At 47.4% G+C, this 57,671-nt stretch carries 50 protein-coding genes (2 of these 50 running past the window's edge); 12 read left to right on the plus strand and 38 right to left on the minus strand.

Features of this window, described 5'->3' with window-relative positions; translation table 11 throughout:
- Positions 1 to 599, minus strand: partial view of a prolipoprotein diacylglyceryl transferase gene (locus LDO05_RS10805; protein ID WP_251375413.1) — the 5' portion only. It extends 169 nt beyond the left edge of the window; only the first 599 of its 768 coding nucleotides appear in the window; its start codon is at positions 597 to 599; its stop codon lies beyond the left edge, outside the window.
- A gap of 199 nt (positions 600 to 798) precedes the next feature.
- Between LDO05_RS10805 and LDO05_RS10810 the strand changes: the two genes are divergently transcribed.
- Together LDO05_RS10810 and LDO05_RS10815 are read left to right on the plus strand one after the other, a co-directional pair.
- The gene (locus LDO05_RS10810) at positions 799 to 1,734 is read left to right on the plus strand and encodes an S-layer homology domain-containing protein (RefSeq protein ID WP_251375414.1); all 936 of its coding nucleotides are present in this window, start codon (positions 799 to 801) and stop codon (positions 1,732 to 1,734) included.
- Positions 1,735 to 1,941: 207 nt separating this feature from the next.
- Positions 1,942 to 3,246, plus strand: coding sequence for an NCS2 family permease (locus tag LDO05_RS10815; RefSeq protein ID WP_251375415.1), 1,305 nt, complete (start codon positions 1,942 to 1,944; stop codon positions 3,244 to 3,246).
- Between the two features lie 127 nt (positions 3,247 to 3,373).
- Here the strand turns inward: LDO05_RS10815 and LDO05_RS10820 are convergent, their stop codons facing one another.
- Positions 3,374 to 3,553: a hypothetical protein gene (locus tag LDO05_RS10820; protein WP_251375416.1), complete on the minus strand. Its 180-nt coding sequence runs from the start codon at positions 3,551 to 3,553 to the stop codon at positions 3,374 to 3,376.
- 219 nt (positions 3,554 to 3,772) lie between these two features.
- Here LDO05_RS10820 and LDO05_RS10825 point away from each other — a divergent pair, with 219 nt between their 5' ends.
- The gene (locus LDO05_RS10825; RefSeq protein ID WP_251375417.1) at positions 3,773 to 3,931 is read left to right on the plus strand and encodes a hypothetical protein; all 159 of its coding nucleotides are present in this window, start codon (positions 3,773 to 3,775) and stop codon (positions 3,929 to 3,931) included.
- 121 nt (positions 3,932 to 4,052) lie between these two features.
- Here LDO05_RS10825 and LDO05_RS10830 read toward each other — a convergent pair whose 3' ends face one another.
- From LDO05_RS10830 to LDO05_RS10845, 4 genes are all read right to left on the minus strand, one after another.
- Complete coding sequence (locus LDO05_RS10830) at positions 4,053 to 4,631, minus strand: hypothetical protein (protein ID WP_251375418.1); 579 nt, start codon at positions 4,629 to 4,631, stop codon at positions 4,053 to 4,055.
- 244 nt (positions 4,632 to 4,875) lie between these two features.
- Positions 4,876 to 5,415, minus strand: coding sequence for a hypothetical protein (locus tag LDO05_RS10835; RefSeq protein WP_251375419.1), 540 nt, complete (start codon positions 5,413 to 5,415; stop codon positions 4,876 to 4,878).
- Positions 5,416 to 5,438: 23 nt separating this feature from the next.
- Entirely contained in the window at positions 5,439 to 5,735 is a 297-nt protein-coding gene (locus tag LDO05_RS10840; RefSeq protein WP_251378700.1) for a DUF6509 family protein, read from the minus strand.
- Positions 5,736 to 5,989: 254 nt separating this feature from the next.
- Positions 5,990 to 6,952, minus strand: a complete 963-nt coding sequence (locus tag LDO05_RS10845) for a hypothetical protein (RefSeq protein WP_251375420.1) — start codon at positions 6,950 to 6,952, stop codon at positions 5,990 to 5,992.
- A 196-nt stretch (positions 6,953 to 7,148) separates the two neighbouring features.
- On the opposite strand from LDO05_RS10845, the gene LDO05_RS10850 reads away from it, so the two are divergent.
- The gene (locus tag LDO05_RS10850; RefSeq protein ID WP_251375421.1) at positions 7,149 to 8,081 is read left to right on the plus strand and encodes a catalase family peroxidase; all 933 of its coding nucleotides are present in this window, start codon (positions 7,149 to 7,151) and stop codon (positions 8,079 to 8,081) included.
- A 119-nt stretch (positions 8,082 to 8,200) separates the two neighbouring features.
- Here the strand turns inward: LDO05_RS10850 and LDO05_RS10855 are convergent, their stop codons facing one another.
- From LDO05_RS10855 to LDO05_RS10895, 9 genes are all read right to left on the minus strand, one after another.
- The gene (locus LDO05_RS10855) at positions 8,201 to 8,746 is read right to left on the minus strand and encodes an acyl-CoA-like ligand-binding transcription factor (protein WP_251375422.1); all 546 of its coding nucleotides are present in this window, start codon (positions 8,744 to 8,746) and stop codon (positions 8,201 to 8,203) included.
- 62 nt (positions 8,747 to 8,808) lie between these two features.
- Positions 8,809 to 10,332: an MFS transporter gene (locus LDO05_RS10860; RefSeq protein WP_251375423.1), complete on the minus strand. Its 1,524-nt coding sequence runs from the start codon at positions 10,330 to 10,332 to the stop codon at positions 8,809 to 8,811.
- Positions 10,333 to 10,484: 152 nt separating this feature from the next.
- Positions 10,485 to 11,270 (minus strand): ABC transporter permease, encoded by a 786-nt coding sequence (locus LDO05_RS10865; RefSeq protein WP_251375424.1) that lies wholly within the window; start codon positions 11,268 to 11,270, stop codon positions 10,485 to 10,487.
- 4 nt (positions 11,271 to 11,274) lie between these two features.
- A complete protein-coding gene (locus LDO05_RS10870; protein WP_251375425.1) occupies positions 11,275 to 12,081 on the minus strand; it encodes an ABC transporter permease in 807 nt (268 codons plus the stop codon).
- Entirely contained in the window at positions 12,074 to 13,123 is a 1,050-nt protein-coding gene (locus LDO05_RS10875) for an ABC transporter ATP-binding protein (RefSeq protein ID WP_251378701.1), read from the minus strand. Before LDO05_RS10875 ends, LDO05_RS10870 begins: the two co-directional genes overlap by 8 nt.
- 233 nt (positions 13,124 to 13,356) lie before the next feature.
- Positions 13,357 to 14,592: a polysaccharide deacetylase family protein gene (locus LDO05_RS10880; RefSeq protein WP_251375426.1), complete on the minus strand. Its 1,236-nt coding sequence runs from the start codon at positions 14,590 to 14,592 to the stop codon at positions 13,357 to 13,359.
- 179 nt (positions 14,593 to 14,771) lie between these two features.
- Positions 14,772 to 15,692: an NAD-dependent epimerase/dehydratase family protein gene (locus LDO05_RS10885; RefSeq protein WP_251375427.1), complete on the minus strand. Its 921-nt coding sequence runs from the start codon at positions 15,690 to 15,692 to the stop codon at positions 14,772 to 14,774.
- A gap of 52 nt (positions 15,693 to 15,744) precedes the next feature.
- Positions 15,745 to 16,632, minus strand: a complete 888-nt coding sequence (locus LDO05_RS10890; protein WP_251375428.1) for a MerR family transcriptional regulator — start codon at positions 16,630 to 16,632, stop codon at positions 15,745 to 15,747.
- 48 nt (positions 16,633 to 16,680) lie between these two features.
- Positions 16,681 to 17,301: a TVP38/TMEM64 family protein gene (locus tag LDO05_RS10895; protein ID WP_251375429.1), complete on the minus strand. Its 621-nt coding sequence runs from the start codon at positions 17,299 to 17,301 to the stop codon at positions 16,681 to 16,683.
- Between the two features lie 221 nt (positions 17,302 to 17,522).
- Here LDO05_RS10895 and LDO05_RS10900 point away from each other — a divergent pair, with 221 nt between their 5' ends.
- Positions 17,523 to 18,836: an MFS transporter gene (locus LDO05_RS10900; protein ID WP_251375430.1), complete on the plus strand. Its 1,314-nt coding sequence runs from the start codon at positions 17,523 to 17,525 to the stop codon at positions 18,834 to 18,836.
- Between the two features lie 315 nt (positions 18,837 to 19,151).
- On the opposite strand, the gene LDO05_RS10905 is transcribed toward LDO05_RS10900, so the two are convergent.
- Positions 19,152 to 20,036 carry a LysR family transcriptional regulator gene (locus LDO05_RS10905; RefSeq protein WP_251375431.1) on the minus strand — a complete coding sequence of 295 codons (885 nt, stop codon included), beginning with the start codon at positions 20,034 to 20,036 and terminating at the stop codon, positions 19,152 to 19,154.
- 113 nt (positions 20,037 to 20,149) lie between these two features.
- On the opposite strand from LDO05_RS10905, the gene LDO05_RS10910 reads away from it, so the two are divergent.
- Entirely contained in the window at positions 20,150 to 20,851 is a 702-nt protein-coding gene (locus LDO05_RS10910) for a type 1 glutamine amidotransferase domain-containing protein (protein ID WP_346657563.1), read from the plus strand.
- Positions 20,852 to 21,021: 170 nt separating this feature from the next.
- Here the strand turns inward: LDO05_RS10910 and LDO05_RS10915 are convergent, their stop codons facing one another.
- Complete coding sequence (locus LDO05_RS10915; RefSeq protein WP_251375432.1) at positions 21,022 to 21,705, minus strand: AlkZ-related protein; 684 nt, start codon at positions 21,703 to 21,705, stop codon at positions 21,022 to 21,024.
- Positions 21,706 to 22,134: 429 nt separating this feature from the next.
- On the opposite strand from LDO05_RS10915, the gene LDO05_RS10920 reads away from it, so the two are divergent.
- On the plus strand, positions 22,135 to 22,827 hold the full coding sequence (locus LDO05_RS10920) for a futalosine hydrolase (protein ID WP_251375433.1): 693 nt from the start codon (positions 22,135 to 22,137) through the stop codon (positions 22,825 to 22,827).
- Positions 22,824 to 23,672: a 1,4-dihydroxy-6-naphtoate synthase gene (locus tag LDO05_RS10925; protein WP_251375434.1), complete on the plus strand. Its 849-nt coding sequence runs from the start codon at positions 22,824 to 22,826 to the stop codon at positions 23,670 to 23,672. Before LDO05_RS10920 ends, LDO05_RS10925 begins: the two co-directional genes overlap by 4 nt.
- A gap of 256 nt (positions 23,673 to 23,928) precedes the next feature.
- Here the strand turns inward: LDO05_RS10925 and LDO05_RS10930 are convergent, their stop codons facing one another.
- The 10 genes from LDO05_RS10930 to rpoD form a co-directional block, all read right to left on the minus strand.
- Positions 23,929 to 25,887: an ATP-dependent DNA helicase gene (locus LDO05_RS10930; protein ID WP_251375435.1), complete on the minus strand. Its 1,959-nt coding sequence runs from the start codon at positions 25,885 to 25,887 to the stop codon at positions 23,929 to 23,931.
- Positions 25,888 to 26,117: 230 nt separating this feature from the next.
- Positions 26,118 to 27,383: a DUF445 domain-containing protein gene (locus LDO05_RS10935; protein ID WP_251375436.1), complete on the minus strand. Its 1,266-nt coding sequence runs from the start codon at positions 27,381 to 27,383 to the stop codon at positions 26,118 to 26,120.
- Between the two features lie 180 nt (positions 27,384 to 27,563).
- A complete protein-coding gene (locus LDO05_RS10940; RefSeq protein ID WP_251375437.1) occupies positions 27,564 to 28,472 on the minus strand; it encodes a radical SAM/SPASM domain-containing protein in 909 nt (302 codons plus the stop codon).
- 56 nt (positions 28,473 to 28,528) lie between these two features.
- A complete protein-coding gene (locus tag LDO05_RS10945; protein ID WP_251375438.1) occupies positions 28,529 to 29,017 on the minus strand; it encodes a phosphatase PAP2 family protein in 489 nt (162 codons plus the stop codon).
- Between the two features lie 203 nt (positions 29,018 to 29,220).
- Entirely contained in the window at positions 29,221 to 30,012 is a 792-nt protein-coding gene (locus LDO05_RS10950; protein ID WP_251375439.1) for a polysaccharide deacetylase family protein, read from the minus strand.
- Between the two features lie 301 nt (positions 30,013 to 30,313).
- Positions 30,314 to 31,207, minus strand: a complete 894-nt coding sequence (gene gnd, locus LDO05_RS10955) for a phosphogluconate dehydrogenase (NAD(+)-dependent, decarboxylating) (RefSeq protein WP_251375440.1) — start codon at positions 31,205 to 31,207, stop codon at positions 30,314 to 30,316.
- Between the two features lie 34 nt (positions 31,208 to 31,241).
- Positions 31,242 to 32,693 carry a glucose-6-phosphate dehydrogenase gene (gene zwf, locus LDO05_RS10960; RefSeq protein ID WP_251375441.1) on the minus strand — a complete coding sequence of 484 codons (1,452 nt, stop codon included), beginning with the start codon at positions 32,691 to 32,693 and terminating at the stop codon, positions 31,242 to 31,244.
- Positions 32,694 to 32,942: 249 nt separating this feature from the next.
- Positions 32,943 to 34,415: an MDR family MFS transporter gene (locus tag LDO05_RS10965; RefSeq protein WP_251375442.1), complete on the minus strand. Its 1,473-nt coding sequence runs from the start codon at positions 34,413 to 34,415 to the stop codon at positions 32,943 to 32,945.
- 282 nt (positions 34,416 to 34,697) lie between these two features.
- Positions 34,698 to 34,919, minus strand: coding sequence for a hypothetical protein (locus tag LDO05_RS10970; protein WP_251375443.1), 222 nt, complete (start codon positions 34,917 to 34,919; stop codon positions 34,698 to 34,700).
- A 28-nt stretch (positions 34,920 to 34,947) separates the two neighbouring features.
- Positions 34,948 to 36,066 carry an RNA polymerase sigma factor RpoD gene (gene rpoD / locus LDO05_RS10975; protein ID WP_251378703.1) on the minus strand — a complete coding sequence of 373 codons (1,119 nt, stop codon included), beginning with the start codon at positions 36,064 to 36,066 and terminating at the stop codon, positions 34,948 to 34,950.
- A 451-nt stretch (positions 36,067 to 36,517) separates the two neighbouring features.
- Between rpoD and LDO05_RS10980 the strand changes: the two genes are divergently transcribed.
- Complete coding sequence (locus LDO05_RS10980) at positions 36,518 to 37,561, plus strand: permease (protein ID WP_251375444.1); 1,044 nt, start codon at positions 36,518 to 36,520, stop codon at positions 37,559 to 37,561.
- Positions 37,562 to 37,577: 16 nt separating this feature from the next.
- Positions 37,578 to 38,447 carry a TIGR03943 family putative permease subunit gene (locus LDO05_RS10985; protein ID WP_251375445.1) on the plus strand — a complete coding sequence of 290 codons (870 nt, stop codon included), beginning with the start codon at positions 37,578 to 37,580 and terminating at the stop codon, positions 38,445 to 38,447.
- 108 nt (positions 38,448 to 38,555) lie between these two features.
- On the opposite strand, the gene LDO05_RS10990 is transcribed toward LDO05_RS10985, so the two are convergent.
- The 7 genes from LDO05_RS10990 to LDO05_RS11020 form a co-directional block, all read right to left on the minus strand.
- The gene (locus LDO05_RS10990) at positions 38,556 to 38,960 is read right to left on the minus strand and encodes a DUF350 domain-containing protein (protein ID WP_251375446.1); all 405 of its coding nucleotides are present in this window, start codon (positions 38,958 to 38,960) and stop codon (positions 38,556 to 38,558) included.
- 26 nt (positions 38,961 to 38,986) lie between these two features.
- Positions 38,987 to 40,318, minus strand: coding sequence for a glutathionylspermidine synthase family protein (locus LDO05_RS10995; protein WP_251375447.1), 1,332 nt, complete (start codon positions 40,316 to 40,318; stop codon positions 38,987 to 38,989).
- Between the two features lie 5 nt (positions 40,319 to 40,323).
- Positions 40,324 to 40,632: a hypothetical protein gene (locus tag LDO05_RS11000; protein WP_251375448.1), complete on the minus strand. Its 309-nt coding sequence runs from the start codon at positions 40,630 to 40,632 to the stop codon at positions 40,324 to 40,326.
- Positions 40,632 to 41,123, minus strand: a complete 492-nt coding sequence (locus tag LDO05_RS11005) for a hypothetical protein (RefSeq protein ID WP_251375449.1) — start codon at positions 41,121 to 41,123, stop codon at positions 40,632 to 40,634. The genes LDO05_RS11000 and LDO05_RS11005 overlap by 1 nt, the downstream gene beginning before the upstream one ends.
- Before the next feature lie 10 nt (positions 41,124 to 41,133).
- Positions 41,134 to 41,757 carry a DUF1796 family putative cysteine peptidase gene (locus tag LDO05_RS11010; RefSeq protein WP_251375450.1) on the minus strand — a complete coding sequence of 208 codons (624 nt, stop codon included), beginning with the start codon at positions 41,755 to 41,757 and terminating at the stop codon, positions 41,134 to 41,136.
- Between the two features lie 394 nt (positions 41,758 to 42,151).
- Positions 42,152 to 42,952, minus strand: coding sequence for a C40 family peptidase (locus LDO05_RS11015; protein ID WP_251375451.1), 801 nt, complete (start codon positions 42,950 to 42,952; stop codon positions 42,152 to 42,154).
- A 265-nt stretch (positions 42,953 to 43,217) separates the two neighbouring features.
- Positions 43,218 to 44,066, minus strand: a complete 849-nt coding sequence (locus LDO05_RS11020; protein WP_251375452.1) for a DegV family protein — start codon at positions 44,064 to 44,066, stop codon at positions 43,218 to 43,220.
- A 286-nt stretch (positions 44,067 to 44,352) separates the two neighbouring features.
- On the opposite strand from LDO05_RS11020, the gene LDO05_RS11025 reads away from it, so the two are divergent.
- Positions 44,353 to 45,252: a hypothetical protein gene (locus tag LDO05_RS11025; protein ID WP_251375453.1), complete on the plus strand. Its 900-nt coding sequence runs from the start codon at positions 44,353 to 44,355 to the stop codon at positions 45,250 to 45,252.
- Between the two features lie 442 nt (positions 45,253 to 45,694).
- The gene (locus LDO05_RS11030; protein WP_251375454.1) at positions 45,695 to 47,884 is read left to right on the plus strand and encodes a glycoside hydrolase family 18 protein; all 2,190 of its coding nucleotides are present in this window, start codon (positions 45,695 to 45,697) and stop codon (positions 47,882 to 47,884) included.
- A 94-nt stretch (positions 47,885 to 47,978) separates the two neighbouring features.
- On the opposite strand, the gene LDO05_RS11035 is transcribed toward LDO05_RS11030, so the two are convergent.
- The 4 genes from LDO05_RS11035 to LDO05_RS11050 all read right to left on the minus strand — a co-directional run.
- Positions 47,979 to 49,298 (minus strand): hemolysin family protein, encoded by a 1,320-nt coding sequence (locus LDO05_RS11035; protein ID WP_251375455.1) that lies wholly within the window; start codon positions 49,296 to 49,298, stop codon positions 47,979 to 47,981.
- 73 nt (positions 49,299 to 49,371) lie between these two features.
- Complete coding sequence (locus LDO05_RS11040; RefSeq protein WP_251375456.1) at positions 49,372 to 50,532, minus strand: hypothetical protein; 1,161 nt, start codon at positions 50,530 to 50,532, stop codon at positions 49,372 to 49,374.
- Positions 50,533 to 50,718: 186 nt separating this feature from the next.
- A complete protein-coding gene (locus LDO05_RS11045) occupies positions 50,719 to 56,448 on the minus strand; it encodes a HAMP domain-containing protein (protein ID WP_251375457.1) in 5,730 nt (1,909 codons plus the stop codon).
- Positions 56,449 to 56,814: 366 nt separating this feature from the next.
- Positions 56,815 to 57,671, minus strand: the 3' portion of a protein-coding gene (locus LDO05_RS11050; RefSeq protein ID WP_251375458.1) for an MFS transporter. Its footprint extends 361 nt past the window's final position; 857 of the gene's 1,218 nt are visible here — the last part of the coding sequence; its start codon lies beyond the right edge, outside the window; the stop codon is at positions 56,815 to 56,817.

A 57,671-nucleotide genomic window follows, 5' to 3' on the forward strand; every position in this document is an offset into this window, starting at 1 on the left:
CATTGGTATAACGCCCCATCCGATAAGGGCTTGGAACGTGATTGTCTCGCTCTTTTGACCAAATATAAGGTTAAGGCGAACAGAGACAGGAAGGCAATCTCATACAGCTGGGTTGGATGTCTCATGATGCCATCCCCGTAGTCAAAGCCTGTGATCCATTTCGTCGGAATTCCATGCGTATGATCATCAAGCCCTGTCAAGAAACAGCCGATGCGCCCTATAGCAATTGCAATGAGCAGTGGAAAGGCAAAGTCATCTCCAGTGGAACGGGTGATACCCACACACTTCTTGGCCAGTTCCACGCCGATCAATCCGCCCAGCAGACCGCCAACGATGGTTTTGCCGCCGAGAAGCTCTTCCCCATGCTCCCGGAACGACAATAGAATGGATGGATTCTCAAGCCAGTACAGCAGCTTAGATCCCAGCGCCGCACCCACTGCGGCCCCAACAATAACCCAGAACATTTTACTTGATGGAACATTTGTCTTGCGTCGGGTCCATAAGTAGATGCGAAAGCCTATGAAGTAAGCCAAGGATTCAAACAAAACATGAGGATGAATAACCAGGCTGCCGATATGTATTTGAACTGGAAAATGCACAATTTCCTCCCCTGACCTGTTATTTTGATTCTATGCCATAAATGGTTAATTCAGGATAATCTAAGACTTAATTCTATCATATTCATTTCATAGAAGGGTAGATACTTTTAAATCGTGGTCTCTATATTGCAACATTCTTCCCTGCGGGCTCGTCTAGAGGGGAACAGGAATATTACTCCAAAAAGGGGACTCGATGACCATGAAGAAGAAATACAGCATACTGCTGCTCAGTACAGTATTGCTCCTCGGCGCAGCAATGCCTGTCCATGCCCTTCAGAATACAACGTCTGACATGGCAGCTAACAGAATTAACGTTATACCAATTCCAGGGAACCATCTGGATCCTCAGCAAAAGCTGGACTACGCTTCAGGTATCACCTCCATCGTCAAGGGATTCGACCTCAATCTGAGCAATTACAGATTTATCAAAATGCCGGTAGCCTCCGATTATTTCGACAATATCAGCAATTCGGCCTGGTATTCCGAAGCTTTCGTCATTGCGAAGGTTCGCGGTCTGGATATCCCTAAAGATATAACATCTGATACCCCGATGACCCGGGAACAGTTCGCCCACCTGCTGGCTCAGGCAATCCAGCTGCAAGGGGACTTCCCCGTTGTTGCACGTTATAACACAATTACCGATAGCAGCACTCTGAAGCCAGAGTATGATGGCAGTGTACAGCTTCTGATCAACCTTGGAATTCCGCTCCTTGATACCAAGCTGAACTTTTATCCCAAGTCCCCAGTTACCCGGAGTGTGGCTGCCGGGTGGCTGAATACAAGCATGGAAGTGATTGGAGACATGCAGGCCCAGCTGGATGGCCGTCCGCTTCAGGCGTATAGCGTAAGCACCAAGCTAGTCGATGAGAAGATTACCGAGGTGCAGGTTCATGCGCAAGCACCGCATGCGGGTTATGGAATTCGAATCTCATCCATTGAATTCGATGAAGAGCAGGCTGTGGCCGTAATCTATACAGAGGTTCTTCGGCCCGATCCTAACCGGGTATATGCCCAGGTAATTACTCAGGTCCAAGACACCGCTTATATCCCTGCCGGCTACAAGATCAGGTTAGCGGTAGCGAAGGCCAGTCTCAATAACAGTCCGGCTGCCCGTTCAGAGAACATCTCCCGGTAATCGGCCCTAGTTAAGCGGCTTTCCCGAACAAGGGAAAGCCGCTTTTATTGTTGTGCACGTCCGGCAAATATACGGTTACTAATTACATCCGTTCATGAGTATTCAGACAGGAGGGTATACTGGTATTCATGATTTGTCATTTATGGACTTCGGCGGTATGCTTACCTTGCTGTCCATTTATTTAGACTTTGAGACGGAGGCATGGTTATGAGACAAAATCTGCTGTCCAGAAGCTTGGGCTATCAACCTGGAAAACACAATTGGAGAAGAGAACTCACCTCCGGCTTGATCTCATACTTCTCGGTCGTTTATATCGTCATGGTGAATGCCGCAATCTTAAGTGATGCGGGAATGCCGCTGCAGGCCGCCATGGTTGGGACTCTGCTTACTTCGATCGCGGGGTGCCTGCTCATGGCTTTCCTTGGCAAGTCTCCAATTATTGTCGTTCCCGGCATGGGGATCAACGCCTTCTTCACTTATACCCTAGTACATTCCATGAAGCTTACCTGGCAGGAAGCACTTGCTGTTGTAACTGTAGCAGGTCTGTTATTTGCCATAATCGCATTTACCACACTGTACAAAAAAATCAGTGATGCCATCCCGCACAATCTTCAACATGGAATCAGCGTTGGCATTGGATTGTTCATGACCTTTATCGGCCTGCAAAAAAGCGGGATTGTGATTGCCCATCAGACCACCTTTGTCACGATTGGTCATTTCAATGACCCTGGTGTCATCACCGCCTGCGTTACCTTGCTGCTGGCTCTCGTACTCTTTGTCCGCAAAGTTAAGGGGGATCTCCTGATCAGTATCCTAGTGGGAACTGCACTTGCTTTCATCCTAGGCGCGGTTAATCGGGATCCGGGCAAGCTTGGCGGCAGACCACTCGAGGAGTACGATGAGCTCTTCGGCAGACTTTCTATATATCCGGCAATTACAACCCTCGCATTCTGGATTGCTGTCTTCTTGCTGCTGCTAATTATTATCTTCGAGAATATAGGTCTCATCGGAGCACAGACCCGGATGATTGAACGGCCGGAGACCTTCCGGGGAAGCCTTCGCGCCATATCATTATCCAACATCACCGCCGGTATATTCGGCAGCAGTCCTACCATCGCAGCAGCAGAGACGACAGCGGGAATTGCTGCAGGAGGGCGCACGGGCCTGTCAACATTCGTGACTGCCCTGTTGTTCGGCGCCACCTTCTTCTTCATCCCACTGCTGACTTATATTCCGGATAGTGCCATTGCTCCGATTCTGATCATAATTGGCTGCTTGATGGTGCAGAATATCCAGGAGATGAACTTCAACGATTTCACAGAAGCTTTTCCCGCGTTCCTTGTCATGGTTATGATCCCGTTCACCTACAGCATTGTAGACGGCATGGCATTCGGATTCATTGCTTACCCTATTGCCAAGCTTGCGGCCGGGCGGGCCAGAGAAGTGAGACCCGCTATGTATGTCATTACAATATTGTTCCTTGCTAACTTTATTCTGCATGCTCTTATGTAGGAATTTAGGGACTACACATGAAGCAGCCCCGCCACCTGTGGACGGGGTTGCTAGTGCGTGTTATCTCCCCTAGGAGACCACACGCAGCTGTAAGCACGGGAACCATTCTATTCCGTAAACATAGATATCAAGAATAGCGTATGATTCTTACCTTTGTTTTCTTGATAGTATTTAGTTCTTCCATTACAAGACGGCTGTTCTCTTCAGAATGCTTGTGAGTGGACACATGTGCTCTGAAGGGCCGCTGTCTCTTCGTAAGCCTGCCAATCTCGGTTCTTAATTTGCGGATACGATACTTCTTGTTCATGTACTCACCACCTTTCTCAGCTGGAATGTTCCGCGTTGGCCAGGGTGGGTCAATTAGGTCAATTACCTGTCCTTCCTACGCACAGTCTATGCCACTCGATTAATTTGACAACGGCCAACACCCATGTTGTGCAAAAAAAGGTTTGTAAAATCCGCTTTCGGGTAATTATAAGTAAGGCTGTACAGATTGAAGACATGCTACTTCAAGGAGGTAATACTAATGAATCACAAATCCGAAGATCAAGTTCGTAATGAGCAGGATAAGAACCGCGATTCCCTTGCGGAGCAGAAGAAGATGGAGAATGGCGTAGATATTGAACCCGAAGCTGATGAGTGGGTGGCCAAGCCGGTTCCCTTCACCAATGAAGATCTGAAATAAGATCCACACTATATAGGCTGCAGATTAATTGCGAGTATATAGGAAATGAAATAATCCAAAGAACACCGCTTAAGTCTGAAGACTAAGGCGGTGTTCTTTGGATTTCAAATTTGGCTCCCGGTTATTTAAGGGCAGCGTCCTTCGACCAGCTGATAGACAAGTCTACTCCGTTCGCATCGCCAGAGGCGCCTCCGGTAATGCCGATGGTGTTCCCATCCACCTCACCCGTGAAGAGCAGCATATCCGATTGAACCATTTGCATGGAATTGGTGACATTATTGTCTTTGAAATACTGTTTGTACAAAGTCTCAAGCTCACTAAACTCTTTGCCCGTATGGAGAGTAACAACAATGGATTCCTTGCCATCCGTGTTCGACTCGATTGAACTCGTTACCTCAGCATCATCCGGCAGCGGAATATTTTTAGGAAAGCTGTCCGGAATCTGTTTACTGCTCTTAAATGTGCTCTTACTTCCGGATCCATCGTTCTTATTGCTCTCAATTTGAACTGTGTTCTCATCCGAATTCGTAATCGTTGTTGTCTCGCCTTCATTGCTGTTCACGGTGATCCCGCTTCCATCCTTCTTCACTTCCGCTGTACCATTCTCTGTCTTGATCGTTGTGGTGCTTCCGCAAGCCGATAGGGCCAAAGTAAGTACAAGACACGGCAGCCACATTAACATCTTTTGTTTAGTAATCATCCCTCAAGTTCCTCTCCTAATAACAAGACTTCAATTCTTCTGCTTAACAAGCAGCCACACCAGATTATGCCATATGGACAAGTACGAGTAAAACCATTTTGTGGATTTTACTGAAAAATAGTTAATTGGTACAGTATGCAGCCCGTATGCATCCTTGGCTGAACAAAATGAGCCCTTGGACCTAGTCAGCATAATAAAAAGAACAGTATAACGAGATCTCAATACTCGTATACTGCTCTTGTGGTTATTCCCTATTCAGCGATTCCCTCACGGTCTTCCAGCGGTGACGATACTTCTCAAGATTGGGGTGCATATGCTGAGGCTCCACGGGAAGAAGGAGTCTCAGCTTCACGATCCATTCCTCAAATGAGGAATAGGCAGCAATCTGATTGGCTGTCACAGGCGATACATACAAGAAATAAGGCGAAGCGTATTTGTCGGTCAAATGTCTGAGCGCTGCTTCCAGCGGCGTGTATTTTTTGCGCTTACCTTCCAATCCTTCCACCACTACACCTGAATGAGAGGTATGATTCTTCCAGTCGTAGAGACGCTGCTCCCGCTTATGGTAGGCTGTGACGGATTCCTTGGACATTCTTCGCACCGTCTCCTCATGAAGCGGATAGAGGACCAGCTTCTTGAAATCAAGCTTCTTAACGAGTTCAGCCGCTGCTTCCAATTCCTCGTCTGTCGTCTGCTCGAATATATCATAAAAGATTAGCGTACCTTTTCTTGTCTCTTCGGGCGGTTCATACCCATAGGGCACAGATATGCTGCTGCGTCTCAAATCAACACCAGCCCTTCTTCAGATTATTGTCCTGCTTCACCTAGATGTTCCTTGCAGAAAGCTGCTACTTCGGCAAGCTCATCTTCTTCAAGGTCGAAATCCATATATTTATCGGTTACACGTTCGTGAATATGATACTTAACAATTCCCATCTTGCCCTCTTCTCCCCCGTAGATGACCCTAAGGTAGATCCCGTTCTCCGAGTACAGCTCGTCCTCTTCATCTATATCGAGATCCAGAATGAACTCGTAACGCTTCCCGGTCAAGATACCGAACGGGTCTTTAACCAGCTCTACACTGTATGCTGTAATATTATCCATCATCTACGCCCTTTCCATGCGGGCGGTTGATCCAGAGCTTACATTTTATCAAAGAAACCTGGATATTATCCCGCAGCTGTGACTAGTTTCAATATTTGTTCCTTTATAATAATCGAAATGAACAGACAAGTTCAACCTGGCTGATATATCGAAGTGTTCTGAATATAAAATACAACAAGAGGGTTGAGCAGGTATCCTTACCTGTTCAACCCTCTTAATCGGCAGCCCAAAGCCCAGAGTTAATCCTGACCGGCTTACCTCTCAGTCTGCTCCTTCAAATAACGATCCAATTCCTCGGACCACAGTCCTTCATTACTGTCCAGCAGCTCCAGTACCTTCTTGATGGTTGTCAGCAGCTGACTGTCAGCGGTTCCCTTCTGTATAGCTGCCTCATATGCTGTACGCACTTTAGGAAGCAGCGTTGTGAACTGATAATTGCTGTTCTCATTATATACCGGAGTGTTGCTTGAACCGAAGAAGACATGGAACCTCATCCCTTCATACTCAAGCTTCATTGCTTTTGCCCGGTTCGATTTCGGATAGCTCTTCACGAAGTTCTCAAGCGCCAGCGTCCGTCTGATTAATTCGTCCCAGCTGATCACGATCGCCGCATCAGAGAAGGCAGGCTTGTTCGTCTGTACGGACATGATATCAATATAGGTTGCGATATCCTTGGTTACGTAAGGTTTGAAGGCCTTATAGCCTTCATAGTCCATGGTAAGGTAGTACATCCCCTCGCTGGTGCCTACCTTGTAGCCTTTGTCCCGTGCCTCAATCAGCAGGCTCCGGATCTTGGTGTCTTTAATCAATTGTAACAACGTCGGATAGGACAGGTCCTTCTTCTTGCTATAAGCGGATTCTAATGCCTTCTGTACTTTCGCAGGATACAGCTTCGCACTGGCAGCTTCCAGCTGAGCCTTTTGGGCATTCTCCAAATGCAGAGTCATAATCATGGCAGGGTAAGCTTTGACTTTACTGATATTCTTCAGCAAATACTGTCTCGCGACAGCAAGCTTGCCCGGTTTCTTAATGTAGGTTTCGTATACCTGAAATACCTTATCCGAGGTTGTGGCAGCAGCCAGTGAGGTGGGCTGCGCTGCAGCCGATACATTAGTACTATATGCGGTGCCGGCAAGCCCCGCCGTTAAAGTAATAGATAATCCGAGCATGATAGCTTTCCTGAGCGGATGATTCTTCGCAGTAGTGATCAAATTCATAAGAATTCCTCCTAAGTATTGGTGCATCTCCAGTTTATATCCATTAGACGTACCAATCTGGAAAAAGTTTCACCTGTACAGCCTCTTTATCGATTCGAACTCCGGTACCTGGAAGACTGACTGGTTCATTCCGCTCAAATCAACTTATTTACTAGTAACATCTATAAAGCCGAAATTACTGTAAAGGAGTATAGATATGCATCCACATCGACCCGACCGACGCACTTTAGCACAACAAGCTGTAGATTCTATTGAGGATTTCGATGGTCCGCACCGCGGATTCCGCCGGGCACACGCCAAAGGTGCCTGCTTCACTGCCATGTTCGTGCCTAACGGAAGTGCAGCTACTTTAACCACAGCAGCCCACCTTCAACATCAAGAGGTGCCCGCCGTTGTGCGGTTCTCAGGCAGTAATCCAGATCCGAATATGGCAGACCTGCTGTCTCCGGCCAAAGGCATGGCTGTCCAATTTCAGCTGCCGGACCAATCCAGGACAAATATTGTTGCAGCTACCATTCCTGTGTTCTTCGCCCGTACCCCTGAGTCATTTACGGATATCATGAAGACAGCAGCCGCACTCAAACATAAAGAACTTTCGGTTCCTGAGAAGATCAAGGCTGTCTTTGAACACTTTTCGGAGAGCAAGAACGCCTTCTTCCAGCTGGGCAAATTAAAGCCGCCTGTAAGCTATGCCACCAGCCGGTATTATTCTATCCATGCCTATTACTTCGTCAATGACAAAGGGGATCGGCAACCTGTCAAATACGAGTGGGAACCCGAATTGGGTACACAAACCCTCTCTCCCGAAGAAGCAAGCTTCCAGCCCTCAGATTATCTTGAAGAAGATCTAATCAAACGTACAGCGCAGGGAAGAATCGGCTTCAAGCTCTACATTGTACTGGGCGATGCCAGCGATCCTACGGATGACCCTACGGAACTCTGGCCAGATGATCGGGAGCGCCTAGAGGTGGGGACACTCTACATTACAGACCCGATAGCAGAACCGAAGGATCTAATTATGGATCCTACCCTCCTGACTTCAGGAATCGAGCTGTCCGACGATCCCATTTTGAATTTCCGGCACGAGGCTTACGCCATCTCCCACCACCGGCGGAGTATGGATGAATAGTCATGATATCCTTGTAATCCAAAAGAAGCCCGATCGGAGCATTCTCCGTCAGGGCTTCTTTTTAGTGATGAACTGTCATCTTTGCTTGTAATTAAAGGTTCAGTCGCGCCAAGAATACCTTATTGAAGCGGCAGTCCTTTTTCCAGTTGGGTCATCGCTTCTTCCATCAGATCTGCGAACTCCAAGTCTGGATGCTCGGCATGCTGCATCATGACCGAGATATTCACCCCAATAATTGCACCAGCCAATGTTCTTACCGAGAAATCATCAGGACTGCTGCCTACGCGCTTCGCTACCATTTCCGCAATCATCTTCATCGTACTCATCATATTGTTCAGCAGAGCAGCCCGAAGCTCCGGCACATGCATAATCAGTTGATTTCTCTCCCGCATTGCGATTATTTCTTGCTCGGACATCCCTGAGATGCCCGTCATCATCGCTGCTCGCACAGCTTGCAGCGGGCTTAGATCAGGCGGCTGATTCTCAAAGGCCTCGACCAATATCGAATCATAGCTATCTGTAATAATCACATCCTCCTTGGTTGCGAAATAACGAAAGAATGTACTTGGAGATATCTCCGCCGCTTCTGCAATTTGCTCTACCGTGGCTGAGTTATATCCCAACTCGCGAAACAAACGAAGGGCATGCATTTGAATCGATGCCATCGTCTTAGCCTTCTTTCGTTCACGTAGTCCCTTACTCCTTGAATTACCAGACGCCAACTTGCTCACTCCCCGAGATTAGTAATCTCGAATTCCGCACTCTCCTTCCGTTCCGAGCTTGAGCGCAGGAATGCCAATACTAGTATTAACCCTAGTACAGATATGCCCGCGCATACCCATAACATCATATCCATTCCGTGGATAAAGGCGGTACGTACGGAACTCAGAAGATTCTCCGAATGTAACTGGGCCGCAGCAGTCGTACCCGCTGATACACTCCGCTGCACTGCCTCTACAGCTTGACCCGGTATTTCGTCTAAGTTCAGTTTATCACGATATCCGCTGCTAAGCACAGTTCCGAGCAGGGCAACTCCAATCGCTCCGCCAACCTGCCGCAAGGCCATGATTAGTGCCGAGCCCACCCCGCTTCTCTCTGCTGATAATGTGGAGATTGCAACATCCATGGCTACAGGGAGAACAAAACCAATTCCAAGGCCTACAATAGTGATCCAGATTGATGTGAATCCATACCCGTGCCCAAGCTCGGTTGTCGCCCCTAGACCCATACCGCCTGCCAGCAGGAGGAAGCCTATGCACAGGCTCCATTTTCCTCCCATCCGGGCTGTAATAACATCCGATACTTTCGCCCCTACAATAAGTCCACCAATGATGGGCAGAAGTCGCAGGCCTGTTCCCATAGGGTCAGCTCCTTCTACAGCTTGAAAATACTGCGGAGTTACAAATAAGATTCCAAACATGGCAAACGAAACCAAAGTGGCAAGTACCGAGCCCCATGTGAATTCAGGGGAACGAAATAATGAGATATCGATAAGAGAGTGAACTATTCGTTTTTGCCACCAGACAAAGCCTGCCAATAAAGCAACTCCAGCCAGGATGAGGAGAAGCGACGCCAGGTCTCCCCATCCTTTCTCACCTGCCTCAATGACTCCATAGGTGAAACTGGATAACCCGATACTGGACAAAAGTACACCCAGGATATCCACACGCGGTTTTTTTGAACTTCTGGATTCAGGGAGCAGCACCGCAACGGCCAAAACGCCAATAATTACAATGGGAATGTTGATAAGGAAGACGGAACCCCACCAGTAATTATCCAATAACCATCCACCTATAATGGGTCCAAGCGGAATTCCGATCGAATTGGCAGTGACCCAGATTCCAATGGCCTTGGGCCGTTCCTGTTCCGTAAATATCACTGGAATAATGGACATAGACATCGGCAGCAAGATTGCAGCTCCAAGTCCCAGAAACGCACGGCCGGCAATCAACTGTCCCGCTGTGTGGGCGTAAGCACTTGCCACAGATGCTATGCCGAACATAATTAAAGCACAAATAAGCATTTTCTTTCGGCCAAGCCGATCCCCTAGCAGACCTGCGGGAAGCAGAGCTGCAGCCAGAACCAAATTATAAGCATCCGCGAACCACTGAAGCTGGCTGTTCGAAGCATGAAGATCCTCCGCAATTGTGGGCAGAGCCAGATTCAGCACGGTTAGATCCAGCCCAACTGTAAGCAAGCTGACAGCCAGAGCACCGAGCACCCACCATTTCCTTTTCCCCAAATCCATCATTTCAAGAATCCACCTTTCAACCCGATTTTATTTTGATACTTAGTGTCTTTTGATAGTTTATGTCATTTTATATTTCCTGTCAATTTTCTTTTGTAACACAAAAAACCGTTCCCCGAAAGGAACGGTTTTATCGCCGTATTTCACCTGCTAAATCACGATCCGGCACCCCTGTATTTTTTCACACCATAATTCCAGGCTGTAATACCAATTGCTAAGAAAATAATTCCCATCACTGGAGTGAGGTAAGCCATCCTCTGCATCTCCTCGCGCTGGAGGAACAACGATGCGGGATAGATACCCACAAAGGCAAACGGCATAATCCAGGTCAGCAGCACCTGAATAGCCCGATTGTAGATCGTTACCGGATAACGTCCATAGCTTTGAATGTTATACATCAAGGGAAGAATGCCTGTAGGCGCATCCGAATAAAAGGATAGAGAAGTCAAGGTGGTATAGATCCCCGTATAGATAGCCACTGCGCTAATGGTTAGAATAATTAACGCCGGAATGGTCCACCATTCCACAGCAAGCCCCAGATTGCTTCCACTGACCGCCATAATAACTATCCCGATGATAGAGCCTATGAGCGCAGGCGGGTCTACATTCTCAAGGAAGATCTGGAACAGATTGTGTGCCGGCCGGGTCATAATCCGGTCCATCTCCCCTTTAACGATATACCGCTCACTAAAGCCCCACAAGTTGATAAAGCAGCTAAAGATCCCGAAAGGAACCATGAAGAACCCATACACAAATACAACCTCATTCTCACTCCACCCGCCCAGACTGTTGGTGTGCATGAATATGACGAAGATGAAAATGAGATTCGTTGCCTGAAACAGCAGGTCTGAGATCACTTCCACCCAAAAATCGGCACGGTAGGTCAGCCTCGTCTTCATATAATTTTTCAGATATTCAACGATCAAGCCCAAATAATACATGCTCTTACCCTCCTTGCACGAACAAGCGCCGCCGCGCAAGCCCATATAACCAGATCATCGGGATTAACAACAGTGCGAACCAGACGATCTGAATACCCAGTACGTTCCAGATTCCAACTCCTGTAACCCGGCCTGTGAATACGGATCCAGGTAGATAGGTAATAGCCTGGAACGGCAGGTACTCCAATACGGTTGCGAGCCAGCCCGGGAAGAGGCTGATGGGTACAACAAGGCCTGAGAACAGGTCCACGATAACCCGTTTCATGCGCATCATGCCTTCGTTATTCTCCACGAAGAAGGCCATAATCCCGGTTATGACATTAATCTGTGAATTGATCAGGAAGCTGAAGAACAGCATGACCAGGAATCCGACCCAGGATGACCAGGCTGTCGGCAGCTCAATGGGATACAGCAGCAGCGCCACCGCCATACCGGGGATCATGAGCAGCAAGAACCGGAACATTCCCTCTCCGAGCCCCTGCATCATTTTCACAAGCATATAGTTATACGGACGGATGAACTGAATGGCAATGCTGCCATCCCGGATATCTGTAGAAATCTCCCGGTCCAGGTTGTTGAAATAGAAGGCCCTAGCCATCCACGAGACGGCGATGTAGGTTGTCATCTGGATCGCGTTGAATCCCCCGAGCTCCCCTTCGCTTCCATATATCGCTTTCCATGTGAAGTAATACACACCGATGTTCAAAGTGTATATTAGAATCCCCGAATAATAGTTGACGCGATAAGCGAGCATCGTCAGGAACCGGATACGGATGAAATCCAGATAAGCGCTGCTCTTTAATCTAGACATGAGCCACCTTGTCCTTCTCCGGAGCTTCAGGATTATCCATCTTCACGGCCGAGCCGGACTGGTAAATGCTTCGGACAATGTCGTCTGTATTCGTCTCAATGATCTTGATATCTGTAATATCGGCCTGCCCTACCACACGGCCAAGTACATCAGAGACATTAATCTCAAGCGGAATCCAGACCTTCGCATTCAGGTCGTTCTCAGCCGACCATTTCACCGGAAGCTCCTGTGTCCAGGCTTCGAGCTGAGACAACCTTGTGCTGCGCCCGAATTGGAACAACACCTCGCGTCCTGTACCCCAGCGGTTCTTGAGCTCCTCAAGCCCGCCGTCATAAATGATCCGTCCATCATCAAGCATAATAACCCGGGAGCAGAGGGCTTCAATATCCTGCAGATCATGAGTGGTCAGCAGAATGGTTGTTCCATGCTCGCGGTTCATGTCTCTCAGGAAGTCCCTGATCTCGGATTTGACCACAATATCAAGGCCTATAGTGGGCTCGTCCAGAAACACTATAGAAGGATTATGAAGCAGTGCGGCAACCAGTTCACAGCGCATTCGCTGACCAAGACTAAGCTTGCGGACGGGCCGACTGAGCAGATCCTGAAGCTGAAGTCGCTCCACCAGTTCATCCAGCCGCTTCTTGAAGTCCTGCTCTGGAACTTGGTACACTTTGCGCAGCAGCTGAAAGGATTCGATCACTCCAATATCCCACCACAGCTGGCTGCGCTGACCAAAGACAACGCCTATATTCTTAACGAACTTCTCCCTCTCCTGATAAGGAACGTACCCACCCACAGACAGATGGCCTGAGGTAGGCACCAGAATGCCTGTCAGCATCTTGATGGTCGTCGACTTGCCAGCCCCGTTCTCTCCGATATATCCGCATATTTCACCCTCCGGGATCTGAAAAGAGATATCCTTAACCGCGGTCACTTCCTGGTATCTGCGTTTGAATAAATCCTGAAAGGCTCCTTTCAGACCCTCGCGGTTACGCTGTACTTTGAATGTTTTTCTTAAATCCTCAACCTCGATAGCTAACAATGAACTCACCAACTCTCTGTTATTGTTCCAGTATGAAATTATAGTGCAATCCTCTCAAAAGTACCACCTATTCAGACAATTCGGGAACAATATCCCAGCATGTGGAGCTCATCCAATTAGATTACCTGAGACTAAAAAAGAAACCGTTCCTTGGGTTAAATGCTTCAGGGAACGGCCCATGGGTGTTAATCACTGAAAATGAGTTCTCAAACTATGCTTCATCATCTGCTTCCCTAGCGGACATCATGCCAAAAGTTAACAGGTGTCATCTCCGGCGTGATCAGCTCAAAGCTGTAGCCTTCACGCTTAAGCTCGGCAAGGACACTCGGCAGCACCTTCAGCGTCTCCGCCTGATCATGGAACAGAATAATAGGCTTAATTCCCTTCTTATGCAGTGCATGAACCTGATTCATTACCCGATTATAAACAGCCTTGCTGTTGCTCTTGTACTTCCAGTCCTCAGAATCCACATTCCAGTCCCATAGGTGATAGCCATGGCTGATTAGCTTATCCCGGTAAGATTGGACCAGATATGGCTTGCTGCCATAAGGAGGGCGAATAAGCTTGGATTTCACCTTAGCGGCGCGGTATAGATGCTCATTATCAGCATCCATTTCTTGCAAGGCCGCCGCGGGAGACAGGTAGAACTTCGACTTGATATGTGTCATCCCATGCAAGGCAGGCTGATGGCCTTCCTGAACCAGTCTTTTGACGGAAGTGGAATAAGTATCAATATGATTGCCTAACATGAAAAAGGTCGCTTTGGCCTCGTATTTATTAAGGATATCCAGCAGCTGATCTGTGTGTGCGGTTGGACCATCATCAAAAGAAAGATACACCGGTTGCTTAGCAGGCTTATCCTTCTGTTCCTGTCCTTTCCGCCCTTTTTGTCCTTTCTGTTCCTGCTCCTTCTTCAGCTTCTCTTTTCTTGCCTCCTCGGCCTTAATCTTCCTCTCAGCCTCTATCTCTTGGTCCAACCTGTCATTCTTCTCTTTGTTCTTCACCACAGCGTCCTGATTCTGCTGGACGAATATATCGTCTGTCTGCACACCCGGAGCATTGATGAGTCTCAGCAACCTGGACTCTGCCTGATAAGTGACTAGGTACCCGAATTCTCTAGCAATCAGGGCCACAGGGACCAGGGTCTTCCCGGATTGGACGGGTAGCTTAATCTCAATAGCAGAACCATCTGTCTTGATCATGATCCCGGCTGGTGGCTTCAAAGTAATACTCGTGTAATTTGCGTCCGTTAACGCAATGTCATCCGGTGTACCCGCGACCTGCACACTTAGAACAGCAGCAAGGTCTCTGACGGGCATATAGTAGCTCCCTTCAATCAGCTCCGGCTGAATATCTGATACATGGTCATTCACACCAAGAAGGGCGGTATGATTACCCGCTGCCGCCGCGGTCTGTACGACAGCCATACAGAATACAATTATAATCATCAAAGTCAGCTTTTTGTACATGAACCCGATTCCTCCGATTCTATCACTATTAATCTACCCCATTAATTTATACCATTTCATAGAATATGGGTAGAGTCATGACAACAAGGACGTCTGAACTGCTATATAACTGGCAGCTCGGACGCCCTTCTGTTGGCAAATCCGCAAATGATTAAATGTCTAGACATGCTGTAGCCAATCTATGTTCTAGACCTATACCAATCCAATGTTCTTGCTATGGATTCCTCCATTGGGGTCGCATTTATCCCGAACTTCAAGCTGAACTTGCTGCTGTCTACAATAAAATCGTTCTCAAATTGATAGAGCATTTCAATGCTCTCGCGGGCAGCTGGAATAAAGAGTCCGCCGATCCTAAGCATGGTTCTTCCCATCGGCTGAATGCTGCCTTCAGTACCAAGCGATGCACCCACAAGCTTCGCGAACTGACGGGTAGTCACCGCAGGGGCATTTGGAACATGCCAGACTTCACCAAATGCCTCTTCACAAGACCCAAGCGTAACCAATGCGCTGCCAAAATCCCCTATGTACGTATACGTATGTGTGGTATCCGGATCACCAAACACACTAGAAGGCTTGCCCTTCATGATGGGCTTGAAGAACCTTTCTCCCACAGCAGAGTTCAGGACCCCGGGTCCGAAGAAATCAGACCCTCTGCCTATAACCACCTGAACCTTGCCCTCTCTATGTGCCTTAAGCAGCTGCTCAGACAGCTCACCTCTGACCCTCCCTTTCTTGGTCATGGCGGCAAATGGCAGATTCTCCTTCATAACCGACCCCACGGGTCCATACATATAGAGATTCTCCGCCACAATCAGCTTGGCGCCCGATTCCGCTGCTCCATTAACAATATTCTCCTGCATCCTGCCAAAGAGCTGATCCCATTTGTGATACGCTGGCGAGGCACAGTGATAAATCACTTCTGCTCCTTTCAACATCTGCCGGGCCTGCACTTCATTCAGCAAATCTGCTTGTAACACCTGTACACCTTCAGCCAGCGGCCCCTTCCCGCTGGAGTTCACCATGGTTACCGGTTCGCCTCTCTTTAGCAGCTCCTGCATAACAGCCTGGCCTAACGGCCCTGTACCGAGCACAACATTCATATCTTGTTCCCTCCTAAAATCTTGATGAATATAAAAATAAACCCTATAGCAGCTATAGGGTCAATCTTTTTCTCACCGGAACTTGCAGTTCCACTATGAATTCTTCAGGCTTCATCATTTGGGACATATCCACAAGATATTGTTCAATCGCCGGTCCAGCCGCCTCATAATCTCCCAAGTTCATCCAGGTTAGCAGACGCTGATATATTTGCTTGCAGGAATCCGCGTTAGGAATCCCGCAATACAGCGCAGTTATATAGTTTCCTTCAGGAATCGTACTCAAATACTCCGGCTGCTGCCGGGCAGTGTTCTCTTCCCTCACTTCCCTCTCGTCACGTATGGGAATACACCGTTCAAGATCCACATAATCACGGTCAAAAGTAAGCAGGTCTTCATGATATATAGTCATAATGTATCCATCAGCCTGTAGACCTGCTTCTGCTATGAATTGATAGAGCTCGGTAAATCCAATCACTGAGGGCTCCAGACCACAGCCTGTATGCATGCGGCGGGAAGCGATTCTGCGCTCCGGTATATATTTAAGTTCAACCAGGACATCCGTCTCGGGAATGCCATGTCCCAGCTCCTTCAGGAAATCCAATTGACTGATTCTCTGCTCGAGGGAATCCGCGGCCTGCCTGAGCGAGTTCATCTTGTACAAGGTCTCCTCATGCTTCAGGATCATCATCGTTCGAATCTCATCCAAACTTCTGGAGCCGATGACCTGACCAATTTCCTCCAGTGAGAATTGGAGCTGCTTCATATCCTGCACAATTTTGATATGCAGAAGATTGAGATTGGAATAATGTCGATATCCTGTTGCAGGGTCAATATCTCCAGGCTTCACCAGGTTTATTTTGTCGTAAAATCTAAGGGTCTGCACTGAAGTGTTACAGATCTTCGCGGCCTGGCCAATGGTATAGAGCTGGTCTGTCGCCATATTGAGTACTATTCCCCCTATTGAAGCTGTTCCAGGCTAGGATGGACCCTAGCCCGAATCCGTTCTCCCAAGACGATCCTTTCTGGCAAATCTGGCTTCAATTCGCTTCATTAGCCATAGCGAACCTGCAATGAAGGCCACAATGTAGAGCAGTTCCACAGGACGCTCCATGTACTTGGTTACATCTGAACCAATCCAGGATACTGCAAAGATCATAATTCCTTTCCCTACCAATACAGCAAGCAGGAAGGAGCGGAATCTCATTCCAGCAAGCGCTGCGGCGATATTAATTACCACAAAGGGCCCAACCGGGAATATACTTAGCAGGAATACATAGCTGAACCCATTATTTTGAATCCAGTATCTGGTCCTGGCGACTTTGGGCTTCTTCACAAGCCGTGCCAGAAAGGAATGTCCGCCAATTCTCCGAACAATCAGGTAAGTAAGCATGCAGCCCGCGACCATACCCACCCAGGAATATAGGAAGCCCAGCCACAACCCATATACCGCGGCATTCACACCTACGATGATCAGGGTCGGTAATGGGGGGATGAACGATTTCAAGAAGGGCAGCAGAACACCCGGAAGAGGACCGAGAGCGCGAAACTGCTCAATCCAGTTCTTGAGATTCTCTTCTGTCATATAGGACAGGATTTCCGATATTTGCATAGGACCTCCAAGCATGTTCCTGTGTTGTAAGTGTTACTAGCTAGCATACCTCATCCGGAACGGCCTTGTCATGAGATAAGCAGATTTGACACAAGGTTGCCTAAACTAGATGAATATCTGGTATATTAATCTTATTAATTGTCAATTGGTCAATTATTAGGCGTCATCTCACTGTCAGCCTGCAAGCCGGACAGAGAATTGGAATCTTGGAGGAACATGCTGTGCACTTTATCCCTAATACGATCTTGGAAATCCGAAGCTGGTCACGCAACATTAGATTATTTTTCCTGGCAAATATTTTTTATCAGATTGGAACCGGCATCTTCTCCCTGCTATACAACCTGTATATCCAGGGACTAGGATACGGGGATATGATGAATGGACGGGTTGTAAGTATTCAATCACTGGCAACAGCCATTATGTTCATTCCCATTGGACTGATCGGAGACCGGACCAGTGGCAAGCGTCTTCTCGTAATCGGAGGACTGTTCAGCGGACTTCTGTTCCTTGGGCGCTCCTTCCTGGTATCGGAGAGCAGTCTGGTAATCCTTGCGGTTCTAACGGGTTTGTTCGCATCGATCTTTCAGGTGCTGGCTATTCCCTACTTGGCGGCAAATATCAGCAAAGCGCAGCGTCTGCGTATGTTCAGCATCTTCTCGTCGGTTGTTCTGGCTGCCCAGGTCTTCGGTAGTATGGGCGGAGGCATACTTGCTGATCTTCTGCAGGCGCTGGACATCACCAGATTGATGAGTCTGAGGGTAGTACTATTGACTGGAAGCATCACTACCCTGCTTGCCGTCATTCCACTCTTGTTCTTATCTGAAGCAGCCAGAGCAGATTCTAGCTCCAGGTCTGAAATGGAGCCTGGAAGGACAGGGTCCACAGAAGACCCAGAGCTTCCTGTAACCAGGCCAAAGCCAAAAGAGCCCTCAACAGAAGCCGCCAAAGATTATGCGTTCATCTCCAGGTTCGTTGTGGCCCAGCTGCTTGTGGGCCTCGGTTCGGGGCTCGTTGTGCCTTATCTTAATCTGTATTTCACCAACCGGTTCTCGGTGTCCCTCAGCGCCATGAGTGTCCTGATCTCGCTTGGGCAGGTCATGACCATTGTCTCTATGCTGATTGGTCCTTCGCTCGCAGCCCGTGTTGGCCCGGTCAAGGCTGTAGTGATCTTTCAGATCCTGTCCCTGCCGTTCCTCCTGCTTACCGGCTTCACGCAGCTGCTGCTGATCGCTTCCGTCAGCTTCTTATTCAGACAAGCGCTCATGAACGCGGCTAATCCGATCCAATCATCCATTATGATCGACAGAGTCTCAGACCGCAGGCGCGGGATTGCCAATTCCCTGATGCAGACGGCCTTCATGCTCGGATGGGCCACGATGGGGCCGGTTCAGTCCTATTTTGTCACGACTTATGGTACCTATTGGGGCTATGCCATAACTTTTAGTATTACAGGGGTACTCTATATTGTCTCCTCGCTGATGTATTTCTTCATGTTCAGAGAGCGGCCGGCAAGTACCATTAGCACAGTTGGTTAATCCTATGCAATCGCACACAAGGAGCCTCAAGGTCATCTGACCCGAGGCTCCTTGTGTTATATTCCCTGACAGGTGTATCCGGAGTCAAGGTCTCTTGACATCACGACCCGGGATCTTTTCCAAGTCCGGCTTGTCTCTGCCCAGTTGCATTAACCAGTATAATACTGCCCACAATCATAACAAAGGCAATAACCAGGTTCATACTTAGCGATTCTCCCATGAAGATTACACTGCAGACTATTGATACGACCGGGATCAGAGAACAAAGTCCTAGACTATTGCAGTATCATTGATCAAAGGTTCCCCTGCAGCTGATCAAGTAGAGAAAGGAGTACACGTGCAACGCTCTACAAATTTCATGATAGTAGGATTGATTTGGTCAATAGTACGATATGCTAACCAAACTTCATTCGTAATGGGGTTAGTTGGGACCCATAATTCCTTCAAAGAGCCATTGGATAATTCAACCTTGATCATATCATCAGTCATTACACTCACGCCTTTTCCTTGCACTAACATTGATTTAATAATACGAATATCAGGTATGATTACACGTGGAAGCAATGGTGGACATTCTCCAAATGCTTCGATCCAAAATTTTCGTATGAATGGAAGTTCGGAACTATAGCTGATCCAGTCCAAGTGTTCCAATGATTCTTTTACATTTGAAGAAGATTCACCGAGTCCATCTGGGAGCTCAGTATTCGCTGGCCCTACAAGCCGCAACGTTTCCTTTGACAAACGGACAAATATGATTCCAGGTACATCTATGTATGTTGTCATAATAGCCACGTCTAAATGACCAAGCTTTAACGAATCAACTAGCTCTGTTGTCTCATTAAAACTAATATTCAAGTGTTGAGGTAACCCTTCTACTCGATTCATGATGGATTCATACACGTATTCTCTTGGGCCACCGAGCCGGATAACAGGATGCTCAGACTGACTCTGAAATCCAGCCGTTATTCTCTCTAACTGGTCCACAGCACGTGAAATTTGGCGATACAACATTTTTCCTTGTTCGGTGGGTAAAGTTTGCCGCGACGTGCGCTGAAATAAGACTTCACCTACTTCAGCTTCAAGTGCAGTTACATGGTGGGTCAAAGCTGGCTGAGTCATAAAGCGGAACTTAGCAGCCGCAGATATAGATCTTAATCGATAAATGGACACAAATGAGCGATAACATTCAAAGTCAGCCATAATTTTTTTTATGCCTCCATGATGTTTTTATAATTTGTATTATAGCTTTCGCCAAATTAAAATGGAAATAAATCACATGGGAATCTTGTTTCTTAGTGAAATTATTAATGAGAGTGGGATTATTAATGAATACCAAAAAGATTTTAATTGTAGTAACAAGTCACCAAGAGATTCAGCAAGAACTTCCAACTGGTCTATGGTTATCCGAATTTGTTGAGGTATACGATTTATTAATAAATGCAGGTCATCAAGTAACAGTAGCTAGTATAAAGGGAGGTAAAACTCCGATAGATCCAAACAGTTTACCTCAGGAAGGAAACGCTGAACGAATCCGTGACCATGAACAATTGCAAAATACGGTACTACTTAAAGAAGTAAGCTCTGACGATTTCGATGCCATTTATCTACCAGGAGGTCATGGAACGATGTTTGACTTCGCTAATGATATTTCACTGCAGGACATGATTCGAGAATTTGCTCAATCAGATCGAATTGTTGCAGCTGTATGTCATGGTTTGTCGGGGTTGGTGGGTGTTACATTATCAAATGGGGAATCGTTTGTGAAGGGAAAAACTCTAACATCGTTCACTAATAACGAAGAGCAAACGGTTCAACTTGATAGTCTTATGCCTTTCTTGTTGGAAGACCGTTTGCGTCAGTTAGGTGCGAATTTCATATCCGCTCCGATTTTTAGTGACCATGTCATTACTGATGGAAACTTGATTACAGGTCAGAATCCGCAATCTTCAACGAGTCTTGGTAAAGCCTTGCTTGAAGGTTTGGAAGCAAAAGAATTATTATCAGAACGGATATGATTGTAATAAACTGATCGAGAACATTTATACATACGATGTAACCTATCGTTCGTATATTCTCAAACGGTCTCAAGATAAGAACTGCGGAGTAAATTGGATCCGAGGATTCAATTTGAGATGATGTATAGGAGCTGCATTCAGCAGTTCCTATATGTTTTATTATCAGGGATTTAGGAATCAAGTTGAAATAATTTATTGAGAAATCCCAATGCCTCAACACTGCATTTCCCAGTCAAGCAGTTCTTCAGCTCCTTCTTAGCAAGCTCCACATGAATATCAGTTTGAAGTATGCCGACGTTCTCCATCCAATGGTCGGTAGACTCGAACGAAGTACTCTTCCACGCACTATTCACATCTAAAATGATCCTACTTTCTTTGGCTCCAGAGATAACAATATCCATAGTTTCTTGCAAGTCCAAAAGGGACCTTTCAAATGTCTTCTTCATTTCTTTGCCATGCATTCTTGCTTTTAATCTTAGTGACCTAGTTTCGATGCCTTCTTCCTCTCTGATGTGTCGATAAAGCACTAGAGCATCATTAGAAATCAGACCTTGTTGATAACGAACTTCAATAGATCTATTGCTTCCTAAAATGACTTTAACCCATGGGAACAATTCGCGTGAGATAAGAATCGGTTTTTTCTTAATGAATTTACCGTAAGCCGCTGCGCCATCACTGGGAAGTCGTGTACGCCAAAGCCAAGGATCAGTTTCAGTCCCCGTTAACCATTGCTCGCCAAAAGTGATTTCGTAAAGTGAGGGATGGTGTGGAATAAGTGGTGACAGTGGCAAGATGCCCACTTCATTAATAAGTTGAACAGCCTCTTTATATGTAGAGATTTTTGTTTGGATCATTCGTACTTCCTCCTAATCGCAGCTTCCTATAGAATATTAGGACATTTTAAATAAAACAAATTACAAAAACGGCAGGAAGATATAAGTTTTTTTATAACACCAAATACATTACACGAAAATTATCGTTATATATAGTAGAGATATAGAACGAATCTAACACCTCTCTTTGTTGAAGGCGGCGGACTGCGATCGTGATTGCTGGTAAAACGACGCTGTTCTGCGAGTGGCCTGCCAGTTGTGATGAATATCCACGTCCGATGCCCGATTAGCAAGGAATCAGATCCCCGTAACTGCCGCTCGATTATAATACTTTGTTTTCATGGGACAATATATTAAAATAGTCAGGATATCGCTATCCGAATTGTCGGCTGTTGAAATTTGGCTTACACTGAAAAGATCAGCATCCAACCGATTTAAGGAGATTATAATATGAATCACAATTACACTCTGAACATTCCCGTCATTCGGCGGGTTCTCATTATGACTGCGGTTCCCGCTGAACAGGAAGCTGTTCTACGCGGACTGCTTGGCAGCCCTGATGGAGCGGCCTTTGATGTTCGTCTTGCCGGAGTCGGCTCCGCCGCTGCTGCCGCAAGCACAGCCAGGATTCTGGCCACAGCAGGGGACTGCTACGATCTGGTCATCAGCGCCGGAATCGGAGGCGGCTTCCCGGGCCGGGCCGAGATCGGCACGGTTGCCGTGGCGAGCGAGATTATCGCAGCCGACCTGGGCGCGGAGAGCCAGGAAGGCTTCATCAGCGTGGACGAGCTGGGCTTCGGCTCGTCCCGCATTCCGGTCCAGGCGGAGCTTGCCGCCCGCTGGACCGAGGCCCTTCAGGTTGCGGGAGTCCCCGTTCAATCGGGACCGATTGTCACGGTAACAACCGCAACCGGTACCTTGGCCACGGCCGCGGGCATCGCCGGCCGTGTTCCCGGGGCCGCCGCCGAAGCCATGGAAGGCTTCGGCGCAGCCACAGCCGCAGCGCAAGCCGGGCTGCCGGTGCTTGAGATTCGCGGAATCTCAAACCGGGTTGGCCCGCGCGACCGGTCCGCCTGGCGGATCGGCGATGCTCTTGCTGCGCTAGAGGCAGCTTTCACTCATCTCCAGGAGGTGCTCAAATGAAGATTGCTTTCTCTCCGTGTCCGAATGACACGTTTGTCTTTCATGCTCTAGTCCACGGACTCGTTCCGGGAGCGCCGGAATTCGAAGTCACCTACGCTGATATTGATATTACAAATAACTGGGCGATTGACCGTACAGGCCCGGAGATCCTGAAGGTCTCTTACGCCGCTCTCCCCTGGGTTCTCGAAGACTATGCGCTTCTTCCCTGCGGCGGAGCCTTGGGACGTGGATGCGGCCCGCTCGTCCTTACTCAGGGCGGTATCACAAGCATACAAGATCCAGCGGGGCTTAGCGGCCGGCGCGTAGCTGTTCCAAGCGAGCGTTCCACTGCTTACCTCCTGTTCAGACTTTGGGCGGCAAGAAATGTCCCCGGCGGCGTGGGTGAGATTGTAGTCATGCCATTTGACAAAATCATGCCTGCGGTAAGAGACGGACAGATCGATGCGGGACTTGTCATACATGAAGCCCGCTTCACCTATCCGAATTACGGATTAGCACTGATGACCGATCTGGGCAGCTGGTGGGAAGAGACCACTGGGCTGCCTATTCCCCTCGGAGCCATCATCGCCCGCAGATCTTTGGATCTGAAGGCGATCGCTGGCTGGATTCAAGAGTCTGTCCGCTATGCTTGGAAGCATCCCGAAGTCTCTCTCAGTTATATAGCGAGCCACGCCCAGGAGATGGCCCCTGAGGTAACTCAGGCGCATATTGATCTCTACGTGAACGAATTCACTGGGGAACTTGGGGAAGAGGGCTATAACGCGGTTAGTGCCCTGCTGAATTTGGCAGCGGATGAAGGGCTGGTTCCTGGGATTAATCCCTCACAGCTCATTTGGAAGCCTTAGGGTGATACATTACAAATAATAATCAACAACAAAGAAGCCTTCGGATTATGCATCCCCATAGTCCGAAGGCTTCTCCTTGTTGTCCTGCTTGTTTACTTATTCTTATTTAATTCAAATTCTAACTTCTGGGCATTTCTGTAGTGGAACCTTCAGCGTTTGAAGTAAACGTCCTCTCCATAATCCGGGTAGTCACTCTTACCCGTTAATACAGCAAAAACACATTCTTATTCTTAAAGTTCCGAGCGGGGGCCGCCGCCTATTCTTCAAGCACGCCGAGCGCCACTCCTGGCGGAAGAACCGAGATCACGTGCCGGGTTATCTCGGAGTCTGCTTGATGCAGCGTCCCTCCCAGGATCGCTGCAATGCCATGGTCGGTCGAAGTCCGTATCAGCCGGCCCAGACCTTGTCTGAGACGCAGCTTCATATAGGGAAGGTCAACCTCCTCGAATGGATTCTCCGCGGATTGATGCTTCGCCATGAATACAGGATCCTGCGGAGGGAAGGGCAGGGACCAGATGATCACGTTTGATAACGATGGACCCGGAACATCAAGTCCCTCCCACAAGCTGACCGCACAGAGAATACTCCGCTCCTCGGATTGGAACCTTGCGATCAAGTGACTGATCTCTTGATCCCCTTCATAATAGAACTGATACTGGGCCAGTTCCCCATTCATCCGCGACTGCTGTTTGAACTGGCGCAGTTCCTCCTTGGTCCGGAACAGGATTAGAGCTCTGCCCCCACTTTGATGAAGCAGCTTAGTGGCAAGCTCCAGCTTCCCGGCAAATGAGCCTTCTTCTCTCCAAGCCGGTGCATAGATCTCCATAGCATTCGAGTAATCATAAGGCGAAGCCGCCGAGAACGAGAGATAATCCTGAATCCCCAGGCTGTCCGCTACATAATGGAACGAACCATCCACAGACAGAGTCGCTGAGGAGAACACAATTGGAATTCTCAGATTGAATACCCGGTCCCTCAGTACCTCCTTAACCGTCTTCGGCATAATGGACAGGGTAAGACCTTCCTTATGCAGGCTTGTCCAGCAGATTGGAGCCTCTGCGCGTTGGAACAGGCTTAGTGCCTTCTGGATCATCTCGAGGTGCTCTTCAACAATACGAAGCTGGTAATCATTTAGCGTATAAAGTTCTCCCTCGAACACCAGCTCTTCCTCAATCTGATCAAGCAGATTCCTGAACTTCGCAATTTCACGGAGGAGCTGACTGGACAGGTTCACTTTCATCCGGTCAGAACCCGCCACTTCAGTACTGCTCTTCTCCAGCACATGGAACATGATTTCGCTCTGCTCAATCGCCTGGTCGATAAGCACGGCCAAGCTTTCCCGAATCTCCCCCTGCAGAAGTCTCAGAACAATCTCTTCAAATACCGTATGCTTCAAATTATAACTCAGCGCCTTCTGGGCAGCGGTCTCAAGCAAGTGTCCTTCGTCAAAGACCACCGCGCAGTGATCCGGGAGCAGCGGAAGCTGGCCCTCCTGCTTACGGCCCTCGTAAGTCCAGACATGCTCCATGTAGTAATCATGTGAACATATGATCAGATCAGAAGAAGCCCGGTAGTGGTCGCGTGATAGCGTCTGTCCGCAGCGGTGTCTTCGGTCGCATACGAAGCAGTCCTGGAAGGAATCCCAGCTGATCTTATGCCACTGCTCATCATTCAGCTCTGGGTAATCCTTCCGGTCCCCGTAGGCATGGAACGACTGCATGGTCTCTGGAGTCCGGACGAATTTCGGCAGCCCCTCATAAATCTCATCATAGTGCGTGCCTTCCATCTCTCTCGCTCTTGCTTCGTCAAGCTTAACCAGACACACATATTGGTCCGGTGACTTGCCAAGACGTGCATCAATAGCAAAGTTCAAATGCTGGATCAGCTTCGTTATGTCCCCTTCTGGCTTAACAAGCTGTTCAATCAGCGACTCATCCGCACATGCAATAATGGCGGGCTTCCGCATATAGCGGGCATAGGCCGCAGCATATAGTAGATAGACCAGGGTCTTGCCGGTGCCCACGCCGGCTTCCGCGAATATCGTCTTTTTCTCCGCAAAAGCTCTTTCTAACTGGTAAGCCATATAGATCTGCTCATCGCGCACTTCAAAGCCAGCCTCTGGCAATATATCGTAGAACACATCCGCAATCCATTCACCAAGCTGGGGAATGAAGGGTTGTGAAGAATCAAATTCAAACGGGTAACGTTGATCCAATATGTCTGCCTCCACATCAAAATCTGTATTGCTCTTCCTTCACCAAGAGCATAAGAGCAAAGAATAATTATTACATGACTGCCGCCAAAACACAACGTGCACGCAGCAATAGCGTCTGAATCTTTTTGACATTTTGAAGATACTTTGTTCAGCCAGTAGTCATACCTCCATCAAAAAGAAGATGCACCCCCGTTAACCTCCGGAGATACATCTTCGCCTTACTGCTCACTTTATACCAAAGCCCTGATCAGGCTGAGTCCAACGCCGACCAGAAATCCGCAGATCGCCCCGTTAATCCTGATCCACTGCAGATCTCTGCCTACTTTTCCTTCAATGAACGTGACCAGCTCCGCATTACTAAGCTTGTTCAGATTCTCCCTGACGAGTGCCCCGATCTTGGAATAGTGCTTCTCAACCAGCTGTATCGCCTGCTGCTGAATCCACTGTTCGCCCTGTTCTATCCGCTCAGGGCTTTCTTCCAGTCTCTCAAGCATGGTTCTCAGGAAGGGGGTTAACCACTGATCCTGGAATTCTCTGCTTACCACAATCCCTTGAACACGTATAATCAGCGACTCGATATATACTTCGATCTTCTTTTCCAAGTCGAGCTTGTCCAGCAAATTGTCCTTCCAGCCCTTTATCTCCTCAAGCAGCTCCGGCCGCTCAAGGGCATTCTTCACCTCGACGTGAAGGATCGCCAGGAGCTTGAGCCGGTTCAAATTATCCGGATCTTTGAAGTTCTCTACCTGCTTCAAGATGAAGCCCTGTATAAGATCTCCCATCTTATCTTCGCTAAGGTACCCGAGAAATGCATTTACAGCGAACTGCATTAAGCCGCCCAGCTTGATCTGTTGTACTTGCTCAGTTCCGACTCTGCCGAGCAGATCCCTCGCTTCGGGCTGCCTTACCCATGCCTCTACACGGTCCAGGGCAAGATCAATTACCTTCTCATCATACCCGCGTGAGACGATCTCATCCCATAGTCTGTTCAGGATCGCTCTCTCATCAAGTTGATCTGCCACCTGCTGAATTTCACGCATAATCAGTCCCGTTAATTGATGGACAGGGATGTTCTTCACCACAGACAGCAGAACGGATGAGATCGCATTATTGTACGTCCCTGCTTCTATACCTGTCTTGACCTTGTTAAGCGCAAGCTCTGCAATCCGTATACCTTTGATCTTGTCACCGATGCTCTCCTTGCGCAGCAGCTCCGTCTCAATCATCGCGATCACTGCTTCCGTGAGCTTCTCCCGGTTCTTCGGCAGCAGCGCTGTATGCGGCACCGGAATACCCAGAGGATGCCTGAAGAGTGCTGTGACGGCGAACCAGTCCGCCAGACCGCCGACAAGACCCGCTTCGAATCCACCCTGCAGAAGTCTTAAGCCGAGCGCACCATCATGAAATGGAAGTGTAGCCGCGAACCCGGCTCCCATTACGCCTAGAGATATTCCTGCTATATAGTTTTGTTTCGGTTTCGTTGTTTTGAGCGCCATATTCTACCTCACTTGATCTTCTGCCGTATAGATCTTCCTATCTTTAGACATCATAGCACAAATTTCTCATGTACAAAAAAGACTGCCTCTTATTACCCAAGAGACAGACTTTTGAAATAAGTATTCGCTTGAAATGATCATCCTGCATACAACATTTCCTCTTATATCCGTTCTACGCGCCTAAGAGCTAAGCGCCCCCGCTTCGCCGGGCTCCAGATCAAACCGCTTGCGATAACCGCATTTGCGGCATAACTCTTCCTTCACTTCCCGTCTGGAGAACCCGTCATACAGATTGTTCGCCCGTTCGCCCTCAATAATCTCGGAGAACGGCTTCTGGTGAATATTCCCCAGATTAATAACCCCTTCCCCATCCAGACAGCAGGGAATGACGGTGCCATCCACCAGGACTCCCGCCTGATTGCGCAGTCCGTGACAGAACCCGGGTCCATGATCCTCTTCTTCCTTAAGATCAGGCCATTTGAACTCATAATCCTGGTTCAGATAGATCCGATCTGCAATCTTGACCCCACTTCCCGGAGATACCTTCTCGATAATTTTGAAATCCAGATTGAATTCTCGCTCGATGTATTCCAGTGTCTCCCGGTTGCGCTTTCTCTGCAGGTTGGTGAGATTATCCTCACTCAGATTCCACAGCCGCAAAGATACAATCAAGTTCGACTGCGCTACAGCCTCTTTGACAAAGTTAAGAACACTTGAGATATAACCGTCCCGGTCAGTTGAACCCTCATGCCCATCGAAGCTGTGCAAGGAGAAATTCATTTGTCTAAGCGCCGGCTTGTTCAGCAGCTTGTCCCTGTTCTTGTTGATAAGGGTACCGTTGGTAGTAATGTTAACCTTAAAGCCTTTGGCATGCGCTATATCCAGCATATCCCCGATCTTAGGATGGAGCAGCGGCTCGCCTTTGACATGGAAGTAGATATAGTCCGTATGCGGCTTGATCTGATCCAGAGTAGTCTTGAAATCCTCCAGCTTAATAAAATTCGCCTGCCGCTGTGTTGGCGGACAGAAGGAGCATGCCAGATTGCAAATGCTCGTAGTCTCAATATAGAATTTCTTGAATTTTTTCATCAGGTAGAAGCTCCAATTCTCTGCAGGTTATCATGTATTACATTCAGACGCGGAAGCTAGCTCTCAAATCCTGGCTTGCTGCGCTCTAGATACCTATTATAATACCAGATAAATACCGTCAGGAGACTGCCGCTGAGCAAGTATCCTGCGAGTACATCGCTTGGGTAATGCACGCCAAGATAAATGCGGCTGACGCCGATCATAAGAATCATCACGAAGCTTAGTGTAAAGATGATCAGGCGTCCGATCCAGCCAGGCGCATGCTTCCAGAGCAGATAGGCAAGCCCTCCGTATAAAGCGATGGTGGCCATGGCGTGCCCGCTCGGGAAGCTGAATCCATTGGCTTCGGCAATCCGGTTAAGAGTGGGTCTCTCCCGCTTGAAGATTCTCTTAATCACAGAATTGAGCAGTGACGAGGTTACGGTGAGTGCGATAAGGAACACAAGCTCGCTCCGGTGCTTCAGCAGGACATACAGCAGTACAATTACGGCAAGTGTAATCACCGTAACCGGAATCCCTGATCCAATCCAGGTAAATGCCTTCATAACTAACGTAAGCCCAGGAGAAGCGGTTCCCTGTACTGATGAGATCACAGCCCTGTCGAATCTATGAATTTGACGATCACTGATAGAACAGGCGATAAGAACGAAGCCTATAAGACAAATTAAACTTAGGGCAAAAGCCTTTGAAAGCCACTTTTGTCCACGCATACTCAGTCCCCTACTTTCACATGAACTAGGAATTCCATTTAGTGAGTCTCTTGCTTAATTAGTTCCGAGACCGTTACCAGGGAATAGCCTTGCTCCTTAAGCCACTTAATCTCCTCCGGCAAGGCCTGAATGGTATTATGAACCTTCCTGCCACCAAAGCTGTGCTGAAGAATAATGCTTCCCGGACGTACTTCTTTCTTGAGATTGGCAAGAATCATCTTCGGAGATGTCTCCTTCCAGTCCCTTGTATCTACAGACCAGTTGATTAACAACAGCTGGTTGTGCTTCAATACCTCCCTTACCTCCGCTGAAGCATTCCCATAAGGGGAACGAAACAACACCGGGGTATATCCTGTCAGATCCTTGATCTTCGTATTATTCTCCTCAATTTCCTGTGTAATCTCCTGAATCTCCATGTTGTTGAGGTTAGGATGGTTCACTGTGTGATTTCCAATTTCATGCCCCTCATTGTGGATACGTCTGACTACACTTGGATCCTTATCAATCTGCCTTCCTACCAGAAAAAAGGTTGCCTTCACCTGGTTCTCCTGCAGTATGTCCAGAATCTGAGGGGTATATTTGTTATCCGGTCCATCATCAAAGGTTAGCGCAACCTTCTTCTCATTCGTCTTCACTTCATAGATTTCCCGAAAAGAATACTTAACCTCGTTCACAGGTATCACCTTGTTCTGTGCAGCGTTCTTAGCCATCGAGGTCATCTGCTCCTTGCTCACAGCTTCTCTGTGGAGCACCGCAATATGATTGATAATAGACAGAATAATAATAAGGCTCCCGATAATAAGAATATAATGGTATCTCTTTAGTGACATTCTATTCAGATCTCCTATCTCTTATTTAATAGAGCTCCAGGCAGACTAGATTGCACAGCTAAATAAACACCCTGCCAAGCCACGAAAGAGGCGGCAGGGTGTCCTGCATACAAGCAGCAATATATTCCATTATATCTTAAATATCGACGCAGAGTTAGACAAAAAGGTAACAATTCAGCAAAGTGTGAACTAGGTTACAGTCATATGTGTTTAATTGTTCTATACTTGTTTCTATATGTTTATGGGTATGGGATATAAAAGGCCTTACCCCAAGGCATCCGGGATAAGGCCGATTCTCTAATTAATTCTTCTCAACAGCATGTCCGCCAAATTCATTGCGAAGTGCCGCTACTACTTTACCAGTAAATGTATCGTTGTCCATCGAGCGGTAGCGCATGAGCAGTGACATAGCAATAACCGGTGTAGCCGTCTGCAGATCCATGGCTTCCTCAACCGTCCATTTGCCTTCGCCGGAAGAATGCATAACACCTTTAATGCCATCGAGCTTGCTGTCTTTGGAGAAGGCATTCTCTGTAAGCTCCATCAGCCAGGAACGAATAACAGACCCGTTATTCCAGACTTTAGCTACTTTCTCGTAGTCGAATTCGAAGGAGCTCTTCTCGAGTACTTCAAAGCCTTCACCGATCGCAGCCATCATGCCGTACTCGATTCCGTTATGAACCATCTTCAAGTAATGGCCGCTGCCCGAAGGTCCAGCATACAAATACCCATTCTCAACAGAAGTATCGCGGAATACAGGTTCCACAACGCTCCATGCTTCAGGATCTCCGCCGATCATGTAGCAGGCTCCGTTACGAGCACCTTCCATACCACCTGAAGTTCCTGCATCCATATAATAAATGCCGGCTTCTTTCAGTTCGTCTGCGCGGCGAATGGACTCCTTGTAATGGGAGTTGCCCGCCTCTATAACGATATCTCCTTGGCTGAGCAGCGGTTTGATTTGTCCGAGTACAGAATCTACTACGCCATGAGGAACCATAATCCAGAGCACACGAGGGGAGCTTAGCGATTGTACCATCTCTTCAAGGCTGGTGAAGCCCTCCGCTCCGTACTCTTTCATTTCACCTACTGCTGCGGCATTCAAGTCGAATGCGGCTACTTCATGCTTATGATCAATCAAGTTTTTACCCAGATTGAGACCCATTTTACCTAGACCAATAAGTCCGATTTTCATATTTGTTCTTCCTCCTGATTAATTAAATTATCTATTACCACCACTGATTTCCATCTTCAGCTAACAGTTGGTGAGCTGCCTCTGGGCCGTTAGTCCCAGCCGGGTATTGATGCAGTGGAATGATATCTTCTTCAAAGGCTTCCAGCACGGGCTGAATCCATTTCCAGGACAGTTCAACCTCATCCCAATGGGCAAAGAAGGTCGAATCGCCGCGCATAGCATCATGAATCAAGTTCTCATAAGCTTCGGGCGCATCCTTGGAATTGGATGAGAAATGCATGTGAATCGGCTCCAGTCTGCCATCATTCCCGGCATTCTTGGTATTCAGCTGCAGTGTAATACTCTCCATCGGATTAATCTCAATGGTTAATAGATTAGGAGCTGATTTGTATTCACTGTTCGAGGACATCTCCAAGGGCTCTTTGAACTCCACAACAATTTTTGTGGATTTCTCATGTGTTCTTTTGCCGGTGCGGATATAGAAAGGAACCTCGCTCCAGAATGGAGTATCAATCAAGACTCTCGCGGCAACATAAGTATCATTGCGTGAACCCGCGTCAATGCCACTCTCGTCCAGATAACCTGGAACTGGCGATTGATTGAGCTCTCCTGCACTATACTGCCCCCGGACTACGTGCTTGATGACCTCATCCTTAGCCATAGGGCGCAGAGACGCCACAATATCCCGCTTCTTCATCCGTACTTCTTCGGGCGTACTGCGTTTAGGAAGATGCATGGTCACCATCATCAGAATCTGCAGCATATGGTTCTGGAACATATCTCTTATCGTACCAGCTTGATCGAAATAACCGGCCCGGTCCTCTACACCTACCAGCTCATTCGCTGTGATCTGCACATTTGCAATGTGTTGATTAGTCCACAATGCCTGAAGTACTGGATTGGCGTAACCAAGCACCTCCAGGTTCTGCACCATTGGCTTACCCAGATAGTGGTCAATCCGGTAGATCTCTTCCTCCTCAAAAGATTGATCCAAGCTCTTATGCAGCGCTCGTGCAGATTCAAGATCATGACCAAAAGGCTTCTCGATAATGAGCCGTCTCCATCCTTTAACCGTACCAAGTCCACTTTGATTTATATTGTGAGCAATAGTGCCAAAGTATTCGGGAGCTACTGAGAGATAGAACATACGATTCTCGGGAATATTCAGCTCATGTTCACGTTCCTGGACAGAAGCAAGCAGCTTGCTATAATCCTCGACATGATTAACATTAAGGGCACTGTAACGGAATGAACTCAAAAAAGACTCCAACCGGTCTCCGATACCTAGCCTTCTGGAGAACTTGTGGAGCGAATCTCTTACGCTGGCCTGAAAGTCCTCATTGGAGATCTCTCTTCTTCCGAGTCCAAATACAGAGAACCCTTCTGGCAGCTTATTATCGATATACAGGTTATATAATGCAGGATAAATCTTTCTTTTTGCTAAATCTCCTGTGGCCCCAAACAATACAAATGTCATAGCATCCACGACTATCCCTCCAGATATTTCTCTCTACGAACTATAAAAAGTATATATAATTACTAACTGTTAGCAAGGAAAGCTCAACTTAGCTAGTTTACACCTGCAGTATTTATACGTCAATAACCATGTCAGGTCTAAAGACCGAAGAATCCTTCCGAAGGAGTACAGGATTCAAGACGCAAAAAACCCTTCCCGCCTACAGCGGGAAGGGTTTAAGCATTACAATGAGATTATCAAAATGAACCAATCATTTTTTTAATGATTCATCATTGCGGCTGAGTTCGCCTGATTGGTCTCCTCTGGAGGTGTTCCTGCTTGTGGCTTCGGTCTTCGAAGTATGATTCCAAGCAGCGCACCTGCAGCAGCAATGCAGGCAGCGACGAAGAAGGTATCCCCATATGCTGCAACTGAAGCCTTGATTAAGTCTTTTGCAGCCGGTAAATGGTCTTTAATTCTTGATGTCATATATCCGGTTAGCCCAGCTACCGCAAAGGACACCATAACCTGCTGGGCAGCTGTCGTAAGCGGAGTAACCCTGCTGACCAGATGTCTAGGCGCAGCTTGGAGCACATGTGTGTTCACCGCCATCATGGATAGTCCCATCCCTGCACCCATCATGGTTAGCGCGGTGATGATGAACCAAGAGGCTGTATCGACTGAAATATTGGCTAGCATGATCAAAGAACTTGTGATGACAGACAGACCCACAAGCACGAGAGGTCTTGCACCAATCTTATCAAATAACCTTCCTCCAATCGGCATGAACAAGCCAGAGGCCAGAGCCTGAGGAAGAACGGTCAGTCCGCTCTCAAGCGGAGTATACTGTCTTACGTTCTGTAGATACAGCGGCATGAGCAGAATAGCTCCGAATAGAGCAATTTGCGAGATCCAGGAAATGATGATTCCTCTTGTGAAATCACTGGACTTGAATACCCGGAGCTCCAGAAGCGGCTGCTTCTGCCGCAGCTCCACAAAGATAAATATCAATAGGGCTGTCCCCCCCACGATCAGTCCGGTCAAGGTCTTGGTGGACGTCCAATTGTTACCGCCTTCGCTAACCCCGTAAGCGAGCATGGCAAAGGCGATCGGAGCAAGAATGATTCCCAGAATATCCAGGGATGGTACTGCCTTGCGCTCGAATTTTGGCAGGAACTTCAAGCCTACAAATATCGCTAGTATCCCTACAGGGAGATTAATCAAGAAGATCCAATGCCACGATACATACTCAACCAGGTAGCCTGACAAGACCGGACCCAGTGCCGGTGCCAGCAGCATCGGCACGCCCAGCATACCCATAATTGAGCCCATTTTCTCCGGCGGAGCCAGCCTGAAGACCATGGCCATACCAATCGGAGCAACCATACCCCCGCCAAGACCTTGGATCACCCGGAATAGGATCAGTTGTTCAGGCGAAGTTGCCAGCGAACAAAGAACCGAGCCTAGTGTGAACAGAGCGATGGTGACAAGGAAAATTTGCTTGGCCCCGAACCGGTCAGTCATCCAACCGGCAAGTGGAATTACCGCAGACAGGGCGAGCGTATATCCTGTTACTGTCCACTGGATGGTAGACACGGTCGTGTTAAAGTCCGTTACCAACTTGGGAAGAGCCACATTAACAACCGTACTGTCCAGGATAACCATGAACATTCCAATAATTACAGCCAGAAGTGGGGCGATTAGCTGCGTGATCGCGAACGGCTTCTGGTCTGCTGTATTCGTCATACTCATTTGTGCAGACCTCCATCTCCTAAATTCTACATTACACTGAGCGATCTATTGTTCCTGGAGTGTCATTATGTATTTATGATAATAGACGATATGTTCTTTAACGCTCACTTTGTTATTGTAGAGATTCATTAATTGATTTGCAATCATTAGATTTCCGATAACTGGTTATTCTTGATCCAAATTGAGCTCTGTTGAGAGTATGCTAAAGTACGACAAATAAGCCATGGAAATCGCTTCTAGCAAGCGGCTTCCATGGCTTATTCAATTATCCAGGCTTAAGTGTCAAGGAGTCTGCTTCCACTCCACAATGAACTCACCCTCGAAATCTTCACCCTCAAATCGGCTGTGTTCTTCAAGCGCATTTCCACATTGACAGGAGATTTGATCAGCCCCGTAATTGTCTGTCCCAAATTCAATAGCTTCATTACGATGACTTCGGCGTCCTGGTATGATCGTATGCTCCTGTCCGCACTTCAAGCAGCGAATCATGAATCCTGTATCCATGGGTACACTCTCCCTGTATTAAGAGGTTTTATTCCAGGAAATCCTTAAGGCGTTTGCTTCTGCTAGGATGTCTAAGCTTGCGCAGTGCCTTGGCTTCAATCTGCCTAATCCGCTCGCGGGTTACGCCGAACTCCTTGCCTACTTCCTCAAGCGTACGTGTGCGCCCATCATCAATACCGAACCGGAGACGAAGCACATTCTCTTCGCGCTCTGTAAGGGTATCGAGCACCTCTTCGAGCTGCTCCTTGAGCAGTTCATAGGCCGCGGCGTCAGCAGGAGCCATAGCATCATGATCTTCGATGAAATCGCCCAGATTGGAATCATTCTCTTCCCCAATTGGGGTCTCCAGAGAGACTGGTTCCTGAGCGGCTTTCATAATTTCGCGAACCTTCTCAACACTTAGTTCCATTTCCTTCGCGATTTCTTCTGGAGAAGGCTCGCGGCCAAGATCCTGAAGAAGCTGTCTCGAGATCCGGATTAATTTGTTAATCGTCTCCACCATGTGCACAGGAATACGTATAGTTCTGGCCTGATCGGCGATCGCACGTGTAATCGCTTGGCGAATCCACCAGGTGGCATACGTACTGAATTTGAAGCCTTTGTTGTAGTCAAATTTCTCTACTGCCTTGATCAATCCCATATTCCCTTCCTGGATCAAGTCAAGGAATAGCATTCCGCGTCCAACATAACGCCGGGCAATACTGACAACGAGCCGCAGATTCGCTTCAGCCAGTCTGCGCTTGGCCGCTTCGTCACCTTGCTCGATACGTTTGGCCAATTCGACTTCCTCTGTCGCTGACAGCAGCGGCACACGCCCGATTTCTTTGAGATACATCCGCACTGGGTCATCAATCTTGATACCTGGCGGCAGAGACAAATCATCATCAAAGGTCATTTCATCGTTCTTCGAGTCATCCGGGCTGAACCCGCTGTTCTCTTCTACGTCATTGTCAAGATCTATCCCGTTCTCGGCTAGCTGTTCAAGGAACTCGTCGATTTGATCCTGATCCTGATCGAACGGGGCGAGCTTGCTCAGAATTTCTTTGTAGTTCAGCGAGGATTCCTTCTTGCCCTGGGCAAGTAATTGATCCTTCACCTGCTCAAGTGTAAGATCTGTATCTAGTTCAGTATGTTGTCCGTTCTCCATCATCCCGCTCCCTTCAACCAAAACAACTTATAAATAATATTTCAATTCAGCAAGCAACAAATACAGGATTCAATTGATGCTCAGCTGTCTTAGTCACCTAATATTACGGGCTTCATGGTTTGACAAATCGGAAAATTTATGGTAATATAAAATTACGTATTTTCCACACATAACTACCATGACATATCTTTAATTGTACCAAATGACTTGTTTTTTTTCAACTCTATTATTTGTAAATACCCGGCCTACAGGCCGGTTTTTTTATTTTAAGGCTTTTTCTCTACATATTTACTCAGTATTCTTTTGTTCCTTATATTCTATACCTGCCAGTTTCGTCCAATGAATTCCTCTCTCTTATTTCTCCCGGCGCTCTCCTCCCTGTTGTACTACACTGACAACCTTGAACATAGATTTATAGAAATAGAATCTATCTAATTCAAGGAGATTTGTTATGAGGAACTTTTTCTTTTTGCCCAAATATATGGCTGTACTGCTTCCATTCTCCTTCATGCTTGTCTGTGTGATTATATTCGCACCCTCAGGCCTATCCCTGCTAAATTCAGAAGCTATGGCTACCTTCAAGAATATCTTCAATGGTATATTTCTTGAATCCATTCCGTTTGTTCTGGCAGGAGCACTTCTCTCCTCCATACTCCATCTGACTATTCCTGAGCATACGATTAGCCGCTGGATTCCGAAGAATCCCCTTCTTGCCATCCTGTTCGCGTGTTCTATAGGCATTGTCTTCCCGATCTGCGAATGCGGGATGGTCCCGCTGGTCAGGCGCCTCATTCAGAAAGGAATGCCCGTCTACATGGCGATGGTATTCATTCTTGCTGGCCCTATCCTGAACCCTGTCGTATTCGGTTCAACCTATACAGCCTTCCGCACACACCCTGAGATCGCATATGCCAGAATGGGCCTCGCCCTGCTAGTATCTATTTCTATAGGTGTTATCTTGTATCTCACTTTAAAGGAATCTCCCCTCAGGCTCTCTAATTCCGACAAGCGGAATACGAGCATCACCGGGCATCAGCATCACCCGGTTCACCTCCGAAATCATGAGCACCATCACTCCAAGAACCGGTTCATGGCCGTGCTTGTCCATTCAGCAGACGAATTGTTCGGCATGGGCAAATATCTTATTCTGGGCTGCCTGCTAACCGCAGGCATTCAGACTATGGTCGCCAAGGAAAGCCTGACCGCCATAGGTGGTCACCCACTTGGAGCCTATGCATTCATGATGGGATTTTCCTTTTTATTGTCCCTGTGCTCAACTTCAGATGCTTTTGTAGCCTCCACCTTTCTGCCGTCCTTTTCAACCGGCTCTCTGCTTGCCTTTCTGATCCTGGGACCCATGCTTGATTTCAAAAATTTCATGATGCTGCTGGCCGCTTTCAAAGCGAGATTCGTCTTGTTCTTCATGTTCCTTGTCCTATCTTTGGTGTTTATCTTCTCTTTCCTTGGAGATCAGCTTATTCAGCATCTTAATTAAGCAGGAGGTATGCAGGATGAACAAGCCTTCCCTGATCCGTGCTCATAATCTGACGCGTGCAGTTATCTTGCTTGGTCTAGCCATATATATTTACCATCTTGACCACAGTGAGTCGCTGCATTATTACATTGCACCCAGAATGGAGTTCTGGGTCAGTCTTTGTCCCGCACCTTTAGCGTGTATAGCCCTAAGCCTGTTAATACAAGCCTTTCTTGTGAGAAAACGAAGTATATGTGATTGCACTACTCTGCCTTCTTCGGCAGTCCGAAATGCCGCGGTCTACGGAATTTTTACGATTCCCCTGCTGCTTGGCTTTTTGCTTCCGAATCAAGCGCTTGGAAGCGCAGCCGCCTTGAAGAAAGGAATGACACTCAGCAGACAATATCTTACAGAGCAGACCTTGAAGGAGAAATTCAAATCGCCCGATATTTATAACGAGGAGTTTGCTGAACTGGCAAGACTGCTGTATGCCCAGCCTGTAATTCAGGTGAACCAGGAGATTTTTTATGAGACCATTGGAGCCATTGACCTGTTCAAGCAAGAATTCGAGGGCAAGCCCATCCGTCTAAGCGGTTTTGTATATTCTGATCCATCTCTCGATAGACATAACGCCTTTGCCCTGGGCCGCTTTCTGGTCCTGTGCTGTACGGCCGATGCTGCTCCGTTCGGCGTATATATCAAGCCAGAAGAACCGGTTAACCTGCCGCAAGATACCTGGGTTGAGATCGAAGGCCATATTCATGTTACCCGGAATCAGGGCAAGGAGATCGCGAGTATTAACGCGGTACAGATTCGAGAGATTAAGCAGCCCAAAACTCCGTATATATATCCCAGCGATAATTCAGTAGACAAGCTTAGGAAAGAACTGGCAAGTATTAAACGGTAGAAGAGCTCAAGCCGTTCATTCCAGAATAAACAGCAAAAAAGATCATGCGTGGTTCCCGAATAAGTCCGGGCACGATCACGCATGATCTCCTATATAGAACTGCCATTTTTACATCAAAAACGTACCAATAACCAAAGATACCCCGATCACAATACCACGCAGCAGCTGAGCGACAGCCATATTGCCCTTCGCAATCTCGTCCCCGAGCTTTGTCTTCGGTGTGACCAGATCGAACACAATATACACAACACACAAAGATATAATGCCAACCGCAGACCAGGTCAGCATGGCCAACCAGGAGGGACTGCTAAAGGAGACCATTGCGATAATAATACACAGACCCAGCATTTTGCTGCCCATATACATACCGGCCGCTTCATTGCCTCTGGCTATTTCTTCATTGTCCTTGAACTTGGTCATCAGGCTAAAGATGCCATAACCCGCAAGCAGAATTACAAATAAAATTAATATTCCAATACCAATATCAAGTAAATCCCAGCTAAATTCCTTCACAGATATACCGCCTCCTGATTATGTAATCAATTGCTTTCGCAGGAACTTATGGCTGCCGGACAATAATAAGCCAAGTCCCCGGTTACTTTCGCACCAATACGGGACAGTACGCCCGCTGATGTACCATTGAACACGTACACGCCTGTCAGAAGATATCCATGATAGTCGCCAAGTTCAGTCGGAACCACGGCTGGTGACATGGGATAGAGACGCTGATATATTTTGGGCATGCTATCGTAGTAATCCGCCTCTTCTGGGCTTGTGTCCTCAGGTGTTCCTGCTGTATCACTAGATAACCTGCTTATCTCAAGACCCTTCAGATCGTACAGATCTGTCCCCTTCCCCTCACGTCCCCAGTATCCCTTGGCGGCATAAGGCTCTCCTGTCAGAAGAAACGGTTCATTAGTGAAATACGTGGGCAGCAAATATTTGGAAATGATCTCCATATCCTCAGCATCGAATAATTTGAAGCCAAGATATTCCTCTGTCAGCTCATTTCGTTCATACAGTGACCAGATTGTCGCCATGAAGCCCTTGCTTTGTGTGATTATATTTTGCGCGGGGTTAATAAGAGCCAACTTTCCTTCAGCTGCCAGCTTCATAAGCTCTTCGCCTACAAGAACTCCGCTGCCCTCTTCCCGGTCATGGATTAAGAATTCGAGCGGATAGAGCCGGTACAAGATCGTAATCCTCTCAGTCCCATGATACAGTCCAACTCCGGGAACAATCCGCAGCTCTTCAAGCGGGACATAATTCACCTCGATACCTGCCTCTTTACATCTGCGCATAAGATATTTCGTATTCATGCTGTCTTCCAGAATTTCACCCATGCAGGTGAAAGTCACTTTATTCCCAAGTCCTCTTGCTGAATAATCGGCAACCATATCCTTGAAGGTCCAGGTTAATGCTTCATCCATATGGGCAGATGGACCTGAGGCATCCATACAGCGTCTCACCAGCTCTCTCTCCAAATAAGCAGCCTCGGGGATTCCCGTTGGAGTCTCGGTATTATTCTCGATACACTTCATGCCGTGCTCCCCGATAATCCAGTCCTGACGTTCAATCCCGCTCCAGGGAAGGGGGATCCGGGCAGCAGGAATCATCGCGGGTTCAAGACCAAGCTGATCAATCAAATAACTGTCAGGTAGATATTGCTGGGCGAAACGAAGAGCTTTCCCATAGATCCGGTTCACTTGTTCAGATGCGGTCCTCAGCTCCGTAATCTCATGCTCCTTATACATCACGAACGAGGGAAGACAATACTGCTTTCCATACATCCGGTAGTACGGAATTTCCCTGGCGATCTCCCCATCGAAAACTTCTTCGTAATCAACTTGTGGCGTATAGATCTCTCTCATTCCGGCTATCCTCCAAAGGAAGAGTGGGAGCTGCCGCTTCCGAATCCGCTGTGACTTCGGCTATCACTTATACTGCCGGAGCTTCTAGATGAACCTCCATAATATCCTCCGCCTCCATAGTAGTAATGCCCGCTGCTGGAGTCATACTCGCACCCGGCATCATAGTCGGGATCACATTCATCCTGTTGTCCACAGCCTGAGAGTGCTGCTGGAACAGTCAGAAGCAGGGCGAATGCCATTAATTTCGTCTTGGACACGAAGCCTTGCATCTTCTTCGGTTCAGGTTGTTGTATGGGTTGTTGCTCCCCGCGCATTACAAGTTCACCTCTTCCTTCAAATAAAAGACCACCTTATTCCTGTCCATATCCAGCACAGAATAGATAATTTCATACGTCTTGTCATTCTTCACAATATAGTGATCCAGGAGCATTCTTGCGATCTCTGTTGTGATCAGGGATGGATAGCCCCGCTCCTCCCGCGGATCAAAATCATGTCCGTTCCAGAATACGAACTCTGGAGCGAGTAGTGAGGTCATGGTCACCTGCTCCAATGCCCGCTTGGATACCGCATGCCCATACTTTTCCAGTGAGTGCTCACTGTAGGGACTTACATACACATAATGATGCTGGTCATCCTCTGTTTCATTGGAAATATGTGCCCAAAGCTTGTTATGAATCAGAGTCGCGTCCACGAGCTTGTGAACAAACAACTCATCAGAAGAGACATCGATGGACTGTATTGTACGAACGACTTTATGGCTCTCTTCAGACCATTCCTGATATTTCAGCGGAAATAAGATACTCATCACTACCTCTCTAGTCCTTTATTACAATGTCCTGCAGCAGCTGCTCCCACCCCTGGTCATCTCCACGCCAATCAGAACCCTTATTTAATTCTGCCATAATTATCCCTTGTTTGAACTCGGGGCAAATCTTCTGAGTTGTCTTGTGTCCGGTATTCACAATTAGCAGCGTGAATGAATGGGCCGTTAGTTCAGATAAAATCTGCTGAAGGTGTATCGCCTCATCAAGTGTGGAGCCCATGCGGATATATAAGATACGCTCTGCCCTGCTGGCAGTCTGCAAGAATCTCTCCTGTCTCCGTAACTGTCTGCTCTGAAATTCCTGATAAGCTTCCGTCCATCGATCCGGAGGCAGTGTGACCGGGAAGTCGTGATATGAGAAGATGTCATACTTCTCATCCTTAATGCAGTAACAGGTCTTGAATTGTCCTACGAGCTTCAGATGATCAAGTTTCATAAAGTCTTCAAAACGGTTCTGCAATACGGCTATTAATCCCCGATGTGAGCTTGAGATGAACCAATCCAGCGGGCCTGCAGCATGGCGAGCCCCAAGTCTTCTCAGCTGATAGGCGGTCTGACAATTAGCTCCCAGGCTGAACAATGCATCATAGGTACCGCTCAAAGGTGAATGTATCACTTTGACCCCTCCGTCTGCTTGCTTGTTATATAGGACGTATTCTCAACTGCCTTATATAGTGCTTCTCACACATTATGCAAGTAACAAACGGGTGGAACAGGCCCCTGTATCATACTTAACACCCGACAGATCAGCTGCCGGGTGTTATCAGGATAACTAACCAGGATAGCATATACCAATATTGACCTATTACACAACGGATAATTAAAAAATTTAATATAGTTTTGAACAGATAGACCTAGAGTTAAGCCAATTTAACTGATTCCCTTAGTGCCTGTATCCTAATAGTTGAAGAATTACAATCCCATTTTTCAGCGAAAAAACCGCCCCTTTTTACAGAGCGGTCATCAAATTAGCCGGTTTTTATTAGGGTCTACTAAAGGACTAGGTCTTACTAAAGTACTCTTCGCATCGTTAAAATCACTCTTTGCCAGTAACCCGAATCCAGCGGACTGATCTGCACACCGGGACCACCCCAAGTGTGAATGAAGTTCCCATCCCCGATATAAATGCCTACGTGTCCCGGGATTCGATCATCTTGGAATCGGCCGGGCACAGTGAAGAAGATCAGATCTCCTGTTCTAAGCTCGCTTCGTTCAACGGCGGTTCCTCTCTTGGCCTGTTCACTTGCCAGTCTAGGCAGATCCACATTGAATTGCTTGAATACATGCTGGGTGAATGAAGAACAATCAAAAGTTCTTGAAGTCGTGTATTCATCGGCTCCGAACTCGTAAGCAACGCCAAGAAATCTCTTAGCATAGGCCACCAGCTCCTGAGTGTCTACCGAACTGAGGGCTCTGAAACCTCCAAGCCTTTGATCTTGGCCATTAGCTGCCTCCTTAAGGGGCGGAAGCTTGGATATCTCAAGCCTGCCAGATTCGCTGTTCCAAGCAGTCTCTGTCCCAAGAAGGGCTGAGAGATCCGTGAGACTTATACAGATCTGGTTGTCCCTGTGCACAGGCCTGTCTTTGAGGGTTATGGTTGTTCCCTTGGATACGGCTGTACTCCGGCCCGGATATACTTCGTAGATAGGATCACTGAATCCAATCAGGACAGCATTCGCATTCTCTTTATAGTTCAGACCCAAGGTCTTTGCTGCAACACGTAAAGGAATCCAAGTTTTCCCCCCCGAGTCTCTATACACATTCTTCTTGATAATGGCAGCTTTGGAATCGTGCAGCGCTTGTGATTTCAAGTTAGTCGAATCCTTTCTTGCTGGACCGCATGAAGTACTGACAATAACAAGAGTACCAACGAGCAACCATTTCGGTAACCTCCAACATAGATGAACAGTCATAAATTTGTGATCTCCATTCTTTCAAATTAGTTATTTGAAGTATGTGGAGAGATTCTTGATTTATGTATTACAAGAACAAATTTTCTCGAGTTACCTTGATATTCATGCAGAAAAAGCCTTATTTCTAAGGCTTCTTCCATGAATCAGCACAGTTCGAGTAGACCTAGACAGCTGGCTGATTACGTATCCAGGCCAAAGCTACTGTGCCTTCACCAGCAAGGATACCTACAACAGGAATAAAGGTCATTATCTCTGTTCGGAGTCCCGGATCCAGATTCGTTAGTTCCCGTTCCAGTTCCTCAGCTTCGGCCGGATTGTTAACATGCATGATGCAGACCTCTTTAATTCTCCCGATATCTGCCTTCAGATGCTCAATCATCCGCTGTTTCGTTTTCTTGAAGGTTCTTATTTTATCCTCCACTAGAACTTTTCCTTTGTCGAACTTCAACAACAGATGAATTCTGAGAAGTTGGCTTACAAGCAGCTGTGTTCCTGATACTCTGCCGCTCCGATGCAGCCTCTGCAGACTGGCAGGAATCACATAGAATGCAAGATTCTGAGCCATTTGCTCAAGTCTCTCTTTGATCTCCTCCACCGTCTTCCCCTGCTTATGCAGCTTTATCCCGTTCAGAATCATTTCCCTAAGCGGAAAGGCCCCTGCTTGCGAATCAATCCCGGTTACTCGAACCTCAGCCATTTCTGCAGCCTGCATGGATGTGTTCATAGTTCCGCTGAGTTCCGAAGAACAGTGGATTGCGATGATTTCATCATACTTATCTTTTAGAGATTCATACAGCTGGACAAATTCACCAATCGGAGGCTGTGAACTTCCAGCTTTCTCATGAAGTCTTAACTGCTCATAAAATTGCTCTGCTGTAATATCTACAGTCTCTCTGTAACACTCATCACCCAACATTAAGCGCAGTGGAACAATATATATATGATTCTCCTTGGCATAATCGGGATCTATGGTGCAGGTACTGTCGGTAACCCACGCAATGGATCTTTTCAAAAAATCATGACCTCTCTTCTATGATGTTTTTACTCACTTTTTAGACTATACGACATATATTAAAACAAAATATAAAGTTTTACGACATTTTGATTCCAAAGGCCTATGAATTAGGACAAATATTGTGACGAAATTATATTTATACACTTCATTCGACTTAATTCCCCTCTAAAAGTTGGATTAAGGAGCAGGAGATCAGACTCATATCTATTATACCTGAAAGGTGGGCATATAACCTAAATTAACACTTGGGAAGGATTTACCACATCACAAGGAGTGAGCTATCATGAAATTAACACTTATCCGCCCTTTATATTTGCTCATCGCTGCCATGATCATTAGCTTCACATCAGGAGGTGCCTCATTGACACCTGTTAGTGCTGCTGCAACCCAGAAAGCGTCCTGGTTATGGGACACCAGCCTGATCAAGCAATCTGGATCAACGGTTCTAACCTTTTATAAGAATCAAGGCGTAAACGTAATCTATTTACAAATTAACCGAAAGATAAATGTTTCATACTACAAAAATTTCATTCGACAAGCTACTGCGCAAGGAATAGAAGTTCATGCGCTGGATGGCCATTCCACATGGGCACTCACCAGTCAGCGTACACAGCTGACGACACTGCTCAAATGGATTGAGAATTACCAGTTGAACGCGGGTGTAAATGAGAAGTTCAAAGGTATTCATGTCGATATCGAGCCTTATCTGCTGCCTGACTGGAATACGAACCAAAAGTCTATTATTTCCCAGTGGCAGAGTAATGTTCAATATATGGTTCAAAGAGCAGCCGTCATTAAACTGCCTATTGCTGCTGATCTTCCTTTCTGGCTGCACACGATTAAGGTTCCTGATGGTACGTCTACACTCAGCAGCTGGATGCTGAAGCAGTATAACTCTGTAACTCTTATGTCATATCGTGACACTAGCACAGGAATTTTCAATGTGGCCAAGACCATTCTTGAAGAAGGAGTTGCCTTGGGTAAGACCGTGCATACAGGGGTTGAGACCAACAACACTTCTGAAGGCGATGTCATTTCCTTCTATGAGGAAGGTGCAAGCTTCATGAATCAGGAGCTTGAGAAGCTGGTTCAGCTTGCGTCTGGTTATACCTCTTACGGCGGTATTGCTGTCCATGACTATTTAGGCTGGAAGTCATTAGTTGAGAGTTCATCTGCGAATTAATAATCTTAACTATAATAAAAGGCTGAGGAACCGGGTACTTTCCAAGTGAAAGACTCGGTTTTTTTTTGACTTAAAAGGACGATATACGGAGATTGTTGTTGATAGAAGATCGCTCTATGATAGCGTTACACATCTTCCAAGACCCCAATTGAATATCAGAAAAAGGAGGCGGCTTTATATGCTGCAGGCCAGACCGACGTTTAAGAAGTTGCTGTCAGTCCCCCAGCTCATGAAACTTGTTGTCGTCCTTTCCCTCCTCTGTTCCCTTCTTCCAATATACTTGCCTAATCTTCCTAGGACCTATGCGGAACCAGCAATCACACTGGATTCTCCCACTAATGGCTCCACTCCCTCAGACACTATTGTTCGCATAACCGGTCGTTATTCCAATGTCTACAACATCAGTCTGGTCATTAATGCAACCCGCAGAGAGGACGTCCATATGGAGGATGATGCCTCCGGTACAGAGTCTGGCACCTGGTATTATGATTTGGACACTTCAAGTTATGATGGTGCAATTGAGATTGTAGCCGGCGGTCAGCGGCCGGATACCCGTTACGGAATTTCCACCCCATTCGTCGTATTCCATGTAGATCATCCCGAAGCGAACAAACCCGCTGTTGAAATTGTCAGCCCCGAAGACGGAAGCCGCTTAACTGGAATTCAACTGATTAAGGTTAAAGCAACCGCACGCAACCCGCTCACTTCAGTACAGATCAGAATTAACGGAAGCTCTTGGAAAAATACAATCTTAAAAGGAAATCTTTATGAATACGCTTACAGCCCAGTGCTGAAAGGAGATCAGACCTTAAGCATTGAAGCCAGAGCAACCGACGATCACAATAACATCGGTAAAAGCTCAACCCGCTATGTATATACAGGCGAAGGTGTCCGTGAACCGGTTATCGTTGAGAAGCAGGATCGTGCCATTTGGCTTTGGGAAAAGGCTGCCTACAACCTGATTCTGAATCCCGGTTCCAGAAGCGCACTTGAACAGTTCACCAGCGATACCTCCACCTTCAACTCGGGGGCTGTCACTACCATTTATATGGGGGTATTCCCACATGAGGGTGTGGATATGCTGGAGGAAAAGCGCAAGGAACTCCGCAAATTCTTGAAATGGGCTCATGAACGCGGCTTGAAAATTCAAGCCTGTATCGCTGGCGGAACCGTACCTCCCTATTTCGGAAGTTACAAGAGATATAATAAACATGCCATCAACGAAATCGAGAAAGTCATTAATTTCAATCTTTCTTCCCCGCCGGATGAACGCTTCGACGGAGTGAATGTCGACGTGGAGCCTTATATTCTTGGTGAATTCGGCACTACCAAGCCTCAGCTTCAGATCGACTATCTGAATCTGCTTCAAACGATGATGGAACGCAGAAACCTGTCAGGCCTTAACCTTCCTGTTGGCCCTGCCATTCCAAGATGGTATGACACCTCCAATGCCGCTAACGATATCACATGGCAAGGACAGACCAAGTGGTTGTCCCAGCATGTTCAGGATATAACAGATTATATATCCATCATGGATTATACAGATAGCAGCAGAGGAATCATTGACGGAGCTCAAGGTGAAATTGACTATGCGAACTCTATCAATAAGCCTAACTCGGTTATCGTAGGTGTTGAGACACTCGACATCGCGAATAGTGGCGATCCGGAGTCCATTACCTTCCGGGAAGAAGGACGGACCTACATGGAGAGCCAACTGGCCGCGGTATATCAGAAGTTTAGCAATGAACCGTCATTTGGCGGAATAGCTATGCACCACTACGACTCCATTAGATGGCTTCCTACGGAATGGGGACCTAATGCGGTATTCTGGAAGCCACAGATCGAGGACACCACTCCACCAACTGCACTTAGTACCGATCCCGAAGCTGTCACTTTTGATTATCAGACGATTAAGCTGACCTATGGCCGGGCAACGGATAACTCGGACATTGAGGAATATCGAATCTACCGGAGCACATCTCCTGAATTCACACCAAGCGTAGCCAACTATGCAGGCAAATCCTACAATCTGGATTATACAGATGAGGGCCTGCTTCCACAAACAACTTACTATTACAAAGTAGCTGCGGTTGATATCAGCGGTAACGTCGGTCCTGCTAGCGGTATTACCTCAGCCACCACGGGAGAGACACATCTACAACCGATGACCATTAGCTCCATGAAGGTATCGCTGAACGCAGGCAAGATCAGAGCAACCCTCAAGGTACAAGACTTCAGTACAAAAGAGGAACTCTCAGCTCTTGTATACGGCCGATTCACCTATATGGCAGGTAAATATGTAACCTTCAAGCTCACTCCTGGCACTATTGCAGCTATTGACTCGGAAGCTGTGCCTACTGCTTCGGGCATGGCCGGGTTCGCTCCGCAGCGGATTATAGCCCCAGGTTATTACTGGGCATCTGCTTATGACACACCACATACCGCTACGGTAGTCTGGCCTGCACAGCAGGGTGCAGCACAAACGGAGGATCGGAATGCGGACCAAGAGCCCTCACTTGATCAAGAGCCAACACCTGACCAGGAACCTGTAGTTGAAGAAGAGCCGGTAGTTGACCAAGAACCTCTTCCTGCTGAGGAGGAACCTGAAGAGACACCTGAACTGCAGCCATGAGGAACTGCCTCCATGTATGAGTAGGTGCCTGCACATGACCTCGCTTCAAAATAGAATAAGACCCGGAAGAAGCTTCCGGGTCTTATTCTTACTCTTACTCGATCTGCGATGCCTCTTTATCAATTATCTCGATCATTAAATAGCGGTTCTTCTTCCTCTTGCGAACCGTGTAACGATAATCTCCATGCACGATGCTATCGCCTACACCCAATTCGCTGTTCTGTGCGAAGAGCCAGCCGCCAATTGTATCCCACTCTCCGGAATCAAGCTCACTCGTGAGATGACTGCTAACTTCCATTACAGACACTTTACCATTCACAGTCAAGTGTCCTGGTGCCCAGACTTTCACATCTTCTTCTTCTTCCGTATCGAACTCGTCCCTAATCTCGCCAACGATCTGTTCCAGAATGTCCTCAATCGTTACGAGACCCGAGGTTCCGCCATATTCATCAATAAGAATCGCCATGTTGGTACCATCCTTCTGAAGACGCTTCAGCAGGGTATTCACATGAATAAATTCCGGAACGGCCATTACGGGTTGAATTAAATCCGATACATCAAGATTGGGATTGTCCTCATAGGCAAGGAAGAATTGCTTGGTATTAATAATACCAATAACATTGTCTTTGCTCTCTTGAACAACCGGGAACCTGGTGTACTGCTGTTCCTTGATAATCTCAAGATTCTCTTGTCTTGTCTTGCCTGTATATAAACAGATCATATCCGTTCTGGGAACCATAATGTCCTTAGCCATCAGATTATCAAATGCGAAGATTCGATTCACATAACCGTACTCCGCCTGGTTAATCTTGCCGCTCTCCAGACTTTCGCTCAGGATAATACGAAGCTCCTCTTCCGAGTGCGCCTCCTCGTGTTCCGAAGCAGGCTTTACACCAAAGAGTCTCACAAGCTGATTGGCTGATCCATTCAAGGCCCAAATGAAAGGATACATAATTTTGCTAAACCAGATTATAGGCCTTGCCGTAAGAAGAGCAATCGTCTCAGCTTTGCGAATAGCGAGAGTTTTGGGTGCCAATTCACCTACGACAACATGAAGATAAGTGATTAGGGCAAATGCAATAATTACAGACACCACGCTGCCCAGACTTTCAGGGATATTGAGACCGCTGAATAAAGGATGCATGATGGCTTCCATCGTAGGTTCTCCAAGCCATCCTAATCCGAGCGCAGTAATCGTAATACCGAGCTGACATGCAGACAGATAACCATCCAGGTTATCCAGTACTTTCTTCACGGCCTTAGCATTCTTACGGCCTTCCGTGATTAGTTGGTCCACTCTGCTGCTCCTCAATCGAACCACTGCAAACTCTACAGCTACAAAGAATGCTGTCAGAAAAATCAATAAAGCGATTAATACTAAGTTCAAACCATACCTGTCACTTTCCACAAACATCTTCTCCTTAAGTTATGTCCTTATAATTACATCTGAATATTTACGAAGAAGAGCCTTGCTTGGTTTCAAAAAATTATTGAGGGCTTAATTTGGTTGCCTTAACCCGATCATAGGCATCTCCGAGAATCAAGTAACCACCAGGTGATGAGAGGACGATTACCCCCCGGTTTATTGGTTCAGTACGTTCAATTATTGTTGTCCAGAGCACCATGCCTGAATTGTTCAAGCGCTGCACGAACGCTTTGGAGACCGTTCCGTGCCAGTCCTCATTTGTTTTTCCCGTAACAATATATCCGCCGCCTGCAGCAAGCTGAACATCGTTAGCATAACTACGGTCAAGGCTGCTGTCCAGAGGATGAGACCACAGAAGATTGCCTTGCACATCTGTCTTCAGGATATATCCGGTCGTTAAATTTCGTATATTGTGATTAGGATTCGGATGATTGTAGAACCCTGAGATCACATACCCACCGTCCTTATCCTGCACAAGAGCAGTATTCCATAAATTCTGACTATCCTGAGCGGGGGCAAAGCTCTTCTCCCATTCCAGCTTGCTGGTGCTGCTGAATTTGGACAAGGTTACTGTTCCTGTGCCCTCTTGGGAAGTAGCCTCGCCTAGCAAGATAAAGCCGCCATCTTCCGTATGCTTAACCAGAGATACGGAGTCCTCCGTTGCTTTTCTTAGAGTCTTTTGCCAGATGAGCTTGCCATTTCCCGCCAGCTTAACCAAGATTAAATCCCGTTCCTGTCCTAGAGAACCTGGCGTGGTTCCGGCAACGATATAACTTCCATCCACCAGTTGATCCACAGACTTAAGATAGGTATTCTCTAGGGATAGCGTGTATTCCCAATCCTTATTGCCCTGTCCGTTCACCTTCAGGATTTCTTTGCCACCTGTAGAGATATATCCGCCGCCCCGTGTCTGATGAAAGGACGCCAAATAAGAAATATTATACTTAGGGAAGGTTACCTTCTCCTTTTTGACTCCACCTGTACTAATAGAATTTACTGTAATTTGATCATTTCGAAGGTATGCTGCCAGAATCTCACGTTGGCCATGCTCATAAATAGAGTCCAAAGGAAGCTCTACTTCTTTGTCCCATACAACCCGGGGAGCCTGCCGGTTCAGAGTTTCTGCGGACACCAGAGATCCTACTGAAAAAGCTAGGGCTAAAGCAAGAACTGAAGAGATCATAAGTCTGATTTTTTTATTTGAGAATGTTCTACTGCTCATTATTATTTCTCCTCCTTCAGATAATATGTCTGTCCTTACTCATTATGTTTCACCACTATCTTTGAGGACAAGCGGATAAAGGCTTACCTGAACAGAATATTTTCATCACTACGATTACTATTGAACTAGTTCTGGAATAACAAGGCTCCCCAAAATGGATGTACCATTTTGGGGAGCCTATGTTCATTATTCGCTTATTATCTCATCATTCACAGCACTATCCCGATCAAGCCAACTGCGTATCATGGACAACAGCTGCGCACTATTCACAGGCTTCGTAATGTAATCCGAGGCTCCTGCCTCTAGACATTCTTCCCGGTCTCCCTTCATCGCTTTGGCGGTCAAAGCGATGATCGGAAGATCCTTGAACTCATCCTTCATACGAATAGCTCTCGTGGTCTCATAACCATCCATCACAGGCATCATGATATCCATTAGAACAATCTCAATATCCGGTGTCTCCTCCAGAATTCGGATCGCTTCCTGACCATTCTCTGCTGGTATAACCTTCATATTATGCCGTTCCAGAATAGTCATTAGCGCAAATATATTACGCACATCATCATCAACGACGAGCACCTTTTTGTATCTGATCATTTCGTCTGATTGATGAAGCTTAACCAGCTTCTCGCGGGTATCGGCCGGTAGATCTTCCGTACGGCGATGCAGGAACAGACTGGTCTCATCCATGACCTGATTGGAGGTCTTCACTTCTTTGATTACAGCCGTCTTGATGAATTCCTCAAGCTCGTTCTCTTCCTCCATCGTCCACTTTCTGCTGCGATGCAGAACGATTGGAACATGTTTGTTCTGCGGGTTCTTGTACATTTCACGTATTAGAGCAAGAGCGTCCAGATCCGCCAAGTCATTATCGATCAGCACACAGTCAAATTCTTTGGTTTTCAGCTGATTCAGTGCCTTTCTCGATGTATCCACAGCAGTAATTCTCAGATCCTTGCTGTTGATCATCTGGACGAATTCTTTGCGGGGCTCTTCTTCCCGCACAACAACCAGCAGTGTATGAATTTGCTTATCCGCGAAGGCATTAAGTTTGTCCAGTGTGTTATCCAGCTCTTCATTGGTAACTGGTTTGCACAGATAGCCATGAACACCTTTCTGCTTCAATTCAAATTCGTCTTCCTCAACAGTAATCACACATACCGGAATATGCCGGACTTCCATATCGTTCTTCAAGTGCTCAATTACAAGCCAGCCGTCCGTGTCTTTCAGCCTCAGATCCAGTGTTATTGCAACTGGCTGATACTTTCGGGCGAGCTCTAGCGCATTCGAACCCTTGGTTGTGATTACTGCCTTGATTCCTTTACGATGAAGGGCATCAAGCAGAATCTCATTGAATTTGAGATCATCCTCAACAATCAGGAAGACCCTGTCGTTTGGCCCGATATTATCCCGGTCATCTTTAACCTCACTTCGTGAGCTGAAGCGATGGGACTCCGGCGGGGTTACATCAATGACCTCAGGCACATATTTGGGTGTAAGGCCTGAATCGGATGCATCCACATCTACAGGAAGATATAGATTAAAGATGCTTCCCTTATTCATAACACTATACAGCGTGATCTCTCCGCCAAGCATAGCTGCGATTTCGCGTGAGATTGCAAGACCTAGCCCCGTACCGCCATATTCCCGGTTCGTGCTTCCATCCGCCTGCTGGAAGGCTTCAAAAATTATACTTTGCTTGTCATCCGCAATTCCGATCCCCGTATCGCTAACCGAGAAGCACAAGACCATACCAGCATCGTTCAGTGTCTCGTTATCTTCACTCCAGCCATCCAGTGCTTTGCGCAGATGGAGTGAGATCAGACCTCTTTCAGTGAATTTGAACGCATTTGATAATAAATTTTTGAGTATTTGCTGTAATCTCTTTTGATCTGTAACAATTTTCTGTGGCACGTCTGAATCAGCCTTGAGTGTGAAATCAAGCTCCTTACCTCCGATCAATGGACGGAAGGCGCGATTCAGCCCCTCTAGCAGGTCGACAAGCGAAATCTCGCTAAGATCTACAGAAGCCGTTCCGGATTCAATTTTGGATAAATCCAGAATATCGTTGATCAAATTCAGAAGATCCAGCCCTGAGTCCTGAATTGTCTTCGCGTATTTCACCTGGCTATCACTGAGGTTCTCATCCGGATTCTCGGCAAGCTGCTCTGCAAGCAACAGCAGTGAGTTAAGTGGTGTGCGAAGTTCATGAGACATGTTGGCCAGGAACTCGGATTTATAGCGTGAAGTCAGTGCCAGCTGCTCCGCTTTTTCTTCAAGGAAGCGCTTGGCGACTTCCACTTCATTATTCTTGCTCTCAACCTCAGCCTTCTGTATAACCAGAAGCTTGGCTTTGTCCTCAAGCTCTTCATTCGTATTTTGAAGCTCCATCTGCTGCTTCTGGAGTTCTTCCGTCAGCGATTGCGACTGCATAAGCAGTTCTTCTGTACGCTGATTCGCCTGCATTGTATTGATAACGATACCGATCGATTCTGTCAATTGATCAAGGAAGGCAAGGTCAATATCGTTGAACTTCCGGAATGAGGCAAGCTCAAGTACAGCCAACACCTGATCTTCAAAGATAATCGGAAGAAGCACAATGTTAAGCGGGGTAGCTTCCCCAAGTCCTGAGGAGATCATAACATAATCGCTTGGTACGTTGTTCAGCAGAATCCGCTGCTTCTCAATCAGGCATTGTCCCACCAAGCCTTCTCCGGCACGGAATTCATTAGACAGGTGCTTGCGCTGCTGATAGGCGTAGCTTGCGAACAATTCAAGCACAGGCTCCCCGTTCACCGCTTCGTTAATGTAGAATACACCGTGCTGCATCGATACCAGCGGAGCAAGCTCAGACAAGATCATGCGGCTGACGGCATACAAATCACGCTGACCCTGTAGGAGACGTGAGAACTTCGCCAGATTGGTCTTCAGCCAATCCTGCTCTGTGTTAATCCGGGTAGTTTCCTTGAGGTTCCGAATCATCTCATTCACATTGTCTTTGAGCGCGGCTACTTCCCCAGCGGCGGCCACATCAATCGTACGTGAGAGATCTCCCTTGGTTACGGCGGTAGCTACGTTGGTGATTGCACGCACCTGCGTTGTGAGCGTGCTCGCCATGTAGTTAACGTTATCGGTAAGATCACGCCAAGTCCCGGCCGCACCCGGTACACTCGCTTGTCCGCCCAGCTTCCCTTCCGCTCCTACCTCTCTTGACACCGTAGTAACCTGATCGGCAAAGGTTGCCAGCGTATCGATCATGTTATTAATCGTATCCGTCAGCTCGGCAATCTCACCTTTGGCTTCCACGGTTAGTTTTTGCTTCAAATTCCCGTTCGCTACCGCCGTGACGACTTTAGCGATTCCACGTACCTGGTCGGTCAGATTCGTAGCCATAATATTTACGTTATCCGTCAGGTCCTTCCAGATACCGCCAACTCCGCGAACTTGGGCCTGACCGCCCAGCTTACCGTCGGTACCTACCTCAGACGCCACACGGGTAACCTCGGAGGCAAATGAGTTGAGCTGATCCACCATCGTATTAATCGTGTTCTTCAGCTCCAAGAGCTCACCTTTTACATCTACGGTAATTTTCTTGGACAGATCTCCATTGGCCACGGCTGTGGTTACTCCCGCAATATTACGCATCTGGATCGTCAGGTTGCTGGCCATATAGTTAACCGTATCAGTCAAGTCTTTCCAGGTGCCGGACACATCCTTCACCTCGGCCTGTGCACCCAGCTTACCTTCTGTTCCGACTTCACGCGCAACGCGGGTAACCTCGGAGGCAAAGTTACTGAGCTGATCCACCATCGTATTCATCGTGTTCTTCAGCTCAAGAATTTCACCTTTTACATCAACGGTGATCTTCTTAGAAAGATCCCCTTTTGCAACCGCGGTAGTCACATCTGCAATGTTACGTACCTGGTCGGTCAGATTCCGGGCCATGCTGTTAACCCCTTCAGTCAGGTCCTTCCAGGTTCCGCCTACGCCCTTAACCTGGGCCTGACCGCCCAGCTTCCCTTCCGTACCTACCTCATTCGCCACCCGCGTTACCTCGGAAGCAAAGGTTGAGAGCTGGTCCACCATCGTGTTAATCGTGTTCTTGAGCTCAAGAATCTCTCCTTGAACATCCGCGGTAATCTTCTTGGATAGATCCCCGTTGGCTACCGCTGTGGTAACGACAGCGATGTTACGCACCTGATTCGTCAGGTTGCTCGCCATATAGTTAACGCTTTCCGTGAGGTCACGCCACGTTCCGGCAACCCCTTTTACCTGAGCCTGGCCGCCCAGCATTCCAAGCGTACCTACCTCACGCGCCACACGGGTAACCTCGGAGGCAAAAGTACTCAGCTGGTCCACCATCGTATTGATCGTGTTCTTCAGCTCCAAAATCTCACCCTTGGCATTAACAGTTATATGCTTGGACAGATCGCCCTTCGCAACGGCTGTGGTCACTTCCGCGATATTACGCACCTGATCGGTAAGCGTACCCGCCATATAGTTAACACTATCCGTCAAGTCCTTCCAGGTTCCCGATACATCTTTAACATCCGCTTGGCCGCCCAGCTTACCCTCTGTTGATACTTCTCTGGCTACGCGTGTAACCTCGGAAGCGAAGTTGCTAAGCTGATCCACCATGATATTGATCGTGCTCTTGAGCTGCAGGATTTCGCCTTTGGCATCAACCGTAATCTTCTTGGACAGATTACCCTGTGCGACTGCAGTCGTTACTTCAGCAATGTTACGCACCTGATTCGTCAGATTGCTCGCCATGTAGTTAACGCTTTCGGTCAAATCACGCCATGTGCCAGCAACACCGCTTACTTCAGCCTGGCCGCCCAAGATCCCTTCTGTGCCTACTTCCCGGGCCATACGGGTTACCTCGGAGGCAAATGTCGAGAGCTGATCCACCATCGTATTAATCGTAATTTTAAGCTCAAGGATTTCGCCTTGAACATCCGCTGTAATTTTCTTCGATAAATCCCCGTTCGCTACCGCAGTAGTTACAACTGCAATGTTACGTACCTGATCGGTCAGGTTCGAAGCCATATCATTAACACTTTCGGTAAGGTCACGCCATGTACCTGAGACATCCTTTACGTTCGCCTGGCCGCCCAGCTTACCCTCTGTTCCTACCTCACGGGCCATACGGGTTACCTCGGAGGCAAATGTCGAGAGCTGATCCACCATCGTATTAATGGTGTCCTTAAGCTCCAGAATTTCGCCTTTGGCGTTAACGGTAATCTGCTTGGACAGATCTCCCTTGGCCACGGCTGTGGTTACAGCTGCGATATTACGCACCTGATCCGTCAAATTCGTAGCCATGTTGTTAACGCTGTCCGTGAGATCCTTCCAGGTGCCCGAGACCCCTTTCACATCTGCTTGTCCGCCAAGAATACCCTCTGTTCCTACTTCACGGGCTACACGGGTTACCTCGGAAGCGAACGTGCTAAGCTGGGTCACCATCATGTTGATGTTAGTAGCTGTCCGCTGGAATTCACCGGTAAGCGGCCTGCCTTCAAATTCAAGGTCCACCTTCTGGGAGAGATCCCCCTGGGCTACCGCATTAATAACGCGAACCATCTCACTTGTGGGCTGAATCAGATCAGCCACGAGACCATTGATTGACTCTGATACAATCTCCCATTGGCCTCCTGTATTCTTATGCGAGAACCGCCGTGTTGACTTACCTTCCTTGCCCACTACCTTGGCCACAGTTTGAACCTCGGTGACGAGGCTTTCCTGCATATCCATAATTTCATTAAATGTATCTGCCACTTTGCCGGCGATGCCTGTGTGATCGTAAGGCATACGGTATGAGAAATCTCCCTTTTTTAAAGCCATTAAAGCATTTAACAACTCTCCGGTATTTAACTGGTCATGGGATGATTGCTTGGGTTCTTCATGTTCTGACATGATCCGATTTCCTCTCCGACATAATTTTTTTCTCTTGACTGTAAAGAAACAGAATCTGAACTAAAGACGGCTTGACTTAAGCACCTGAACTATAATTAGTTAACCTGCTCCAAGTAATTATCTCTTTAGTTCATTTCATATAGACATGGTCTATCATATTCTACTATGAAGTGGACACGCTGTCATGTTCTGAATATCCTAGTATCCTGTGTGGTTGAAATGAATAAATTTAATAGGAACAATTCAAGCAAAACCTCGACATTTCCCATCATTATTCTACATTTCGCGCTTGTGTGTCATAAGGATAGCAAAAAAGCGGACGCCGCTGATTACCAGCGCGCCCGCTATCATTTATACTGAATAGTCCTAATCCTGCAGTTCAAGTCCCTTGGTCTCCTTGCCAAGGAATAAGACGGCTGCTGCCCCTACTAAGATAGTTACAAAGAAAAAGGCAAAAATACGGTCAACGCCCTCTCCAGCTCCGATCCAGCCGCCAACTAAAAGAGGTCCAATCACTCCTCCAATCCGTCCTATAGAAGTAGCTAATCCTACACCAGTGGAACGAATCCGGGTTGGGTACAGCTCTGGGCTATACGCATAGAGTCCACCCCATGCACCAAGATTGAAGAATGACAAGCATATTCCCGCGGCCATAAGCATGCCTTCCGAGGTAGAGTATCCGAACCAGATCGCACTTAGAGCTGTTAGGACTAAGTATCCTACAAGAACAAATTTGCGTCCGAACTTTTCAATGAAATAGGCTGCTGTAAAATAACCCGGAAGCTGTGCCACCGTCATGATCAAAACATACTCAAAGCTCTTGATTAAGCTGAAGCCCTTCAGCATCATAACATTGGGCAGCCATAAGAACATGCCGTAATAAGACAGTACCACCGTGAACCACAGCACCCACAGCATGACTGTTGATTTACGGTTACCCGCGGACCAGACAAGCCTCAATTTCTCCCGGAAGCCAAGTCTTCGTTCAGACTTCATCTTCTCAAACCGCGGCGAATCGTCAATAGCCTTACGAAGGTATATGGCATAGAGTGCCGGAAGAGCCCCGATAACAAAAGCAGCCTGCCAGCCGTAATGAGGAATTACAAAATAAGAGATTAGCGCAGCAAGTATCCATCCGGCTGCCCAGAAACTTTCGAGCAGGACTACAGCTCTTCCTCTTTCTTGAACAGGCATTGATTCGGATACCAGTGTTGAAGCGACCG

Origin of the sequence: Paenibacillus sp. YPG26 (assembly GCF_023704175.1) — a bacterium.
Taxonomy (GTDB): domain Bacteria; phylum Bacillota; class Bacilli; order Paenibacillales; family Paenibacillaceae; genus Fontibacillus.

What these genes read in the sequence shown, in the direction of transcription:
- LDO05_RS10845 (WP_251375420.1), bottom strand. Translation starts at nt 6,952, where the DNA reads ATGAATTTGATCACTACTGCGAAGAATCATCCGCTCAGGAAAGCTATC.
- LDO05_RS10880 (WP_251375426.1), bottom strand. Translation starts at nt 14,592, where the DNA reads ATGTACAAAAAGCTGACTTTGATGATTATAATTGTATTCTGTATGGCT.
- LDO05_RS10970 (WP_251375443.1), bottom strand. Translation starts at nt 34,919, where the DNA reads ATGGATACAGGATTCATGATTCGCTGCTTGAAGTGCGGACAGGAGCAT.
- LDO05_RS10870 (WP_251375425.1), bottom strand. Translation starts at nt 12,081, where the DNA reads ATGTCTAGATTAAAGAGCAGCGCTTATCTGGATTTCATCCGTATCCGG.
- LDO05_RS10980 (WP_251375444.1), top strand. Translation starts at nt 36,518, where the DNA reads ATGAGGAACTTTTTCTTTTTGCCCAAATATATGGCTGTACTGCTTCCA.
- LDO05_RS10950 (WP_251375439.1), bottom strand. Translation starts at nt 30,012, where the DNA reads ATGTCACTAAAGAGATACCATTATATTCTTATTATCGGGAGCCTTATT.
- LDO05_RS10915 (WP_251375432.1), bottom strand. Translation starts at nt 21,705, where the DNA reads ATGATCCAAACAAAAATCTCTACATATAAAGAGGCTGTTCAACTTATT.
- LDO05_RS10965 (WP_251375442.1), bottom strand. Translation starts at nt 34,415, where the DNA reads ATGAGTATGACGAATACAGCAGACCAGAAGCCGTTCGCGATCACGCAG.
- LDO05_RS10920 (WP_251375433.1), top strand. Translation starts at nt 22,135, where the DNA reads ATGAATCACAATTACACTCTGAACATTCCCGTCATTCGGCGGGTTCTC.
- LDO05_RS10855 (WP_251375422.1), bottom strand. Translation starts at nt 8,746, where the DNA reads ATGGCATCGATTCAAATGCATGCCCTTCGTTTGTTTCGCGAGTTGGGA.
- LDO05_RS11045 (WP_251375457.1), bottom strand. Translation starts at nt 56,448, where the DNA reads ATGTCAGAACATGAAGAACCCAAGCAATCATCCCATGACCAGTTAAAT.
- LDO05_RS10925 (WP_251375434.1), top strand. Translation starts at nt 22,824, where the DNA reads ATGAAGATTGCTTTCTCTCCGTGTCCGAATGACACGTTTGTCTTTCAT.
- gnd (WP_251375440.1), bottom strand. Translation starts at nt 31,207, where the DNA reads ATGAAAATCGGACTTATTGGTCTAGGTAAAATGGGTCTCAATCTGGGT.
- LDO05_RS10860 (WP_251375423.1), bottom strand. Translation starts at nt 10,332, where the DNA reads ATGATGGATTTGGGGAAAAGGAAATGGTGGGTGCTCGGTGCTCTGGCT.
- LDO05_RS10865 (WP_251375424.1), bottom strand. Translation starts at nt 11,270, where the DNA reads ATGTATTATTTGGGCTTGATCGTTGAATATCTGAAAAATTATATGAAG.
- LDO05_RS10890 (WP_251375428.1), bottom strand. Translation starts at nt 16,632, where the DNA reads ATGGCGACAGACCAGCTCTATACCATTGGCCAGGCCGCGAAGATCTGT.
- LDO05_RS10995 (WP_251375447.1), bottom strand. Translation starts at nt 40,318, where the DNA reads ATGAGAGAGATCTATACGCCACAAGTTGATTACGAAGAAGTTTTCGAT.
- LDO05_RS10905 (WP_251375431.1), bottom strand. Translation starts at nt 20,036, where the DNA reads ATGGCTGACTTTGAATGTTATCGCTCATTTGTGTCCATTTATCGATTA.
- LDO05_RS11030 (WP_251375454.1), top strand. Translation starts at nt 45,695, where the DNA reads ATGGAGGATGATGCCTCCGGTACAGAGTCTGGCACCTGGTATTATGAT.
- LDO05_RS10885 (WP_251375427.1), bottom strand. Translation starts at nt 15,692, where the DNA reads ATGAATGTTGTGCTCGGTACAGGGCCGTTAGGCCAGGCTGTTATGCAG.
- LDO05_RS11040 (WP_251375456.1), bottom strand. Translation starts at nt 50,532, where the DNA reads ATGAGCAGTAGAACATTCTCAAATAAAAAAATCAGACTTATGATCTCT.
- LDO05_RS10830 (WP_251375418.1), bottom strand. Translation starts at nt 4,631, where the DNA reads ATGATTACTAAACAAAAGATGTTAATGTGGCTGCCGTGTCTTGTACTT.
- rpoD (WP_251378703.1), bottom strand. Translation starts at nt 36,066, where the DNA reads ATGGAGAACGGACAACATACTGAACTAGATACAGATCTTACACTTGAG.
- LDO05_RS10840 (WP_251378700.1), bottom strand. Translation starts at nt 5,735, where the DNA reads ATGGATAATATTACAGCATACAGTGTAGAGCTGGTTAAAGACCCGTTC.
- LDO05_RS10825 (WP_251375417.1), top strand. Translation starts at nt 3,773, where the DNA reads ATGAATCACAAATCCGAAGATCAAGTTCGTAATGAGCAGGATAAGAAC.
- LDO05_RS10985 (WP_251375445.1), top strand. Translation starts at nt 37,578, where the DNA reads ATGAACAAGCCTTCCCTGATCCGTGCTCATAATCTGACGCGTGCAGTT.
- LDO05_RS10895 (WP_251375429.1), bottom strand. Translation starts at nt 17,301, where the DNA reads ATGCAAATATCGGAAATCCTGTCCTATATGACAGAAGAGAATCTCAAG.
- LDO05_RS10810 (WP_251375414.1), top strand. Translation starts at nt 799, where the DNA reads ATGAAGAAGAAATACAGCATACTGCTGCTCAGTACAGTATTGCTCCTC.
- LDO05_RS11005 (WP_251375449.1), bottom strand. Translation starts at nt 41,123, where the DNA reads ATGAGTATCTTATTTCCGCTGAAATATCAGGAATGGTCTGAAGAGAGC.
- LDO05_RS11035 (WP_251375455.1), bottom strand. Translation starts at nt 49,298, where the DNA reads ATGTTTGTGGAAAGTGACAGGTATGGTTTGAACTTAGTATTAATCGCT.
- LDO05_RS10815 (WP_251375415.1), top strand. Translation starts at nt 1,942, where the DNA reads ATGAGACAAAATCTGCTGTCCAGAAGCTTGGGCTATCAACCTGGAAAA.
- LDO05_RS10850 (WP_251375421.1), top strand. Translation starts at nt 7,149, where the DNA reads ATGCATCCACATCGACCCGACCGACGCACTTTAGCACAACAAGCTGTA.
- LDO05_RS10820 (WP_251375416.1), bottom strand. Translation starts at nt 3,553, where the DNA reads ATGAACAAGAAGTATCGTATCCGCAAATTAAGAACCGAGATTGGCAGG.
- LDO05_RS10935 (WP_251375436.1), bottom strand. Translation starts at nt 27,383, where the DNA reads ATGGCGCTCAAAACAACGAAACCGAAACAAAACTATATAGCAGGAATA.
- LDO05_RS10940 (WP_251375437.1), bottom strand. Translation starts at nt 28,472, where the DNA reads ATGAAAAAATTCAAGAAATTCTATATTGAGACTACGAGCATTTGCAAT.
- LDO05_RS11000 (WP_251375448.1), bottom strand. Translation starts at nt 40,632, where the DNA reads ATGCGCGGGGAGCAACAACCCATACAACAACCTGAACCGAAGAAGATG.
- LDO05_RS10945 (WP_251375438.1), bottom strand. Translation starts at nt 29,017, where the DNA reads ATGAAGGCATTTACCTGGATTGGATCAGGGATTCCGGTTACGGTGATT.
- LDO05_RS11025 (WP_251375453.1), top strand. Translation starts at nt 44,353, where the DNA reads ATGAAATTAACACTTATCCGCCCTTTATATTTGCTCATCGCTGCCATG.